This is a genomic window from Prevotella sp. oral taxon 306 str. F0472, from assembly GCF_000257925.1.
Taxonomy (GTDB): domain Bacteria; phylum Bacteroidota; class Bacteroidia; order Bacteroidales; family Bacteroidaceae; genus Prevotella; species Prevotella vespertina.
Genome location: NZ_AJIN01000042.1, coordinates 1 through 57671, shown reverse-complemented (window position 1 = coordinate 57671; position 57671 = coordinate 1). Strand labels below are relative to the sequence as shown.

General features: G+C 40.0%; 46 protein-coding genes (1 of these 46 running past the window's edge). 27 read left to right on the top strand and 19 right to left on the bottom strand.

Annotation, left to right across the window (positions count from 1 at the left end):
• A protein-coding gene (locus tag HMPREF9969_RS06845) for a Gfo/Idh/MocA family protein (RefSeq protein ID WP_009435080.1) crosses the window boundary here: on the bottom strand, positions 1-856 show its 5' portion. 692 nt of this gene lie to the left of the window's left edge; 856 of the gene's 1548 nt are visible here — the first part of the coding sequence; it begins with the start codon at positions 854-856; the stop codon falls past the left edge of the window.
• 438 nt (positions 857-1294) lie between these two features.
• Between HMPREF9969_RS06845 and fabD the strand changes: the two genes are divergently transcribed.
• The gene (gene fabD, locus HMPREF9969_RS06840; RefSeq protein WP_004383256.1) at positions 1295-2182 is read left to right on the top strand and encodes an ACP S-malonyltransferase; all 888 of its coding nucleotides are present in this window, start codon (positions 1295-1297) and stop codon (positions 2180-2182) included.
• A gap of 81 nt (positions 2183-2263) precedes the next feature.
• Entirely contained in the window at positions 2264-4426 is a 2163-nt protein-coding gene (locus tag HMPREF9969_RS06835) for an alpha-amylase family glycosyl hydrolase (protein WP_083835302.1), read from the top strand.
• Positions 4427-4762: 336 nt separating this feature from the next.
• Here the strand turns inward: HMPREF9969_RS06835 and HMPREF9969_RS06830 are convergent, their stop codons facing one another.
• A complete protein-coding gene (locus HMPREF9969_RS06830; protein ID WP_009435081.1) occupies positions 4763-6334 on the bottom strand; it encodes a ribonuclease E/G in 1572 nt (523 codons plus the stop codon).
• A gap of 356 nt (positions 6335-6690) precedes the next feature.
• The gene (locus HMPREF9969_RS06825) at positions 6691-6972 is read right to left on the bottom strand and encodes an HU family DNA-binding protein (protein ID WP_009435111.1); all 282 of its coding nucleotides are present in this window, start codon (positions 6970-6972) and stop codon (positions 6691-6693) included.
• Positions 6973-7147: 175 nt separating this feature from the next.
• Between HMPREF9969_RS06825 and coaW the strand changes: the two genes are divergently transcribed.
• The 8 genes from coaW to HMPREF9969_RS06780 all read left to right on the top strand — a co-directional run bounded on the left by coaW (position 7148) and on the right by HMPREF9969_RS06780 (position 17982).
• Complete coding sequence (gene coaW / locus HMPREF9969_RS06820) at positions 7148-7972, top strand: type II pantothenate kinase (RefSeq protein ID WP_009435122.1); 825 nt, start codon at positions 7148-7150, stop codon at positions 7970-7972.
• A gap of 526 nt (positions 7973-8498) precedes the next feature.
• Positions 8499-8705, top strand: coding sequence for a hypothetical protein (locus HMPREF9969_RS06810; RefSeq protein ID WP_036895370.1), 207 nt, complete (start codon positions 8499-8501; stop codon positions 8703-8705).
• Positions 8706-8729: 24 nt separating this feature from the next.
• Positions 8730-10328: a hypothetical protein gene (locus tag HMPREF9969_RS06805; protein WP_009435116.1), complete on the top strand. Its 1599-nt coding sequence runs from the start codon at positions 8730-8732 to the stop codon at positions 10326-10328.
• A gap of 420 nt (positions 10329-10748) precedes the next feature.
• The gene (locus HMPREF9969_RS06800) at positions 10749-11207 is read left to right on the top strand and encodes an HU family DNA-binding protein (protein WP_009435099.1); all 459 of its coding nucleotides are present in this window, start codon (positions 10749-10751) and stop codon (positions 11205-11207) included.
• Positions 11208-11703: 496 nt separating this feature from the next.
• Positions 11704-12819, top strand: coding sequence for a phosphatidylinositol-4-phosphate 5-kinase (locus tag HMPREF9969_RS06795; RefSeq protein WP_009435098.1), 1116 nt, complete (start codon positions 11704-11706; stop codon positions 12817-12819).
• A gap of 40 nt (positions 12820-12859) precedes the next feature.
• Positions 12860-14938 carry an alpha amylase C-terminal domain-containing protein gene (locus HMPREF9969_RS06790; protein ID WP_009435115.1) on the top strand — a complete coding sequence of 693 codons (2079 nt, stop codon included), beginning with the start codon at positions 12860-12862 and terminating at the stop codon, positions 14936-14938.
• 4 nt (positions 14939-14942) lie between these two features.
• Positions 14943-15899, top strand: a complete 957-nt coding sequence (locus HMPREF9969_RS06785) for a hypothetical protein (RefSeq protein ID WP_009435079.1) — start codon at positions 14943-14945, stop codon at positions 15897-15899.
• Between the two features lie 88 nt (positions 15900-15987).
• Positions 15988-17982, top strand: coding sequence for a helix-hairpin-helix domain-containing protein (locus tag HMPREF9969_RS06780; protein WP_009435091.1), 1995 nt, complete (start codon positions 15988-15990; stop codon positions 17980-17982).
• 200 nt (positions 17983-18182) lie between these two features.
• On the opposite strand, the gene HMPREF9969_RS06775 is transcribed toward HMPREF9969_RS06780, so the two are convergent.
• The 4 genes from HMPREF9969_RS06775 to HMPREF9969_RS06760 all read right to left on the bottom strand — a co-directional run bounded on the left by HMPREF9969_RS06775 (position 18183) and on the right by HMPREF9969_RS06760 (position 23969).
• Positions 18183-18953, bottom strand: a complete 771-nt coding sequence (locus HMPREF9969_RS06775; RefSeq protein ID WP_009435119.1) for an ATP-binding cassette domain-containing protein — start codon at positions 18951-18953, stop codon at positions 18183-18185.
• A complete protein-coding gene (gene secA, locus HMPREF9969_RS06770) occupies positions 18934-22290 on the bottom strand; it encodes a preprotein translocase subunit SecA (RefSeq protein ID WP_009435085.1) in 3357 nt (1118 codons plus the stop codon). The genes HMPREF9969_RS06775 and secA overlap by 20 nt, the downstream gene beginning before the upstream one ends.
• A 133-nt stretch (positions 22291-22423) precedes the next feature.
• Entirely contained in the window at positions 22424-22786 is a 363-nt protein-coding gene (locus HMPREF9969_RS06765; RefSeq protein ID WP_009435101.1) for a hypothetical protein, read from the bottom strand.
• Positions 22779-23969 carry a DUF4105 domain-containing protein gene (locus HMPREF9969_RS06760; RefSeq protein WP_036895366.1) on the bottom strand — a complete coding sequence of 397 codons (1191 nt, stop codon included), beginning with the start codon at positions 23967-23969 and terminating at the stop codon, positions 22779-22781. Before HMPREF9969_RS06760 ends, HMPREF9969_RS06765 begins: the two co-directional genes overlap by 8 nt.
• 156 nt (positions 23970-24125) lie before the next feature.
• Here HMPREF9969_RS06760 and HMPREF9969_RS06755 point away from each other — a divergent pair, with 156 nt between their 5' ends.
• The 4 genes from HMPREF9969_RS06755 (at position 24126) to HMPREF9969_RS06740 (ending at position 29606) form a co-directional block, all read left to right on the top strand.
• On the top strand, positions 24126-25433 hold the full coding sequence (locus HMPREF9969_RS06755) for a hypothetical protein (RefSeq protein ID WP_009435114.1): 1308 nt from the start codon (positions 24126-24128) through the stop codon (positions 25431-25433).
• A gap of 1 nt (position 25434) precedes the next feature.
• Complete coding sequence (gene lptC, locus HMPREF9969_RS06750) at positions 25435-26085, top strand: LPS export ABC transporter periplasmic protein LptC (RefSeq protein WP_009435088.1); 651 nt, start codon at positions 25435-25437, stop codon at positions 26083-26085.
• 6 nt (positions 26086-26091) lie between these two features.
• A complete protein-coding gene (locus tag HMPREF9969_RS06745) occupies positions 26092-27357 on the top strand; it encodes a hemolysin family protein (RefSeq protein WP_009435089.1) in 1266 nt (421 codons plus the stop codon).
• Positions 27358-27458: 101 nt separating this feature from the next.
• A complete protein-coding gene (locus HMPREF9969_RS06740; protein ID WP_009435112.1) occupies positions 27459-29606 on the top strand; it encodes a SurA N-terminal domain-containing protein in 2148 nt (715 codons plus the stop codon).
• A 361-nt stretch (positions 29607-29967) separates the two neighbouring features.
• On the opposite strand, the gene HMPREF9969_RS06735 is transcribed toward HMPREF9969_RS06740, so the two are convergent.
• Both HMPREF9969_RS06735 and HMPREF9969_RS06730 read right to left on the bottom strand, forming a co-directional pair.
• Positions 29968-31782: a M6 family metalloprotease domain-containing protein gene (locus tag HMPREF9969_RS06735; protein ID WP_009435104.1), complete on the bottom strand. Its 1815-nt coding sequence runs from the start codon at positions 31780-31782 to the stop codon at positions 29968-29970.
• A gap of 17 nt (positions 31783-31799) precedes the next feature.
• A complete protein-coding gene (locus HMPREF9969_RS06730; protein WP_009435107.1) occupies positions 31800-32639 on the bottom strand; it encodes an EFR1 family ferrodoxin in 840 nt (279 codons plus the stop codon).
• A 121-nt stretch (positions 32640-32760) separates the two neighbouring features.
• Between HMPREF9969_RS06730 and HMPREF9969_RS06725 the strand changes: the two genes are divergently transcribed.
• From HMPREF9969_RS06725 to dapA, 4 genes are all read left to right on the top strand, one after another.
• Positions 32761-34305, top strand: a complete 1545-nt coding sequence (locus HMPREF9969_RS06725; protein ID WP_009435092.1) for a ComEC/Rec2 family competence protein — start codon at positions 32761-32763, stop codon at positions 34303-34305.
• Positions 34306-34330: 25 nt separating this feature from the next.
• On the top strand, positions 34331-35092 hold the full coding sequence (gene truA, locus HMPREF9969_RS06720) for a tRNA pseudouridine(38-40) synthase TruA (protein ID WP_009435093.1): 762 nt from the start codon (positions 34331-34333) through the stop codon (positions 35090-35092).
• A gap of 11 nt (positions 35093-35103) precedes the next feature.
• Positions 35104-36030, top strand: coding sequence for an EamA family transporter (locus HMPREF9969_RS06715; protein ID WP_009435110.1), 927 nt, complete (start codon positions 35104-35106; stop codon positions 36028-36030).
• Between the two features lie 302 nt (positions 36031-36332).
• Positions 36333-37217 carry a 4-hydroxy-tetrahydrodipicolinate synthase gene (gene dapA / locus HMPREF9969_RS06710; protein WP_009435096.1) on the top strand — a complete coding sequence of 295 codons (885 nt, stop codon included), beginning with the start codon at positions 36333-36335 and terminating at the stop codon, positions 37215-37217.
• Positions 37218-37412: 195 nt separating this feature from the next.
• Here dapA and pyrF read toward each other — a convergent pair whose 3' ends face one another.
• The 8 genes from pyrF to HMPREF9969_RS06670 form a co-directional block, all read right to left on the bottom strand.
• Positions 37413-38237, bottom strand: coding sequence for an orotidine-5'-phosphate decarboxylase (pyrF, locus tag HMPREF9969_RS06705; RefSeq protein ID WP_004383524.1), 825 nt, complete (start codon positions 38235-38237; stop codon positions 37413-37415).
• A gap of 132 nt (positions 38238-38369) precedes the next feature.
• Positions 38370-38852, bottom strand: coding sequence for a flagellar biosynthesis protein FliQ (locus HMPREF9969_RS06700; protein ID WP_009435123.1), 483 nt, complete (start codon positions 38850-38852; stop codon positions 38370-38372).
• Positions 38853-38873: 21 nt separating this feature from the next.
• Positions 38874-39986: a peptide chain release factor 1 gene (gene prfA, locus HMPREF9969_RS06695; protein WP_004383527.1), complete on the bottom strand. Its 1113-nt coding sequence runs from the start codon at positions 39984-39986 to the stop codon at positions 38874-38876.
• Between the two features lie 106 nt (positions 39987-40092).
• The gene (locus tag HMPREF9969_RS06690) at positions 40093-41256 is read right to left on the bottom strand and encodes an AIR synthase-related protein (RefSeq protein ID WP_036895364.1); all 1164 of its coding nucleotides are present in this window, start codon (positions 41254-41256) and stop codon (positions 40093-40095) included.
• Positions 41257-41315: 59 nt separating this feature from the next.
• Positions 41316-42068: a shikimate dehydrogenase family protein gene (locus HMPREF9969_RS06685; protein ID WP_009435118.1), complete on the bottom strand. Its 753-nt coding sequence runs from the start codon at positions 42066-42068 to the stop codon at positions 41316-41318.
• A gap of 64 nt (positions 42069-42132) precedes the next feature.
• Positions 42133-42867, bottom strand: coding sequence for a bifunctional demethylmenaquinone methyltransferase/2-methoxy-6-polyprenyl-1,4-benzoquinol methylase UbiE (gene ubiE / locus HMPREF9969_RS06680; RefSeq protein ID WP_009435109.1), 735 nt, complete (start codon positions 42865-42867; stop codon positions 42133-42135).
• 142 nt (positions 42868-43009) lie between these two features.
• Complete coding sequence (locus HMPREF9969_RS06675; protein ID WP_009435113.1) at positions 43010-43960, bottom strand: phosphoribosylaminoimidazolesuccinocarboxamide synthase; 951 nt, start codon at positions 43958-43960, stop codon at positions 43010-43012.
• 21 nt (positions 43961-43981) lie between these two features.
• Positions 43982-44929 carry a PhoH family protein gene (locus tag HMPREF9969_RS06670; RefSeq protein ID WP_009435105.1) on the bottom strand — a complete coding sequence of 316 codons (948 nt, stop codon included), beginning with the start codon at positions 44927-44929 and terminating at the stop codon, positions 43982-43984.
• A gap of 131 nt (positions 44930-45060) precedes the next feature.
• Here HMPREF9969_RS06670 and HMPREF9969_RS06665 point away from each other — a divergent pair, with 131 nt between their 5' ends.
• Positions 45061-45858, top strand: coding sequence for a DUF5715 family protein (locus HMPREF9969_RS06665; RefSeq protein WP_036895361.1), 798 nt, complete (start codon positions 45061-45063; stop codon positions 45856-45858).
• Positions 45859-46538: 680 nt separating this feature from the next.
• Here the strand turns inward: HMPREF9969_RS06665 and HMPREF9969_RS06655 are convergent.
• Positions 46539-46862, bottom strand: a complete 324-nt coding sequence (locus HMPREF9969_RS06655) for a hypothetical protein (RefSeq protein ID WP_036895355.1) — start codon at positions 46860-46862, stop codon at positions 46539-46541.
• Complete coding sequence (locus tag HMPREF9969_RS06650; RefSeq protein ID WP_009435082.1) at positions 46862-47440, bottom strand: hypothetical protein; 579 nt, start codon at positions 47438-47440, stop codon at positions 46862-46864. Before HMPREF9969_RS06650 ends, HMPREF9969_RS06655 begins: the two co-directional genes overlap by 1 nt.
• Positions 47441-47502: 62 nt before the next feature.
• Between HMPREF9969_RS06650 and HMPREF9969_RS06645 the strand changes: the two genes are divergently transcribed.
• The 8 genes from HMPREF9969_RS06645 (at position 47503) to HMPREF9969_RS06610 (ending at position 57536) form a co-directional block, all read left to right on the top strand.
• Complete coding sequence (locus HMPREF9969_RS06645; protein WP_009435090.1) at positions 47503-48099, top strand: DUF3256 family protein; 597 nt, start codon at positions 47503-47505, stop codon at positions 48097-48099.
• Between the two features lie 75 nt (positions 48100-48174).
• Positions 48175-49437 (top strand): MFS transporter, encoded by a 1263-nt coding sequence (locus HMPREF9969_RS06640; RefSeq protein WP_009435083.1) that lies wholly within the window; start codon positions 48175-48177, stop codon positions 49435-49437.
• A gap of 20 nt (positions 49438-49457) precedes the next feature.
• The gene (locus HMPREF9969_RS06635) at positions 49458-50015 is read left to right on the top strand and encodes a UvrB/UvrC motif-containing protein (RefSeq protein WP_009435097.1); all 558 of its coding nucleotides are present in this window, start codon (positions 49458-49460) and stop codon (positions 50013-50015) included.
• 66 nt (positions 50016-50081) lie between these two features.
• Positions 50082-50843, top strand: coding sequence for an RsmE family RNA methyltransferase (locus HMPREF9969_RS06630; protein ID WP_009435100.1), 762 nt, complete (start codon positions 50082-50084; stop codon positions 50841-50843).
• A gap of 256 nt (positions 50844-51099) precedes the next feature.
• Positions 51100-54360, top strand: a complete 3261-nt coding sequence (locus HMPREF9969_RS06625; RefSeq protein WP_009435087.1) for a TonB-dependent receptor — start codon at positions 51100-51102, stop codon at positions 54358-54360.
• A gap of 536 nt (positions 54361-54896) precedes the next feature.
• Complete coding sequence (locus HMPREF9969_RS06620; RefSeq protein WP_036895352.1) at positions 54897-55103, top strand: hypothetical protein; 207 nt, start codon at positions 54897-54899, stop codon at positions 55101-55103.
• Between the two features lie 44 nt (positions 55104-55147).
• Positions 55148-56692 (top strand): hypothetical protein, encoded by a 1545-nt coding sequence (locus HMPREF9969_RS06615; protein WP_232212660.1) that lies wholly within the window; start codon positions 55148-55150, stop codon positions 56690-56692.
• A gap of 397 nt (positions 56693-57089) precedes the next feature.
• Positions 57090-57536 (top strand): HU family DNA-binding protein, encoded by a 447-nt coding sequence (locus HMPREF9969_RS06610; protein ID WP_009435120.1) that lies wholly within the window; start codon positions 57090-57092, stop codon positions 57534-57536.
• The last annotated feature ends 135 nt before the right edge of the window (positions 57537-57671 follow it).

Genomic DNA, 57671 nt, shown 5'->3' with positions numbered 1-57671 from the left:
TAACTGACTTTGTATCCATTGCGATAAGTGTCTTCATACGATCGCCACGGTGAATGTCTAATACTTGTGCAATAGGGCCTAAGCCGTGAGTAGCATATATGTCACCACGGAACTTCTGGTTGTAATCCAATCTCCAACCTAATTTATCTTCTTTATCCTTCTTCCAATAAGCATTCCAGAAGGGAGTTAGGTCGTGGCGATAAGCTCCTTGTACATATAGAATCTCACCGAAGATACCCTTTTGAGCCATGTTTAAAGAGTTCAACTCAAAGAAGTCATAGCAGCAGTTCTCGAGCATCATACAATGTAGTCGATTCTTCTCAGATAATTCGATGAGTTGCCATATTTCTGACATATTCATCGCTGCCGGGACTTCTATTGCAACGTGCTTACCATGTGTCATTGCTTCTTTTGCAACTAGGAAGTGATGTTTCCAATCAGGTGCAATATAAACAAGGTCTATATCTTTGCGCTTACACAATTCTTTGTAACCATCTTCGCCCGAATAAATATCCGCAGCAGGCATGCTAGCCTTGCGTAAATATTGCTGACACCTTTCTGCACGATCCTTCTCAAAGTCACACAACGCCATCACTTGTATTCCAGGGATATGCGTCCATCGTTCAACGGCACCTGGACCGCGCATACCAAGTCCAACGAAGGCTACCCGTACAACCTTCATCTTTGGTGTTGCAAGGTTCAAAACACTTTGCTCACCAGCAGGACGGGTTGGAACCTCTGTGACCGCCTTTCCGTTAACAATCTTGTAAGGCCAATTGAATTGTGCTAAAGCATTCGTTGGTAATAAGAAACTGCCTGCAATGAGTATTGCAGCAAAGGTCTTTTTAATTCTCATAGTTTGGTTTTTTATTTATTGATTATTGGTTTTTAATTATAATTGTAGGGCAAAGATAGTGAATATTAGCGTAAAACGGGAATACTTTAAAGATTAATTTGTCAGATGTTTTGGGTTGAGGTTGATATGGAAAGTTCAACGCTCAACTTCGTTCCAATTCTTATCGTATGATACTTTAAGTTAATCTCCATTTGTACTTTAAGTTAAAGGTCGCTTGTACTTTAAGTTAAACGTCAATCCTACTTTAAGTTAGTGTTCGATACCTTTTAAATTACTACATCTTTCAATAGTTATACATATTGTTTTATGTGGGTATCATCTTCTGTGCATAGCTATTTAAGATATAAGTTTTGCTTTTAGAGCGTAATTCTTCATTATCTATTTAATTTTCTGTATCTTTGCACTCAGAAAGTATTAACAATTAAAGCATAAAATAAGATGAAAGCATTTGTATTCCCTGGACAGGGATCTCAGTTTGTTGGGATGGGTAAGGACCTTTACGAGAACAGCCCATTAGCGAAAGAATTATTCGATAAGGCAGATGAGATTCTTGGTTTCAAGATCACCGATATTATGTTTGCAGGCACTGATGACCAACTAAAGGAAACGAAGGTAACTCAACCAGCAGTATTCCTTCATAGTGTAATCTCAGCCCTTTGCTTAGGTGACGAGTTTAAGCCAGATATGGTAGCGGGTCATTCATTGGGTGAGTTCTCTGCTCTTGTTGCTGCGGGTGCATTAAGTTTCGAGGATGGTTTGAAGTTGGTTGCAGCTCGTGCTAACGCAATGCAGAAGGCATGTGAGCAGAACCCTGGTACTATGGCTGCAATTATAGGCTTGCCAGACGAGAAGGTTGAAGAGATTTGCGCTCAAGTGTCAAAGGAAGGTAAGGTTTGTGTAGCAGCCAACTTTAACTGCCCTGGTCAGTTAGTTATTTCAGGTTCTGTTGACGCTATCAACGAGGCATGCGAGTTGTTAAAGGAAGCAGGTGCTAAGCGTGCATTACCATTGAAGGTTGGTGGTGCTTTCCACTCTCCATTGATGCAGCCAGCTAAAGATGAATTACAGGCAGCTATAGAGGCAACTAAATTCAATGCTCCAAAGTGCCCTGTTTATCAGAATGTAGATGCATTGCCACATACCGATCCAGCCGAGATTCAGAAGAATTTGATTGCTCAGCTCACCTCAAGTGTACGTTGGACGAAGAGTGCCCAGAACATGATTGCTGATGGTGCTGATGAGTTCATCGAGTGTGGACCAGGCAAAGCATTGCAGGGTATGCTTGGACGTATTGACAGAAATGTTAATGCTCACGGCATAGCTTAATACTATAGCTAATAGTCCCTCTTCTTAACCCCTCCTTGCTTTAGGAGTGATACGGAAGAGGGACTTTTGTTTATCCATTGTATGAAAACTAAATTAGTTATCTATCAAGTCTTCACTCGTACTTTTGGTAATAAGAACCTTACGAGAAAGGAGAACGGTACATTAGCAGAGAATGGGGTAGGGAAGATGAATGACTTCGACGAGTCGGTACTTCGTCGCATTCATGACTTCGGTGTCACTCATCTTTGGTATACTGGTGTTATCCGTCATGCAACGTGTACTGATTATTCTTCCTTCGGTATTCCTTGTCAGAACCCACGAGTTGTAAAAGGACGCGCTGGTTCCCCATACGCCATTACTGATTATTATGATATTGACCCTGATATTGCGGTTAATGTTGATGAGCGCATGGCAGAGTTCGAGGCTCTTATTAGTAGAACACATGACGAAGGACTGAAAATGATCATCGACTTCGTACCTAATCATGTTGCACGTCAATATAAGAGTATAGCAAAGCCGCAAGGAGTGAGTGATTTAGGAGAAGACGATGACTTAGGGAAGCATTTTGATCCACAAAACAACTTCTATTATTGTCCGGGTGAAGCACTCGATCTGTCTGGGGTAGCGGAGAATGAATATGCAAACGGAGCGGAGCCTTACCATGAATATCCAGCCAAGTGCACGGGTAACGATCGCTTCGATTCGCATCCACAGCAGAATGACTGGTATGAGACGGTGAAACTCAATTATGGAGTAGACTATTGTGATGCTGGTGGGCGTAGTTATCATTATCATCCCATTCCTTCTACTTGGAAGAAGATGACTGAAATTCTCCTCTTCTGGGCAGCTAAAGGGATTGATGGTTTCCGTTGTGATATGGCGGAGATGGTACCTCACGAATTCTGGTCATACGCCACACAACAGGTCAAGGAGCGTTATCCAGACGTGATATTCATCGGAGAGGTATATGATCCGAACCAGTATCGTATGTATGTTGAGTCAGGCTTTGATTACTTATATGATAAGGTGGGTATGTATGATTGCATACGTGGTGTCATCTGTGACGAGCGTCCGGCTTCTTCTATCACGCACGAGTGGCAGCAAGTTGACGATATACGCGACCACATGCTTTACTTCCTAGAGAATCATGATGAGCAACGCATTGCCTCCGACTTCTTTGCTGGTAACCCGTGGAAAGGAGTGCCGGGCATGATTGTTTCCGCATTGCTTCAGCAAAATCCAGTTATGGTTTATGCAGGGCAAGAGTTTGGCGAGCGGGGTATGGATAAAGAGGGCTTCTCGGGACGTGATGGTCGTTCAACCATCTTCGACTATTGGACGAGTGAAGCTATTTATAAAGGCTTCTTCAATCACGAGAAACTTACAACAGATGAGAAGAAGTTATCATTGGTCTATCAAGGTCTGCTTCGCTTCTGCAATCGAGAGAAGGCAGTGCGTGAAGGATTGACATTCGACCTCATGTATGTTAATAATCAAAGCTATCAGTTCAACCCTCGCAAACAATTTGCCTTCTTGCGTAAGGCTGACGATGAAGTGTTACTCGTTGTAGCGAACTTCGATCAGAAACGTGTGCAAATCAACGTTACCATTCCTGCGCATGCTTACGACTTCCTTGGATTACCAGAGCGGGAAGTAGAGATGACCGATTTGCTTTCAGGTTTTACAAAGATGGTAGAACTGAAACGAGATGGACAGGTTGCCTTAGATGTCGAGGCAAATTATGGTAGGATATATAAGTTTAACGTAAAGGAGAAGCCCATGGACTATGTATTGAATACGCATAACAAGGAGGAATTCCCACCGGCTCATACAGCAGAACATTTATTGAATCAAGTCATGGTTCGTATGTTTGGGGCGGAGCGTAGTAATAATGCGCATATCGAACGAAAGAAGAGTAAGATGACATTCATCCTTGATCATAAACCTAATCGTAAGGAGGAGAAGGCTATTGTTGATGAGATGAATCGCCTTATTGCAGAGGATTTACCTGTAACGTTCGAAATGGTTGACAGGAATCATATTCCAGAAGGAGTGAGCTTGGATAAGCTACCAGATGATGCTTCCGAGATGTTACGACTTGTGCAAATTGGCGACTTTGATGTGTGCCCTTGCATTGGTAAGCATGTTCGATCGACGAGTCAGATAGGTCGCTTTGAATTGTTAGGTACTAATTGGGACGAAGCCAAACATGCTTTCCGTATTCGGTTTAAGGTTGTTGTCTAGAGAACTCTCACTGCCACTATAAGGATGTGGAAAGTTAATCAACCCTCGAAAGTTAAACAAAATAACTTTCGAGGGTTTTCTATGAAAGAGAGAAAGAGATTTCAGAGGTACATCAGACTTAGATAATGAATTATCACACTTAGATAATAGAATTACGCACGTACAAACAAGAATACAGAGCATATAGAAAAACAAAAGAGAACTAAGGAAGAACAATTACGAGATGTGTGTTGTGAGTTCGTTCTCTTATAAAAACAAATAAGAGATAAGCTCTTTGATTGTGCTTACCTCTTACTTGTTTTACCTTTCTTTCTTATCTAATGACTTATGAGCGACTTATGATTTATCGCTCTGTTCCTTCATATCAATAAACTGCTTGTTTGCATCATAAAACTCATATTGCAAATAAGCTAGCTTCTGTGAAGGAATAATATTTACGCCTAATCCGTATCTCATTTGCCACTTACGTTTTAGCGAGATGAAACCCTTGTTAATGTAAGCAGCTACGTATGGGTGGACGTGTAAGTAGAATTTCTTTACTCCTACCTTATTGACAAGGCGATCAATCTTTCGCTCTAGCTGGTCAGTAAAGAGGATACTTGAGTGAATCTTACCTGTTCCAAAACAAGTGGGGCAGTCCTCATCTACGTCAACATCCATTACAGGACGAACACGTTGTCGAGTGATTTGCATTAAGCCGAACTTACTTAATGGAAGTATGTTGTGACGGGCTCTATCCTTCTGCATGTTCTTACACATACGTTCGTAAAGCATCTGTCTGTCTTCAGCAAGATTCATGTCTATAAAGTCAACGACGATGATTCCTCCCATATCACGTAATCGAAGTTGACGTGCTAATTCGTCGGCAGCTCCAAGGTTTGTGTCAAGTGCGTTCTGCTCTTGTGCTTTCTCCTTGGTTCTGTTTCCACTATTTACATCAACAACGTGCATAGCCTCTGTGTGTTCGATGATGAGGTAACAACCATGCCCGTAGTTGATTGTCTTGCCAAAGCTAGACTTGATTTGCTTTGTAACATCGAAATTGTCAAAGATAGGCACCTTTCCATTGTACTTCTTCACTATGCTTGCCTTTTCAGGGGCTATTAGAGAAACATAGTGGCGTACAGCTGTGCAAATGTCATCATCATTGACATAGATGTTCTCGTAGGTTGGGTTGAAGAGATCACGTAACATAGCAACAGCACGTCCAGTCTCCTCAAATACTAATTGAGGACGCTCTTGTGTCTTTTGTACCTTCGTGATAGCTTCATTCCAACGATTCAGAAGGACTTTCATCTCTGCATCAAGTTCCGCAACACGCTTGCCTTCAGCTACTGTTCTAACAATTACACCAAAGTTCTTTGGAGTGATACTTTGGATAAGTTGCTTTAGGCGTGCCCGTTCTTCGCCGCTCTTAATCTTAGATGAAACACTGACTTTATGCCCAAAAGGTATAAGCACCAGGTAGCGACCAGCGAATGATATTTCGCCTGTAAGACGCGGACCTTTGGTGGAAATGGGTTCTTTGACAATTTGTACCAATACTTCTTGACCTACTTGCAAGGCATTCTGTATCGTGCCATCTTTTTGTATGTCAGGGAGATGATTGGCTTTCTGAATGGGATAAAGTTTTTTACGATCGCTCTGAACCTGTTTCAGATATTTGGCGTAGGAGTTGAATTGACTCCCTAAGTCTAGATAATGAAGAAAGGCGTCACGCTCATAACCTACATCTACAAAGCAGGCGTTTAGCCCTGGCATCAGCTTCTTTACTTTTGCCACGTAGATGTTTCCAACCGAAAAGCTAGCTTCTCTTGGTTCACGTTGATATTCAACCAAACGCTTATCCTCGAGTAGTGCTATCGAAATCTCTTTCTGTTGGACATCAATAATTACTTCGCTTGTCATCTATCTTCTCTTGTTATAAACATCATGATAGTATAGGATCGTATAAGTTAGCTATAAATGTTTTATACGTTATGATTTGTGGTAATAAACAATACACCTAATCGTACTACATGATATTTATAGGTAATAAAAAAGGCGGAACCTGCCGTCGCATTCCATGGTTGGAATTAATTGCGATGACACGCCCCGTCATGTTTGAAAGTCGTAATAAGTGCTTTCAGCCTATGGGGCTTACTTACTCTTATGTCTGTTCTTTCTTAATCTCTTTTTACGCTTGTGCGTAGCCATCTTATGTCCCTTTTTCTTTTTTCCGTTTGGCATAGCTTTAATGTTTTAAATTGTTATAATATTTATGTTTACTTATTCTTCATATCCTCAATGAAAGTCTTTGCAGGCTTGAAGCTTGGGAAATCATGTGCAGGGATTGTGATTGTCGTATTCTTTGAGATGTTACGAGCTGTCTTTTCTGCACGATGCTTAATAATAAAGCTACCGAAACCACGTAAATATACGTTCTCTTTCTTCCCTAATAAGCTATCTTTGATTGCATCCATGAATGATTCAACTACAGCTGAAACGTCTTTCTTGGCAATACCAGTTGATGTTGCAATCTCATTGATAATGTCTGCTTTCGTCATTTCGTTTTTATTCTTTTTATGTTTAATTCTTTATTCTCTCATTATTTCGGATTGCAAAGATACTCATTTTCAGCTTAATAGAGAAATGTTTTGAGTGTTTTTTTGCAAAAACTCTCTGTGATAGTTCCCTACTCTTAAGTTTTTTGTATCTTTGTAACCTAATTATATAAGGTGTATGAAGATTGCCATTGGAATTGATGTGGGGATTTCAACAACGAAGATTGTTGGAATTAGAGAAGGGAAGGTCGTTAAACCTTTACGTATAAAGGCTACTGACCCTGTGACTTCCTTGTATGGTGCATTTGGTAAATACTTGTATGATAATAAGATTGATTTATCAGATGTAGAGCAAGTGATGTTGACAGGAGTTGGCGCTCATTATGTTAATAAGCCTGTTTATGGACTTCCGACAGCAAAGGCTGATGAGTTTTTAGCTGATGGTTTGGGAGCTCAGTTCGAGTCGAAACTTCAACGGATGATAGTTGTCTCTATGGGTACAGGAACCTCTTTAGTGCTTTGTGATGGCAATGGAATCCGTCACATTGGTGGTATTGGTATTGGAGGCGGTACATTAAGTGGGCTTTCTCGGTTGTTATTACAGACAGATGATGTTAAAGAAGTTGTGTCTTTGGCAATGAAAGGCGACATCTCACGCATCAATCTTCAGATAAAAGATATATCAACGAGTCCACTACCAGGTTTGCCTATGGATGCAACAGCGTCTTTATTTGCAAATGCACAAGTAAATGCTAGTAGAGAGGATATTGCTCTTGGTTTGATAGGTTTAGTGTTGCAATCAATAGGTTCTGCAACAATCTTAAGTTCCTTAAATAGTGATATTCGTGATTTTGTTCTGATAGGTAATCTCACGTTGTTACCACAATGCGAATTACTCTTTCCTGTCATGGAGAAGATTTATGATGTTCGATTTATTATTCCCAAGTATTCGGAGTATTGTACGGCTATTGGTGCGGCATTGCAAGGGTTAAAGCGTGGATAAGTCTTAATAAAACATCCTTTTCTTTATTATTTTCATATTTAATTCCCTCATTCTTGCATTATTCCAATATTTCTTCTTACCTTTGCGCCCGTTGAGTGAGAATTAACCCAATTAATAATGATGTTACAAACAACGAATTTCAATCAAGCTAACGTTTGCGCCTTATATAATAAAGGTGTAAGCCGTGCTATTACGTTGGATTCTTTAACATCTAAATACGAGAAAAAGACAGCAAATAATTTGGTAGTTCCGAATATTTGTATACTCTCTCTCTCTCTCTCTCTCTCTCTCTCTCTCTCTCTCTCTAGTAGAGCAGGCGCAAATAACACATTTTTTCTTCTCGCATACGCGCGCGCGAAGCGTACCGCAAACCTTGTAAACAAAGGACTTCTAGGAGTTTCCTTTGTTCTTTTTTTGTGTCCGTACCTAAACCGAAATATAGAGAAATTAGGCACGAAATAACAACTAATTTTAATCAATAAAACAATGGATATATTAACATTGTATCCTTTAAATTTAAAACAAAATGATAGCAACTGAAAGAAAGATTTATCAAAAGCCTCAATGCAACATTATTTGCACGGAGGCAGAAGCCTTGTTAGGCAATGCCAGTGGTAATGCTGGAAAAATTCAGTCAGGAACGGTAACGGGCGATGCAAAGCGTAACTTCTTTAACGAAGAAGAAGACGAAGACCAGGAAGGCTTTTCTTGGGACAATACAGAAAAGGACTAAAGATTATAAGAAAGGAAAACGAAAATGAATAAGTTTATGAAAAGAACAACGATCGGTTCAGTAATGCGAGGTATGTGTTATGGCTTTGCAGCCTTATTGTTTGCTGCTAGCTGTGCGAATGACGACGTTGCACAGAATGAAAAGCAAAAGAAAGATAACACTCCTGCTGGCGCAACTGTCTTTACAGGCACATCCCAGCCAGAGACAACAACACGTACAGCCATTCTTAATCATACAAAGGGTTCAGATGCTTCTGTGAATTGGAGCAGCACAGACAAGATATGGGTAAAGGATGATGGAGGAAACTGGCAGCAGAGTGGAGCTGTAACATTCCCCTTTGCTACTAATAAGGCGCAAGGAATGTTTGCCCTTTCTGGTACTTACACAGGTGCTACACACGATATTCTTTACACAAACAAGACTATTTCGGGGACGCAACCACAAGTAGAGATAAAGGCAACACAAGCACAGTCTGCCCCAAACAACTTTGACCATGCAGGTGAATCGGGCGATTTTGGTATCGCAACAGGTAACAAAGCGGGCAGTAATTACAAATTCACCCTTAATCACAAGGCAGCTTATCTCTGTTTTATCCCTCGATCAAGTAACCCATACGTAAATCGCAGTAAGTTGATTAAGGTTGAGATTATGAGCGACGACGAAATTGCGGGAACTTACAACATAGCTACCAATGGAGCTCTTACCCTCGCTTCGGGCGGTTCAAAGACAATTACAGTAACAACTGGTTCAGGCTTTGCAATCGATAATTCTGCTGATGATATGAGCAAGAATGCAACCTACGCAGTCGTTGCTCCTGGTACACATACTTTCCGTATTCGTTACTGGCTTCGCAATACAACGGATAATCCACAAGGAACAATAAATGGAACAGTATCAAAGATCATTACGCTTAACTGTACGGCTGGTTCAATTCATGATATAACAGCTAATCTTGATCCGCATGATTATGATGGTGACCATTACTATATGTGGGATGCAGATAAACAGTATTGGGAAGGTTATGGATGGAATAAAGGAGGTGACCAGCCGACAATTAGGCAAGGTCTTTCAGGCGCAACAACTTCCAGCAACTACGCCCGGAGCAACGCTGACTCTCGTTACTTCAACACAGCATTTACTTCTAGCGTAGATAACCCCGCTACCCACACTTCATGCAAAGACCTTCTAAACGTGAACGAGATGACGTGGTACGCCGCTAAAGGCGACCCACGTTGGGACAATGACGAGTTATGGACTACCATGGGTCATTTATATAAAGGTGGCATGTGGTTTAAGAAGGAGGCATACATAAGCAATTACGACAGTAGCACCGCTTCTGACGGCGCTGATTGGCGCACAGAAGGAAAAAGTAACCACTGGCCCGTTCTTAAGACCCTTCCTTCCTCCACTGACGCAGGCAAATACTTTTACCTGCCTGCCTTGGGTTACTACTACTCTGGTTATCTGAAACACTGTGGCATGTACGGCTACTATTGGTCGTCAAGTGCTTACCCTAATGACATGATCGACGCGTACGGTCTGAGCTTCAGCAGTACTAGTATCTTGGTGTATGGCAACACCTGTTTCCGCTACAACGGGTTTAGGGTGAAGGCATTCGAGTAGTCCTAAAAGCCCCACCCCGCCCCTCCCCAAAGGGGAGGGAGTGCCTAACGGGCAAAGCTTCAGTTGAATGCGTATTCCGTCGCTGCGCTCACCGTATCTACGCGCTGGCGGATACGTATCTACGGACTGCTAGATACGTATTGCGCCGCTGCTAGATACGTATCTGACGGCAACGCTCACCGCATTTAGCAGCGACGCTCACCGTATCTGTCAGCACGTAGATACGGTGAGCGCAGCAACGGGATACATATTCGGCAGAAGAAAGATGAGAGAAAGGGGAAATTTAAGTGATGAAAGACGGGAAATGAACAAAGAAAATAGAATAGGGCGGCATGAAGATGCAGCGAATGGAAGCGGAAGTGTGCTGCCCTACGCTATGATAAACAACAATAGTATTAATAATTTAAAAACCTAAGAATCATGAGATTTAAATTAGTTCAAAAGAAGAATCCGCAGAAGCGGGAGGAAGTGAAGTATTATGCTAACCCAGTAAACGTGGGGCATAAGTCGCTGGATGATATTGCACGTGACATTGCGGGGCGTTCGTCCTTGACTCGTGGTGATGTATCGAACGTGTTGTATAACTTCATTGATTGTCTGCCACATTATCTCCGTGACGGTTTCAGTATTCAGCTGGGTAATTTCGGTTCGATGCGTGTCACATTGTCGAGCAAAGGAGCGGAAACAGAAAAAGCTTTTAAGACTGAGACGATTAAGCCTCGTGTAGTCTTCACGCCCGGAACAGAATTGAAACGAGAATTGGCTGCAAATTCCTACGAATCGTTGAGGAAGAAAGATGAAGAGGAAAAAAGCCTCACCCCCGCCCCCTCTCCAAAAGGTGAGGGGAGTGAAGAACACCCTGGACCACAGGCAGGGTAAAGCCCCCTCAAAGAAGCCTCCCCAAGCCCCTCCGAAGGAGGGGATGTCCCTAAGTCCACTCACATATATTTGGTTATTTCAAACGGTATGCAATAAGGACATCCCCTCCTGCGGAGGGGCTTGGGGAGGCTTTTACCACGGGAGCATTTTAGGTTGATTCAGGATATTAATCGTTCTGTAATAAGACAACTCGATTATATTAATTGTGAAATTAATGTCTTTCAAAACTAGTGTATTAATTTGGTTCTCTCGCTCCCTGTGGTACGGCCTCACCCCCAGCCCCTCTCCTACAGAGAGGGGGGCGCCTAACGGGGTGGGGCTTTTGTGTAAAATAAAAGTATTATGCTTTGGTAACCTTAATTGATTCACGCCCTGCTTAAAAGTTTGAAAATATAGCTTTAAAAAGGATTTATTAATTTGTGACTTTCATTGAAATTCTTTATCTTTGCAAACGTCGGGTGTTTAAGCCTGTACAATTACTTTAAAACTGATTGGCGTGAGAAATAGATATCTTATTATATTACTATTACTTCTAACTTCTCTTTCAGTCTTTGCGCAGAAGATAGAGATAGGGTCGTGTGTTACCAGTGATGGGGGGAATTACCGTGGGCAGATGTTCCGAGGGAAGCCTAATGGTAAAGGTAAGACGGTCTACAAGAATAAGGATGTCTATGAAGGTGAGTATATGAAAGGTTTGCGCCATGGGGATGGTACCTATATCTTTGCTGATGGTGAAAAGTATGTTGGACAATGGTTCCAGAATCAGCAACATGGAATGGGAACCTTTTATTTTTCGAATGGAAATCGATACGAAGGCTTGTGGTATAAAGATTATCAACAAGGTCAAGGCACCATGTTTTATTACAATGGAGACAAGTATATTGGTAATTGGGAACATGATAAACGCAGTGGAGCAGGTAAGTATATCTTCGCAAATGGAGCCTCATACGATGGTATGTGGGCAAATGATATGAAGAACGGATACGGCTGTTTTAAGTGGACGGATCATTCTTCGTTTACAGGTAACTGGGTTAATAACATGAAAGAAGGTAAGGGCGTTTATATCTATTCGGATGGTGATAAATACGATGGTGAATGGAAGAACGACCTTCAGAATGGTAAGGGTATCTACAAGTTCAAGGATGGGGAGGTTTATGAAGGCGAATATGTAGATGGTCAGCGCACAGGGCAAGGTATTTTCCAATATAAGAATGGAGATCAATACACAGGTCATTTCCTAAATGGAATGAAGTCTGGGTTTGGTACGATGTCCTGGCATAATGGGGATATATATACAGGTTATTGGGAAAAGGACTTGCAGAGTGGGCAAGGAAAGTTGACTAAGAAGAATAAGGACGTCTATGAAGGGCAGTTTAAGAATGGTGAAGTTGAAGGGCTTGTTATCATTCACTATGTTGATGGAAGCAAGTTCAAGGGAAACTACCATAATGGTAAACGAAATGGTAGCGCTATTGAAGAAACTGCTAATGGCGTACGCTTTGAAGGCAACTATAAGGACAACCAACGTGACGGAAAGTTCATAGAGCGAGACAAGAATGGTAAGATTACTGCCGTCGGATATTATGAGAATGGAAAACGTCACGTCAACTAGCTTAACTTAAAGATATAATAACGAACAAAATACATTTACCATGGTTACAAAGAAGAGTATAACTAAGAGTACACCTAAAGATGTTGTAAAGAAGAAGAGTAAGAGCGCACCAGCTCATATTGGGCTTGTAAAGAATGACTCATATTTGTCTCCGTATGAAGATATTATACGTGGGCGTCATGAGCATGCGCTTTGGAAAATCAAGCAACTGACGCAAGATGGGAAGATGACCCTTTCTGATTTTGCCAATGGATATAACTATTATGGTCTACATCTTACCGATGAAGGCTGGGTCTTTAGGGAGTGGGCACCTAACGCTACAGATATCTATCTTGTAGGCGATTTCAATGGATGGAAGGAGTTACCCTCTTACAAATGTAAGCGTATTGAAGGTACAGGTAACTGGGAGTTGCGTCTTCCTGTTCACGCAATGGAGCATGGGCAATACTATAAGATGCGAGTTCATTGGAATGGTGGAGAAGGAGAGCGCATTCCAGCTTGGGCACAGCGTGTTGTACAAGATGAGAATACAAAGATATTCTCAGCACAGGTATGGAATGTTGAAGAACCATACGTTTGGAAGAAGAAAAACTTTAAACCTAGCACCGACCCATTACTGATTTACGAGTGTCATATTGGAATGTCACAAGATGCAGAGAAGGTTGGTTCATATACAGAATTCCGTGAGAATGTTCTGCCACGTATTATAAAGGATGGTTATAATGCTATTCAGATTATGGCAATCCAAGAACATCCTTATTATGGTAGCTTTGGTTATCACGTTAGTTCTTTCTTTGCGGCTAGTTCACGCTTTGGTACTCCCGAAGAGCTGAAAGCACTTATTGATGAAGCACATCGCAATGGGATAGCGGTTATTATGGATATAGTCCATTCGCATGCAGTAAAGAATGAGGTGGAAGGACTAGGAAACCTTGCTGGTGATCCTAACCAATACTTCTATCCAGGCGATCGACACGAACATCCAGCTTGGGATTCTCTATGCTTTGATTATGGTAAGGATGATGTACTTCATTTCTTATTGTCTAATTGTAAGTATTGGTTAGACGAGTATCACTTTGACGGCTTCCGCTTTGATGGTGTAACTTCTATGCTTTATTATAGTCATGGTTTGGGTGAAGCTTTCTGTGACTATGGTGATTACTTCAATGGACATCAGGATGATAACGCTATTTGTTATCTGACACTTGCTAATTGTCTTATTCACGAAGTAAACAAGCATGCTATCACGATTGCAGAAGAAGTATCTGGTATGCCAGGATTAGCTGCGAAGTTTAAGGATGGTGGCTATGGTTTTGATTATCGTATGGCAATGAATATCCCTGACTATTGGATCAAGACCATTAAAGAATTGCCTGACGAGGCTTGGAAACCATCATCTATCTATTGGGAGATAAAGAATCGACGTGCGGATGAGAAAACCATTTCCTATTGTGAGTCTCACGATCAAGCACTTGTTGGAGATAAAACGATTATATTCCGTTTGATAGATGCAGATATGTATTGGCATTTCCGTAAGGGAGATGAGAATGAAATGGCTCATCGTGGTATAGCATTGCACAAGATGATTCGTTTGGCAACTATTGCCGCTATGAATGGTGGCTATCTCAACTTCATGGGTAATGAGTTCGGTCATCCAGAATGGATTGATTTCCCACGTGAGGGCAATGGTTGGAGTTATAAGTATGCTCGTAGACAGTGGAATCTCGTGGATAATAAAGAACTCTGTTATCATTATCTTGGTGACTTCGATCGTAAGATGTTAGAGGTTATAAAGAGTGAGAAGAAATTTAATGCAACACCTTTACAAGAGATATGGCATAACGACGGAGATCAAATATTAGCTTTCAGTAGGGGAGAACTATTGTTTGTATTCAACTTCTCACCAACTCGTTCTTATGCTGATTATGGGTTCTTAGTACCAGAAGGTTCTTATGTTGTAGAGTTAAACTCAGATGCGAAAGAGTTTGGAGGCAATGGCTTTGCTGATGATTCAGTAGAGCATTTCACCAACCCTGACCCTCTTTATACCGATCAACATAAGGGATGGCTTAAGTTATATATTCCTGCTCGCAGTGCAGTAGTATTGAAAAAGAAGTAAGTAGATGATGGAAAGTAGGTTTATACGCATAGTATGTGCTGTTTTGTTTTGTTTATTCTCATTCTGCTATCTCTATTTTTTTCAAGCAGATGTGATGACGATTGTACAGCACTTAGCGTCTGGGGGACAAACGTTCTATAATCCTTTGTTGGGTGCAGTACTGATAACAATTACCTTGAAGTTATTGCAAGTAGGTATCAGTTCCTGGACGAAACTCTCTAAGCGTGGCTATGCTTTAACCTACTTTCCCTCTTTCCTTCTTTTGACAATAGTATCGGATATTAGACCAACCGCTACAGGGGTTACTTTAGGTAGTTGGTTGTGGATTGCGCCATTATTGCTTATCCTTTATGCGATTATCGTAATAATGACAAAGCGATTTGAGCCTTATGAACCAGAGTTACGTAGTTTTGGCATATTCTCTCAATTAACATGGATGAGTTTAGCTATCTTCCTTTCGTTCTTCTTGTTCACAGGACTCTTCAGCAATACCGATAAATATTATCACCAGCGTGCAAAGGTTGAGGCTTTGATAGATAAGAGAGATTATGCAGGCGCATTACAAGTCGTAAAGACTATGCCACATACTGATTCCGTTACTTCGATGTTGACAGTGTATGCGGTTGCACGTAGAGGACACTTAGCTGATAGTCTATTCTACTATCCCTTGGTAGGAGAGGGAAGGGTCTTACGTCCTGGCAAAGTTCATTCATGGCTCCAGCCCGATAGTATTCTGCAAAAGGTAACCCGCACTTCTGCTAACTACCAGCTAATAGGCTTCCTCCTTGATCGTAACCTTCAAGAGTTTGTGCGTTACCTACCGCAATATTACCCAGTAGATAGTCTCCGTCCTCAATATTATAAGGAGGCTTACGGACTTTACGCACTTCGTAAAAAAGGACTCACACCAGATAAACCTTATAAGAAAGGTAGTTATACCGCATATTACTTCTCAAAGTAGAAGTCTTTCCTAGCCTTTCTCTACAACCTCCATTCTATTAGGAGGAGCCACCTTTTACCTAATCACACTCATTTAAAACCTTACGTCTATGAAACGGCTAATACTCTTTTGTTTGATATTATGCTCCACCATCCCCATCATTGCACAGCAAAGCATGACATGGGAGGAATGTTTTGAACAGTTTTATACAGAGAGTGAGATCAATGAGTCAGATAAAGAGGAAATTCTTGTCCTATTGTCCGAATTGGCAGAACACCCATTAGACCTCAATACTGCTACACGTGAAGACTTAGAGCGTGTTCCTTTCTTGAATGCCCAACAAATAGAAGACATCCAAGCGTATGTATATCAATACCATGGGATGCGAACGTTAGGCGAGCTATCCATGATAGAGTCCTTAGACTTCCAGCGAAGACAATTACTCTCTTACTTTGTTTATCTGTCACCAGTAAGCGATAATAAACCATTCCCCAGTCTGAAAGAAATCCTAAGCAAAGGGCATCACACGTTACTCTTTACTTTCAAAGCTCCGTTCTATCAGCGGAAGGGCGATATAAATGGCTATCTCGGCTATCCGTATAAACACTCTTTTAGGTATAATTTCCATTACAATGATTACTTTCAAATAGGTTTGATAGGGGCACAAGATGCAGGCGAACCCTTCTTTTCCAATAAGAATAAGTTAGGCTATGACCACTATAGCTTTTATATCCAACTGCGTAAACTGGGCAGAATAAAGAACTTGGTTCTTGGCAGATATAAACTTAGTTTCGGACAGGGACTAGTTATCAATAATACTTTGAGCTTTGGTAAATACGCCGCTTTGTCAACGTTGGGTAGACAGACTAACGGGATTCGGGTATATTCTTCTCGCTCTTCGATAAACTATTTACAAGGAGCAGCAGCAACCATCGAACTTGCTCACAACTTGGATCTAACCACATTCCTCTCGTATCGGACGATTGATGCGACATTAACAAGTGACGGAGAGATAAAGACGATTCTAAACACTGTATATCACCGCACAGCGAAGGAGATGGAACGGAAGGATAACGCTTCCCAATTCACAACAGGAGGTAATCTTAATTGGCGATGTGGTGGTTTGGCTCTCGGATTGACCGCACTCTTCACTCACTTTGATAAAGCTCTTAGCCCTAACACAAATCTGTATTATCATCGTTATGCGCCATCGGGCAATGACTTTTGGAATGTTGGTATCAACTATAGCTACATGCGTAAGCGTTGGAGTTTGGCAGGTGAGACTGCGACCTGCAATGGAGGGACATTGGCTACAATCAATAACATTTCTGTTCAAGTGAAGTCGAACTTATCATTATTAGCCATGCAACGTTACTATCGTTATGATTATACGGGATTGTTCGCACGTAGTTTTGCCGAAGGCGGGAAGATTCAGAATGAAAATGGATTGCTCTTAGGAACTAATTGGGAAATAAAACATGGACTTTCACTCATAGCTTATACTGATTATTCTTATTTTTCTCATCCTCGTTTTGGATCGCATACTGCTAGTCATACTTGGGATAATGTCCTAAATCTATATTACACACATAAAGTTTGGTCCTTATGTGCTGGATATAAATTAAAATTGAGAGAGAAAGACGATTTCAATAAGACAGCACTTATCAATGAGATTACTCAGCGCGGCCGATTAACATTGAATTATAAGGCAAAAACGTGGGTTAGTAAAACACAATTCGATATATCTGTATACCATAACCTCAATAATAGTATTGGATACATGGCGAGCGAAAACGTTACGTGGGTACCCAACTCGTGGCTTCAACTTACAGCATTACTCGGATACTTTCACACAGATGATTTCTCTTCACGCATCTATATCTATGAGCGCCGACCGCTTTATTCGTTTTCCTTTCCTTCATTCTATGGAATCGGTTTACATTATGCTCTCTTTGCACGGGCAGATCTGTCTCCTAATCTAATGCTTATCCTCCAATCCTCTACAACCAGTTACTTTGATCGTGATAAGATTTCATCAGGTTTGCAACAGATTAATGGCTCTACAAAGTCCGATTTAGAACTACAAATGCGCTGGAAATTCTAGTAATTTTGACGTGCCTAAAGGTGCCAATTTATAGATAAAATTAGGGACTTTATAATCCATTGAAAATCAATCATATATAGGATTTATAAAAAACGTACCTCCATTTTGATAAAAACGGAGGTACATTTTATCGAAAACGGAGGTACGTTTTTAGTAAAACGGAGGTACGTTTTTTCGAGCTTACCTATTGAAGCTCCCAATTACGTCCGAGCGGATTTGAAATATTCACTTAAAATCTTTGTTGATTCAGGGGTGATATGATCGATGTTTTTGATAATCTCACCATGTTCCATCAAGACAACTCTGTCACTGATATCTATTGTGTGTTGAAGATTGTGACTAGAGATGATGACAGAGGCATGATACTTATTTTTGTAATCGACTAACAACTTTTTAAGAAGATTCTGACTACTGGGATCAAGGAAGTTGAAAGGTTCGTCAAGAATTACGGCACTCGCTTTAGGAAGTAAGGCAGCTACTATTCCAACCTTCTGTTTGTTACCCGCCGAAAGCTCACGAATATATTTTGTTTGTCCAAGAATTTCGTCACTTAAAAACTCCCTATAATCCTCAAGCCTTTCCTCCAATCCTATTGTTTGAATGTTATGCGCTTTAAGAATAAATGAAAAGAACTCCTCGGCTGTGAGATATTCTATGAGGAAAGCTTCATCCAAATAGGCAGTTATTTGGCTCTTCCATGCGTTATCGTAATTTGCAATCGACTTTGTTGAAGGAGTGGGGGGAAGCCCATTTGCTGGTGAATCTTCTTGACATTCCTCGAAAAGGAAATCTACTGAACCTCCATTGGCTTTCAGTAGATTAAGAATCAAACGGAAAAGCGTTGTTTTCCCTGCACCATTATTTCCAACCAAACCTATAATCTCATTAGCTGGAAAACAAAATTCGGGGATAGACACAACTGTCTTATCCCCGAAATTCTTTGTGAGTTTATTAATCGATATTGCGACCATGGCAATTCTTAAACTTCTTTCCACTACCACATGGACATGGATCGTTAGGACGTGGAGTCTTTTCTGCGTGATAAGGAGTGCGATTTATCTCTTGAGCTCCTTCTCGTGTATCCTGTTGTGCAGCAGCACGCTGGTTAGGATCATCAAGTTCCACCTTCTCCTCATTATAACGCTGGCTGTGTTGTTCTGGCGCTGCTTCCTGAACTTCATCAGCTTGTTGCATCTCTGGAATCTGACCGCGCATGAGAACACTCGCTGTACGATTGTTCATATCGTCAATCATATTATCCCACAACTTCACACTCTCTAGCTTGAAGATGAGCAATGGATCTTTCTGTTCGTAAGAAGCATTCTGTACAGAGTGACGTAAGTCGTCCAACTGACGGAGATTCTCCTTCCAATCATCATCGATGATATGGAGAAGAATTACCTTCTCGAACTGCTTTACAACCGACTTTGCCTCGCTTTCGTATGCTTCCTTCAAGTCGCAAGGAATGTTATAAACGCGTGTTCCGTCTGTGATAGGAACCATAATACGTTCATACATTGCACCTTGTTTCTCATATACGTCCTTGATAATAGGCCATGCTACGCTTTGGATGCGATCCGTCTTGCGCTTGAAAGCTTCCATAGCTTGTTGGAAACTACGCTCTGCAAGCTCCTCTTGATTTGTACCTGTGAATTCCTCTTCGGTGAAAGGACATTCCATGGTGAGAATCTTTAAGAACTCTTCTTTGCAGCCCTCATAGTCATTATTCTCGATGATACTTACGCAACGGTCCCAAATGATATTGGATATATCCATACCGATACGCTCACCCATGAGAGCATGACGACGCTTCTCATAAATAACTGTACGCTGCTTGTTCATGACATCATCGTATTCCAACAGACGCTTACGGATACCAAAGTTGTTCTCTTCAACCTTCTTCTGGGCGCGCTCAATACTATTTGATATCATAGAACTCTCAATACGCTCACCATCTTCGAAGCCTAGCTTGTCCATGACCTTTGCAATACGCTCAGAACCAAAGAGACGCATCAACTTATCTTCAAGAGATACATAGAAAACTGATGAACCTGGGTCACCTTGACGACCTGCACGACCACGAAGCTGACGGTCTACACGACGACTTTCGTGACGCTCGGTACCAATAATTGCCAAACCGCCTGCATCTTTTACTTCCTTAGTAAGCTTGATATCGGTACCACGACCAGCCATGTTAGTGGCGATGGTTACTGCACCGAGTCCATCTACTGAACGTCCAGCCTCGGCAACAATCTGAGCTTCTTTCAAGTGCTGTTTAGCATTCAATACCTGATGTGGTATCTTACGCATGGTAAGCATCTTACTTAGTAACTCACTGATTTCGACAGATGTAGTACCAACAAGACAAGGGCGACCTTGGTTTCTCATTGCCTCTACCTCATCGATGACAGCAGCATACTTCTCACGTGCTGTCTTATATACGCGATCCTCCATATCCTTACGAAGAATAGGGCGGTTTGTCGGAATTTCAACAACATCTAACTTGTAAATGTCCCAAAACTCACCTGCCTCTGTGGAAGCTGTACCCGTCATACCTGCTAACTTGTGATACATACGGAAGTAGTTCTGTAATGTGATGGTAGCGAATGTTTGTGTAGCAGCTTCCACCTTTACATGCTCCTTTGCCTCAACAGCCTGATGTAGGCCATCGCTCCAACGACGACCTTCCATGATACGACCAGTCTGCTCATCAACAATCTTAACCTCACCATTCAGAACGACATACTCATCATCCTTGTTAAACATGGTGTAAGCCTTCAATAGCTGTTGCAATGTATGTACACGTTCGCTCTGTACACCATAATGTGCCATTAGGGCATCCTTCTGGTCGATGTATGTTTGCTCATCAATTAACTTGTCATCCTTTTGCTTCTCAAGTACAGAAAGCTCTGTTGTGATGTCTGGCAATACGAATAGTTGATTATCATTTACCTTATTAGCTAACCAAGCTGTACCCTTATCAGTAAGGTCACAAGAGTTCATCTTCTCATCTGTTACGAAGTAGAGAGGCTCAATAGCTTTAGGCATTTCACGGTTATTATTAGCCATGTAATACTCTTCGGTCTTCAACATACCAGCCTTGATACCATCTTCTGACAGATATTTGATGAGAGCCTTATTCTTTGGTAGAGCCTTGAAGGAGCGATACAAAGCAAGGAATCCTTCTTCTTGTAGCTTTTGTGCTGCAGACTTATCGTTCGTTTTCTGTGCTTCTGCTAACTTGTGGCGTGCTTCTGATAAAAGCTCAGTAGCTTGCTTGCGTTGAACCTCATAAAGACTTTGTACTAATGGCTGATACTCTTCAAACATTTGATCATCACCCTTTGGAACTGGACCACTAATGATAAGAGGGGTACGCGCATCATCAATCAACACAGAGTCGACCTCATCGACGATAGCATAGTTATGTTGGCGTTGTACGAGATCGGCTGGAGATACTGCCATATTGTCACGAAGGTAGTCGAAACCGAATTCATTATTGGTTCCGAAAGTAATATCTGCCTGATAAGCCTTACGACGTGCTGGAGAGTTAGGTTGGTGCTTATCAATACAATCAACAGAGAGTCCGTTGAACATGTAGAGAGGTCCCATCCATTCAGAGTCACGCTTTGCAAGATAATCATTAACGGTTACGACATGTACGCCATTACCTGTCAAAGCATTGAGGAATACAGGTAGGGTTGCAACAAGGGTTTTACCTTCACCAGTTGCCATCTCTGCAATCTTACCCTGATGCAAGACAACACCACCGAAGATCTGTACATCATAGTGAACCATCTCCCACTTGAGATCGTTACCACCAGCAGTCCAATGGTTGTGGTAAATAGCGTTGTCACCATCTATTGTGATGAAGTCCTTAGCAGGGTCTGCTGCTAGCTCTCGGTCGAAGTCCGTAGCTGTAACAATAGTCTCTTCATTTTCAGCGAAACGTCGAGCTGTATCTTTCACAATAGAGAAAGCTACTGGCATAACCTCATTAAGTGCTTTCTCGTAATTGTCGAGAGCTTCTTTATCAAGTTTATCAATTTGATTAAAGATTTCTTCACGCTCATCAATAGGAGTTTCTTCGATCTTAGCGCGTAGTTCAGCTATCTTATCGCGCTGTTCCTTACCTGCATCTTGAACATACTTCTGTATTTCTTTTGTTTTTGCACGTAGCTCATCATTACTGAGGGCTTTAATCTCTGGATATGCTTCCTTAACCTTATCTACAAAAGGCTGAATAAGCTTCATATCACGACTTGACTTATCTCCAAAAAGTGCTTTTAATATCTTATTGAAATTCATTTCTTATTTTTTAATACGTCCGTTTATGTGTTGTTGTTTATTTATGGACGATGAATATTATTATTTAAAATCTCTTTTGTCCATGCTGAATCTTTCTCATTGCATGTATGGATATTTCTATTTAAACTTCATATTAAGAGGTAAAGCTGGGCGCACGAATCTTAATCCCGGATCTTAATGAGGGATTCGGGAGAAAAGATGATAATTGTTGTGTATGATTAGAATAAAGTGTAAATACTGGTGTGTATTTATCAGATAACTCCGAAATAAATGCAATTTGACTTTGTGCAGGCTCTATCTCTTCTTCCTCTTTTATCTGTTTTATTGCATCAAGAATTGAGAGAATATCCTGTTCTATACCTTTAAAGGCCTGCTTATGACATAAATCTTCTATTGTAGCATCACCCAATGCAATCCTAAGCGCAGACTGATAAGTCTGTGCTTCTACTCCTGTTGAAGCAAGGACAACAAGTAAAGCGGTGATGTATTTATTCATTTCTATTTATCTTTTTGACTGATTTATCCAATCTTATGTGTAATATGCAGTGTAAAAGCAAGAACAATGCCATAATTAGAATAGCTGTAGGAATATGTTGGAAGAAAGCACCAATAAAACCTAATATAATAAGCACTCCCCATATCTTCCACCATATATTTGATTCTTGCCGTTTTGTATTCTTGATAGTCTTGTAGAGGAAGAACAATGGAAGAGGGTTAAAGAAGAAGATAATTGCATTGAGACTTACGCATGGGTGTTGTGAGAATATCATCACAAAATAGATGATTCCGAGAAGCCCTGCTGTTAGCATTAGAATTGTGTCCCATACCCAATACATTTTTTTCTTGTAATTACTTATCACCATCATAATGGTGCATATAATGACAAATATGCAAGCCACTTCTAATGGAGATAAAGGGAACTCAGACTCAATAACTGATGTTTGAGGTGCAAGTAGTTCATGTGTCTCAATTACTAGAGGCTTCCCGTTATATGTTGCCTTTGCAAAGTCACGTCTTAGGTTATCTGGTAGAAACTGTTGTTCCGACTGTGAAACTTTCTTGTCAGCGTTTATACCAAGTAATAAGTCTTCTCCAAATTGCGACCATTCATAATTCTTATTCCATTCGTGAATTAATGAGCGGAAAGTCTCGTTTTGATTCTTAATAATTGGATATATGATTTTTCCATGTAAATGGTCGACTATTATATTCCGTGCTCTTGTAGTACAATTATCATAAAAGAAATTGTAACGATATACTTGATTCTCTGGTTTTAGATTTTCCTCTAGTGCTTTACGAATAAGTTCTTTATCCCTAGGAGATATATTAAGGACTTGTTCTATTACTCCACGCCCTTCATAACTATATTGGGCAATAAACATATCCATTGGTTCTGCACCAACACGATAATCAGTTAAGCCAAAGATAAAACGAAGTATGAAGAAAGGCTGATCAGATGAAAAAAGACCATAATTAATGGCTATATCTTGCCCTGCTTTCTCGTCCTTATATCGTATAGCTGTGTGCCCATATTGAGCCCATATCTCTTTTCCGGGGGAACATGTCAAGAGAGAAATTTGAATGCTATCTGTATTATGACTCACAGATTGTGCTTCTACTGTTATCTGGATAATCGGTAGAAGACACATTATTATAATATATAGCACTCTCTTTTTCATTATTGTCCGCAAAGATAACAAAAAAGCATGAGAGCACAAAGAAAGCTTATTAAAAAACAAAATCCTTTATCGTTTTTCCGCTATATAGATTTTTTTTAATAACTTTGCGCCAATATATCTCTTAGATATTATCGTCAAATCAGAAAAAGAAAACGAATGAAAAAGATTATAGTAGCAGCACTATTAGCTGGGGTGGTTATACAATCTTCAGCTCAAAGTGGCACTAATTCACCTTATAGTCAATATGGATTAGGAACTTTGGCGTCACAAGCTACGGGGTTCAATCGAGGCATGAATGGATTGGCATATGGCTTCCATGAGCGTAATCAGGTTAATTATATGAATCCTGCGTCCTATGCATCTGTAGACTCTCTTTCTTTTATCTTTGATGCAGGAATAGGACTTCATTTGACTAATTATGAAGAGAATGGTCATAAGATTAATGCAAAGAATGCTAACCTAGAATATATAGTTGCTTCTTTCCGTGCCTTCAAGCATTTGGGTGTTAGTTTTGGTGTATTACCTTATTCAAATGTTGGCTATAACTTTAGCAATACAAGGAATATCAATGCCTTTAATAATCCATCATCTCCGAATGCCACCTTTTCTAATATATATAGTGGTAGTGGAGGGTTGCACCAAGTGTATTTAGGTGCAGGATGGGCACCATTCAAAGGATTTGCGTTTGGAGCAAATGCCTCTTATCTTTGGGGATCGTTGAGTCGTAATGTCATCAATACTTATAGTGACACTTACGTTAATACGTTATCTAAGGAGTATGCTTCACAAGTTAAAAGTTATAAGATTGACTTTGGTGTTCAATATAGCCATAAATTCGATAAGAAGAATGAATTGACTTTAGGTTTAACTTATTCTTTAGGACATAAGTTGAATTCGGATTCAAAGTGTTCTGTGGTATCAAAGAATTCACAAACAGGTGTTTCGGATACGACAAGCTATGTTCTTGCAGATGCGTTTGAACTTCCTAATACTTTTGGTATCGGTTTTATGTGGAATCATGATAATCGTTTAAAGATTGGTGTTGATTATCAGTTGCAGAAATGGGCTAAGATTAAATACCCCCAGTTGGATATAAATGGTAGTACAACAAACTATAGTCTTGTTGGTGGACAATTTAATGACCTTCATAAAATAACACTTGGTGGTGATTATTGTAAAGGAGAACGCTATCGTGGATTCTTTGATCGTATGCATTATCGAGCAGGTATTAGTTATGCCAGTCCATACCTAAAGATAAATGGGGTAGATGGCCCTCGCGAGTTATCCGCGAGCCTTGGTGTTGGTATTCCTATTGTTAATGCATATAACAATCGTAGCATATTGAATATTAGTGCTGAATGGGTAAATCGTAGTGCAACAGGTTTTGTAAAAGAGAATATGTTCCGAATCAACGTTGGATTAACATTCAATGAACGTTGGTTTGCTAAGTTTAAGGTTGAGTAATATGCGTTCCAACCTTTCTGTTTTATTCATTAGTTCAGCATTCATTATAGCAGTTTATGCCCTGATATCTTGTTCTGAAGAGCATGAACACATGGCTCCTGCTATACGTGATCGTGATTCTGTCCCAGTCATGACCACGTATGGTGTAAATACTCTTATATCAGATTCAGGTGTTATCAAATATAGAATTGTAACAGAACAATGGGAGGTCAATGAGAATAAGAAACCATCTAGGTGGACCTTTAATAAAGGAATCTTACTTACTCAATTTAATTTAAAGAAACATGTTGTTGGTTATATTCAGTGTGATACTGCTGTTTATTATGATCAAGATCGCCGTTGGGAATTACATGGGCATGTGAAAATACTTACTGCACAAGGACTTTCTTTTTATAGTAATGAACTTTATTGGGATGAACGTAATCATCAGATGTGGTCTCATACTTATTCACATCTCAAGACTCCTGATAAAGAACTAGAAGGAAATTGGTTTAGAAGTGATGAACAGATGACAGATTATGAGATTCGCCAAACGAAAGGGTGGGGAATATTCTCAAATGACAAAATGTTTTCTGGTTCTAATCTTGGTAACACACCTATTGATACCAGTCATGTTGATAGTTTGAAGGGTTCTGTGATAAAAAGACGATAGAAGAAATTGGATATAGGTTTAATTATAGAAATTATAATCACAATGGTTTTATCTGCATTCTTTTCTGGAATGGAGATAGCCTTCGTGTCTTGTAATCGTCTCCTTGTTGAGATGGAGAAAGAGAAGAATGGATTAGCACAAAAATGTCTAACGGTGTTTTACAATAATCCAAATGGTTTCGTATCTACTATGCTTGTTGGAAACAATATTGTACTAGTTGTTTATGGTATACTTTTCGCACAGCTATTCGATGCAACGCTCTTTCATCCGTATGAGCCTGCTACTCGTGTTGTTCTTGATACGATATTGTCAACACTAATTGTCTTATTTACTGGGGAATTCCTGCCAAAGACTCTATTTAAAAGTAATCCTAACCGATTACTTACTTTCTTTGCTCCTTTAGCATACATCTTCTTTATTGTTTTATGGCCTATTAGTCGTTTTACAACTTTTATTGCTCGTGTTCTTTTGCGTCTTTTTGGAGTAAAGATAGATGAAAAAGAAAATGATGGAACGTTTACGAAAGTTGATCTTGATTACTTAGTACAAAGTTCTATTGATAATGCTGAGAACGAAGATGATATTGAGGATGAGGTGAAGATCTTTCAAAATGCTTTAGATTTTCAAGATACCAAAGTGCGTGATTGTATGGTTCCACGTACTGAGATAAATGCCATAGAAGAGAATTGTTCGCTTGATGAACTTCAGCAGATGTTTATTGAAAGTGGTAATTCTAAGATTATAGTCTATGAAGGTGACATTGATCATATCAAAGGTTACATCCACTCTTCAGAGATGTTTAGAGCACCAAAGAATTGGCGTGATCATATTCGCCGAATGCCTTTCGTACCAGAGACAATGGCTGCACAGAAACTTATGCAAGTCTTCCTTCAACAGAAGAAGAGTCTAGGTGTCGTTGTTGATGAATTCGGTGGAACTAGTGGCATAGTATCATTAGAAGATATTGTCGAAGAGATATTTGGAGATATTGAGGATGAGCACGATAACTTGAAGTACGTAGCTAAGCAGACTTCGGACAATGAATATGTCCTTTCAGCTCGTCTCGAGATAGACAAGGTTAATGAGATGTTTGATTTAGAGCTACCCGAGAGTGATGACTACATGACGATAGGTGGACTCATCTTACATGTTTATCAAAGTTTCCCTAAACTCAATGAAATTATAACCATTGGACAATATGAATTTAAGATAATCAAGAGTACCATGACTAAAATTGAACTTGTGAAGCTAAAAGTCAATGTAACTGACTAAGTTTGTGCATGAAAAATTATGATAATTGCCTTTTTCTTCGTATTTTTGTGGGCAATTTGTTGTACAAAAGGAATAATTAAAATCAAATAATAAATCTAAAAATGGCAGCATTAGGAAAAATTAGAAGCAAAGGAGGTATACTGGTAGCCGCTATCGGTTTAGCCTTATTTGCTTTCTTAGCTGAAGAAGCTTTCCGCTCTTGCAATGGAATAAAGAGCGAAACCCGACAGCAGATTGGTGAGATTCTGGGCGAGAAGATTAGCGTTCAGGATTATCAAAAGTTGATTGATGAATATCAGTCTGCAATTAAGTTCACCATGCAACGTGATAATCTTACCGAGGATGAGCTTAACCAAGTAAAGGATCAGGTTTGGCAGCAATTGGTTAATAATCGTGTATTAGAAGCTGATGCAAAGAAGGTTGGATTGACTGTTACAGAACAGGAACTTTCAAATGTATTAAACGATGGTACTAACCCAATATTGGCACAGACCCCATTTGTAAATCAGCAAACTGGTCGTTTTGATATTAATGCACTCCAACAGTTCCTTGATGGTTATAATAAAGCAAAGGCTTCAAACTCTCCACAGCTTGAGCAGATGCAGACGATTTATGACTACTGGCTCTTTGTAGAGAAGAATCTCCGTACACAACTTCTCGGTCAGAAGTATCAAGCTTTGTTAGCTAGCTGTGTTCTTTCAAACAAGGCTGAAGCTAAGATGGCATTCAAGGATAATAATGAGGAAAGTGATATTCAACTTGCATCCTTGGCATATAGTACTATAAAAGATGCTGATGTAAAGGTTACAGATGAAGATCTTAAAGCTAAGTATGAGGAATTGAAACAAGCTTTCCGTCAGAATACAGAGACACGTGACATTAAGTTCGTTGATTACCAGATTAAGGCTAGTGCTTCTGATAGAAATGCAATTGTCAAGGATATGAACGAGCTTCAAAAGCAGCTTGCTACAGCTACTGACCCTTCATTGGTTATTAGCAAGAGTGGCTCTATGATTCCTTATCTTGGCTTACCTGTAAGTAGCAAGGCCTATCAGCAGTATCCTGACATAGCTTCAAAGATTGATTCTCTTGCTGTTGGAACAACAGGTGTAACAGAGAATAAGCAAGACAATACATTGAATATTATTCGTGTGATGTCTAAGGCTCAATTACCTGATTCTGTTCAGTTCCGTCAGATACAAGTTGCTGCTAATACTCCTGAAGAGGCTCATGCAAAGGCTGATTCTATACAGAAGGCATTAGCTGGTGGCGCTGATTTCGTTGCTATTGCAAAGCGTTATGGTCAGACAGGAGAAAAGGTTTGGTTCACTGGTCAGCAGTATGAGGCTGCTCCTAGCATGAGCGAAGATAATCGTACATACATTGAGGCGCTTCTTAATGGTGAAGTAAACGCAATCCAAAATGTTGCACTTACACAGGGCAATATTATCCTACAAGTTGTTGATAAGAAGGCTATGAAGACAAAGACAACAGCCGCTATTATCAAGAAGCTTATTGATTTCTCTAAGGCAACACGTAGCGATGCTTACAATAAGTTCTCTGAATTTGTTGCTAAGAGTACAACTGCAGCCGACCTTGAGAAGAACGCTAGTAAGTATGGTTATCATGTACAATCTCTTAACGATGTTTCAACTTCTGAACATTATGTAGCAGGTGTACATGGCACGCGCGATGCACTTAAGTGGCTATTCGATGCTAAGCAAGGCGATGTTTCTCCACTTTATGAATGTGGTGACAATGATCACTTGATGGTTATAGTTCTTTCTGCTATCCATCCAAAAGGCTATCGTTCTTGGGATGACCCACAGGTTAAGGAGATTCTTAAACGTGAAGTAATCAAGGATAAGAAGGCAGAAAAGTTGTTGGCTAAACTCAAGGGAGTTAATAGTATAGCAGCTGCTCAAGCTAAGGGTGCTAAGGTTAGCACAGTTAGTCAAATTACCTTCGCAGCTCCTGCCTTCGTGCAGGCTACAGGTTCTGCAGAGCCTGCTCTCTCAGGTGCAGTCGCAGCAACTGCTGCAGGCAAGTTCTCTAAGAATCCTGTAAAGGGTAATGCTGGTGTATATGTTTTCCAAGTTGTAAAGAAGGCTCTTCGTGCTGGTTCTAAGTACAACGAGACTATGGCAATGCAGCAAGCAGCACAACAGAACATGCAGTTCTTGAGTAACTTTATGCAGGACCTTATCCTCAAGGCAAATGTAGTTGATAATCGTTATCTCTTCTTCTAATTAGAATAGGAACTCAAACTAAATACGGGGCATGTCCATCATGGGCATGCCCTTTTAAGTTGCCTATATCTTAGTGTGATGTTTGAATATACTTTGTGTACCCAAGAACCTATTAGTTGTGAGCAATAAAGAATTCTCTTCAAGGACAATTCATCATATACAATGATGTTACAAGCCTTTTGTAGTATTTACCCAAAGTACTTGTAATGTTTTTCCAAGTGTGTTGTAAGGTTGTTCCTTTATAGTATTTAAAGTATAGTATTAGTAGCTTTATAGGTATGAGAAAACGGGTAAGAATGATAGGAGTTAAATCCTTACCTTCTTACCCGTTTACTTATTCTTCAAGTTTATCTTGACTTATTTATTTAATAAACTTACGTCTGTTCTGAATATAAATACCATGAGGTAAAGCATTTCTATCTGTACCAACATAACGACCATCGAGCGTGTAGATGCGGTTGTCAGATATTGTTAGCTCTGTAACTGTTGTGTTATAGATGCCTGTTGTTATTCTATCTCTAAAGTCGAAACTAACATACCTATTTTCGGTATTTGCACCATCTGTTTCTACAATATTAAATATAGATCTGTCAAGTGTTGCCTCATTAAACATCTTGAAACCTTTAATTGAATCCACACCATTATATGGATAGAGGTCTTCATTATGTTGTGTTATATATGTATCCCAAGAACCTCCTGCATTCTGAGCTGATAATACCTTCCCATCCGCAGGAACTACAATTACACGTGGTTTGCCTTTGACATTATTAGGGAAATCAAATACGTTTACTTTGTTATATGCGTATGATATTCGATAAACAAGTAATCCCTTTGGATAAGAACCATTCCCCCAACCTTGGTACCATCCTCCCTTTTGAATACTCTGTAATACTATATATTCGTTTGGTGCTGAAGGATTAAGGATTTTGTAAGCTTTGCCACCATTATCTATCGTCTTTAAATTAGCTATGTGGCAATCAGTTGTTAATGTATCTATGCTCATCCAACCCATAGCCTCACGTTCCCAAGCAAGATAAGGCGAAGGGACTCTGCCACCTTGCACTTCTGTACCACCATCCATAAGGTCCCATAGTTCCATACCTTGATCATTTTGGTCTTCTGCATCAGTCTTGTATGCATAGATATCTGGTAGCCCAAGTGTATGAGAGAACTCATGGCAGAAGAGCCCTATACCATTAATTGTTTCCTTTTCTTTCTTTTTGTTCTCTCTTCCTGCAAGTTCATTACTTACGCCATAACGACGAATACTTTTACCATCAAAAGTCTTAGATAATATTGTCGTTCCTGATTTAGGCCAAATGTCAGTAGAGGCATTCCCTCTATAGTTGGCTGAGTGACCTGCGTAAATGATATAAACTAGATCAACCAATCCATCGCCGTTTGCATCGTATTGTGAGAAGTCTACTTCATTATCAACAGCATTACAAGCGTCAGTCATCAAGTCTGTTATATTATCATTCCCAGCTCCATAATAAGTCTGTGGTTTTGGTAACTTTACAGGACCAACAACATCAAATGTAGGGGTGAATTGTCCATAACTACAATCCTTAAAGTATCCACGTACACCTTTATAGTTCCTGTTTTGTGCATAGGCAGTCTCTGTAAAATGACCTTCGTTCATCAAGTAATTAGTAAATACTTGCTTTGTATTCTGAATCGTGAAGGTTGTATCAGCAAACTCTGCGAGGATAACAAGAGCTTTAGGGCTTCCTGTGTGAGGGAAGTAAGGTACACCACCATAACCTGAATCTACTGTTACTCGTGTTAATGGTCTGTTATTGTATGAGTTCTCAGACTGCTCTGCAACCTTAGATACATAAGAGTAGAACTTATCCTTATCTTGCTTACTAATGAGGTTAGTCTCTGCGTTCGAACGCCATGCTGCTTCGTGTGCGAGTTGTTGAGTAGCAATGAGACGCCCATCCTTAGTTACCTTTCCTACATAATAGCTATTGTCTGCCGCTTGCACAAGCAATACACCATCAAGTGTGGTGTACCAGTTGATGTGTTCATCACCACGTAGTATTACGGTGATAGTTGTTCCATCCGACTGTCTGACTTGTACTGGAATCGAATTTGCCTTAGCACCCCAAACGCCTATGGAACTTAAACATAGGCATACACCGAGACATATTCGTTTAAAGTTGAATGTCATATTCGTTATTAATTAATTTAAATATTCTCTTTTACTTTGTATCTATTATAGAAGTACTGTCCCTTCTTCACTGTACGCTTGCCATATTCTATAGCATGATGTGGACAATGATGGTAACAGGCGAAGCAGGTGAGGCACTTCTTGTTGTGCAACCATTCGGGTTCGTAACCTAAGCCGCCTTTTATATCAGCAACAGGACAGACGTTAGCACAGATGCCGCATTTGACACAACGTTGATGATCCACATGAAAGGGTTTGTCGGTGATGAGGAACCGCTCAAAGAAACCACCTACAGGGACTGAGAAGAACCAGGGTAGTGGACCAACCGTGAGTTCCTTCCAACCACAAGGCTTATAATCATCCTCTTTCAGTTTCTGAATGATCTTCTTTCCGAAATCTCTTAAATAGATCTCTGCGGCTTGCTTCTTTTCGAGTTCTTTCTCCTTTGTGTCAACATCCATACCTGGTAAGCCCACATACGACTCAGGCATGATGACGGAACCAACAAGGTCAAGTTCTAACATCCTTCCAATAGGAACTTCATGCAGGTGCTGTTGGAATCGTTCCATAGCTTTGGCTATTGTGTCTCCTGCGGTCATTAAGCAGAAACAATGATGCTTTAGTGGTTGATCCTCTTCATCTGTAAGTTTAAGTTTCTGTAGGAATACCCTAACGATGCGTGGCACTCTCCATCCATGTACAGGAAAGACAAAACCAACTTGCTCGCCTTTCTTTAATTGAAACGTACAATCGGTTTTAATGATTTCAGCGATAGAATATAACTCATCTTGGGTTTGTAAAGCTAACGTCTTCGCTGCCCATTGACTATTACCTGTGCCAGAGAAATAGAAAATCATGTGACAAAGGTAGTCATTATTTATAAATCTAACAAGATTAATAATAGCTAACTAGCACATTTACTTTGATTTTTCATTATAATTGCCTATATTTGTGAACAATACATGAATATAGAACACGATGAAGGAGAAAGTAGACTTGAAGATGTATCCCTTTGTTAAGTTGCTTATACCATTTGGTTTCGGAATCTTTATGGGACAGTTTGCGAGCAATTCTATCACACTATATTATTGGTGTGGTTTCCTATTGTTAGCAATCATTTTGACAATACTTTCATGGCGTTGGAGATACATTCAAAGTGCATTGCTTCTGCTTTCTGTCTTCCTATTGGGGGCTACCTTCTTCACGGCGAAAGAACGAGTTAATCATGTCAGCTTACCACAAAGGGAGATAACCTTTGAGGCTGTTTTACTAACAGAGCCTGTTGTGGTGGGGAAGGTTATCCAGGCAGACTTGTTAGTTGTTAGTCAGTCAAAGCCAATGAAGATAAAAGCAAGAATATTACGTGATAGTTTGACAAACAATTATAAGCATTTACATGTAGGTGATGGTATTATTGCTTCCGCCCGTCTTACCGAGCCAACGAATCTTTTAGGTGGGAGTTTTGATTATGCTAGATGGTTAAGACTGCATGACTATGTTGCCGAGACTTTCATTTACTATAACCAATGGCAAAAGAAACAAATTCGCCTTGATAAACTCAATTTGTCCCAGCGACTTTCTATTGCTTTCCGACGCTATCAGCATAAGGTGTTAAGCCAATTAAAGAAGAATCTTAAAGGTGATAATTTGGCTATAGTTACGGCAATGACTGTTGGTGATAAAACTCTATTAAATAAGAACTTAAAAGAAGATTATTCAATAACTGGTGTAAGTCATGTGTTAGCCTTGTCGGGCTTACATCTAACCATCATCTATGGCATGCTTGTTCTTATAATGGGAGGATGTAGTAGGTTGTTTCCCTTCTTTCGTAGTAAGTTTACAACGGAGCCAATCATCCTATTTGGCGTTTGGCTCTTCGTTATGTTAGTGGGGGCTTCTCCCTCTGTTGTGCGTTCTGCAATGATGTTATCTATCTATTCGTTTGTTACCCTCTTAAATAGGGAGCGTCTATCAGTGAATGCCCTGTCATTAACAGCCTTTATCATGCTTGTTCTTAATCCTTATCATTTGTTTGACATAGGTTTTCAGTTATCTTTTGCTTCAGTTTGGAGTATCATACTATTCTATCCACTCCTGATAGTGACGTTTCGAAAGGGAAAACTTCTGCACTTTACTATCATGCGTTGGCTATGCTCAATGATAGCATTATCCGTGGCAGCCCAGTTAGGAACCCTACCTCTAATTGCCTATTACTTTGACAGAGTGTCACTCGTCTCACTTCCTTGTAGTTTGATAGCAGTGCCCTGTACAACTCTAATCATTTACATGACAGGTTTATTGTTCTTATTCGCTCCATTATCCTCTTTATCTTTGTTTATTAGCAAGTGCCTTTCTACAACTATCGAATGGTTGAACAACACTCTACATTGGTTTGCCTGTCTGCCAGGTGCTAGCATGGAGCAAATTCATATTTCCTCCCTTCATATTATCCTTTATTATGTGGCATTGTTGACAGCTTGGAGATTATGGAGTTTTTATATTGGCAAGACAGAGTTTAGCTAATTTTTGTGTACCTTTGCACGCAATTATGCAGCGATATTTTATAACACTATCCTATGATGGGACAGCCTATCATGGTTGGCAAATACAACCTAATGGTATATCTGTTCAAGAAGTACTGGAACGTTCCTTATCAACTCTTTTGCGTGAAGAGGTTAGTATAACTGGGGCAGGGCGTACAGATGCGGGTGTACATGGACGGATGATGGTTGCTCACTTTGATACAGATAAGACTATAGATTGCCAGCAACTGGTTTATAAGCTCAATCGATTGTTACCCCGTGATGTCTCTGTTAGTCAGATTGTGCCTGTGAGTGAAGACTTACATGCACGATTCTCCGCAACATCCCGTACCTATCATTATTATGTACATACAACGAAGCAGCCCTTCTCACGCCAATATTCATGTGAGATTCACTATCCGTTGGATTTTGATAAAATGAATGAGGCAGCCGACTATCTGATAGGAGAAAAAGACTTCAAATGTTTTTGCAAGACAGGTGCGGATGTAAAGACAACCATCTGCAATCTGACAGAAGCACGTTGGATTCCATGTAAGGCGGAACAAGCATTAGTAACTTCTGATAAGGTCACTAATTGGTGTTTTGTTATATCGGCTAATCGCTTCTTACGCAATATGGTACGTTCTGTGGTTGGAACTTTAGTTGATGTTGGAAGAGGAAGGTTATCCTTAGAGGAGTTTCAAGCTATTGTCAATAATGGGGCAAGAAGTGATGCGGGTGAGAGCATGCCAGGCAATGCCCTTTTCTTGTGGGATATAAAATATTAAAGTAGACTTTTATGTGGATTATCTTAGCATTTATCTCTGCAACTTTGCTCGGATTGTACGATACCTCAAAGAAGTATTCTTTGAAAGGTAATGATGTTATTCCCGTCTTATTTCTTAACACATTATTTTGTTCCCTCATCTTCATCCCACTTATATTGCTCTCACAATATACGAACTTATTAGAAGGGAGCGTTCTGCAAGTTGGAGTAGGAGGATGGGGAATGCATAAGTGGATCATACTGAAGAGTGTAATTGTCTTGTTATCTTGGGTATTTGGTTATTTTGCCATAGCCCATCTCCCCTTAACGATTGTAGGTCCTATTAATGCCACACGTCCGGTTATGACATTAGTGGGAGCAATGGTTGTGTTCGGAGAACGTTTAAATGTATGGCAATGGATAGGTGTAATATTCGCTATTATCTCCTTATTCCTTTTGGCTCGAAGTGGTAAGAAAGAAGGTATAGACTTCAAGCATAATAAGTGGATACTCTTCTTATTATTAGCGGCTTTAATGGGTACTTGTAGTGGCTTGTTAGACAAATACTTAATGGCAAGTACAGAGAGTGGTGGAGTGGGGATGGATCGTATGTTGGCACAAAGTTGGTACAATATTTACCAATGCTTGATGATGGCAATAGTTCTCCTTATCTACTTATACAAGCGCAAGGGCGGGACTGATACTCAAGTTAAGTTTTCTTGGAAATGGAGCATCTTACTCATCTCTATCTTTTTGTCGATGGCAGACTTTGCTTATTTCTATGCCCTCTCCTTACCAGGCGCAATGATTTCAATCGTATCTATGGTTCGTCGTGGTTCCGTTATAGTGTCGTTCCTGTGTGGAGCATTACTCTTTAGAGAGAAGAACTTGAAGGCAAAAGCACTTGATCTTTGCCTTGTCATTCTCGGTATGATCTTCCTTTGGATCGGTTCTTATTAGTATGCTTTTGACGTTTAAGTTAAAGTACGATTGAGGTTTAAGTTAAAGTACAATCGACGTTTAAGTTAAAGTACGTTCATCGTTTAAGTTAAAGTACAAACATGGTCTAAGTCACCTATAAAAGGGCAATTCATTTCAGTAACAAAGGTAAGATAAAAAGGGAAATCCTTTGAAGAATGGTAATTAATTATTATATTTGCAACAACATTGAAATTATCTCTTAGACCATATATAGGATATAAGCTACAATATACCTAGCATTGGCGGGTAATTGTAGAAGGTCTCTTTAAGACAGTTTTACTATGCAGAATGTTTTTCATGGATTAGGTATAGCCTTAATTACTCCCTTCAAAGAAGATGGTAGTATAGATTATGACGCACTTGTGAGTCTAGTTGAATATCAATTAGCTAATGGTGCTGATTTCTTTTGTATTTTAGCGACAACAGGCGAGGCTCCTTGCTTGACTCGTGAGGAAAAGGATGAGTTGACACGTGTTGTAAAGAAGGTGGTTAATGGTCGTGTACCTATCTTGAAGTATTGCGGTGGGAATAACACTGCAGCTGTTGTAGATGAGATAAAGACGACAGACTGGCAGGGGATTGATGGTATTCTAAGTATCTGTCCTTATTACAACAAACCAAGTCAAGAGGGACTTTATCAGCACTTCAAGGCTATTGCGCAAGCCAGTCCTTTACCCATCGTCATGTATAACGTGCCAGGTAGAGTAGGTGTGAATATGACCGCAGAGACAACTGTACGTATTGCGTCAGAGTTTGATAATGTGGTTGCTATTAAAGAAGCCTCAGGGAATTTAGAGCAGGTTGATGAGATTATCAAGAATAAGCCTAAGCACTTCGAGGTTATTAGTGGTGATGATGCTTTGACATTCCCAATGATTGCCAGTGGTGCAGTTGGAGTTATCTCGGTTATTGGCAATGCACTTCCTAAGGAGTTCTCCCGTATGATTCGTCTTGAGTTTAATGGAGAGTATGAGCCAGCAAGAAAGATACATCATCAGTTCACAGAGTTGTATAAACTTCTCTTTGTAGATGGTAATCCTGCTGGTTGTAAGGCTCTGTTGAATGATATGGGAATGATAGAGAATGTGCTCCGTCTTCCTTTGGTTCCAACGCGCATAGAGACAAAGCAGAAGATGAATGAAATTCTGAAGGGATTGAGAATATAAGTTAATCGACTTAACAATAAAAAGTGAAAAAGAGATAGAACGATAATGTTCTATCTCTTTTTAATTATACTATCAAAGTGAGTAGGGATTGAAGTCCGTAACAAGCTACTTGATAGTATGTTTGTAAATGTTATTCAACTTGCTATTGAAAGTTCGTTAGCTTTTTTGTTGAATCCTTTTGGTCTTTATGCTAGCTTATTTAATAGCTTCTAACTCAATAGCCATTTCTTGTTGCAACTCCTTTGCTTTCTGGGCTGCCATCTCAGCAAAGTCTTTGTCCTTGCCAGCGTAAATGATACCACGAGAAGAATTGACAAGTAAACCGCAATCCTTTGTCATTCCATATTTACATACCTCTTGCAGGCTACCACCTTGTGCACCAACGCCTGGTACTAAGAGGAAGTGGTTGGGAGCTATGCGACGAATGTCCTCAAACATTTTGCCTTGTGTTGCACCAACTACATACATGAGGTTCTCTGTAGTTCCCCATTCTTGCGACTTCTTTAATACCTTCTCAAAGAGTCGTTCGCCTTGTTGATCTTCTGTTAATTGGAAGTCGTGACTACCTTTATTGCTAGTGAGTGCGAGAAGGATAACCCACTTACCATCGTACTCAAGGAAGGGCTTCACACTGTCTTCACCCATGTAAGGGGCAACCGTGACAGAATCAAGGTTATACTCCTCAAAGAAGGTCTGGGCATACATCTTAGAGGTATTGCCAATGTCACCACGCTTTGCATCGGCAATGATAAAGTGATTAGGGTGATTCTCCTTTAAATACTTGATGGTCTTTTCGAAAGCAACCATACCTTTGAGCCCATAGCATTCATAGAAAGCAAGGTTGGGCTTATAGGCAACGCAATAAGGTGCTGTTGCATCGATGATTGCCTTGTTGAAAGCAAAGATAGGATCCTCCTCCTTTTTCAAGTGTTCAGGGATTTTATTGATGTCAGTGTCCAGTCCGACACACAAAAAAGTCTTCTTAGAGAAGATCTCGTTGATTAGTTGTTGTCTGTTCATATTAGGTGTTTAATTAATTATCATGAGGAAAGAAAAGAAACCCTCGTTAGTCCCACACGGTTTATCGTGTTTCGGACAAACGAGGGTGTCTGTCCCTACCTTTATCTCTTCTTATCTTGTTTGATTCACTATTTACTCTTGTTCTAATGGCTTAGAAGTAGAAGTGGAAACATGCCATACGCCAAACAATATACCAAGTAAAGATGCAACGACTGTAGATATCAACATCGTTTGGTTTATACTATCTGCAAAATGAACCACAAGGAATGTTGAACCGCATAAGATGATTGCAGCAATAATTGCACATATAATTGATGCAAGTTTCTTCTTAGCTCTTGCTACTGGTGTTGTTGCAGTCATTGCCACGACAAGCATAGCATACTTTGCTAATAAGAAGAAGCAATTAACGATGATACTAACAGTACTTGCTTCATCGAAGTTTGATAAGATACGGCGAACAATGAACCCATAAGCAAGCTGGATGATGAGCATAGCTATAAGTCCTGCTGGCAATGTGAGTAGCCATCTAAGTGCAGGGTTCCATGTTTTGACCAATCTTAAATCATAGTTTTCATCAACGTCTAACTTACCTGGCTTTTTTTGTTTTGTCTCCATTCTGTAATGTTTTAAAGTGTTTTATAATTCGTTCTCTTTTAACTTCTCTGCGTTCTCTGCAACAGTCAGTGCATCGATCATCTCTTGAATCTCACCATTCATGAATCCTTGTAAGTCGTGAGTCGTGAAACCTATACGATGGTCGGTGACACGTCCTTGTGGGAAGTTATAAGTACGTATCTTGGCACTACGATCACCAGTAGAAACGAGAGTCTTACGACGTGAAGCAATATCATCAATATACTTTTGGTGTTCGTGATCATATATATAGGTATAAAGGCGACTCAAAGCACGCTCTTTATTCTTTGGCTGGTCGCGGGTCTCAGTACATTCAATAAGAATCTCCTCAACCTCACCAGTATTAGGATTCTTCCATGGGTAACGCAAGCGCACACCAGACTCAACCTTATTGACATTCTGACCACCAGCACCACTCGAACGGAAGGTATCCCACTTGATATCTCCTTCGTTAATATTAACTTCAAACTTGTCAGCTTCAGGTAACACTGCTACTGTAGCTGCTGATGTGTGCATACGTCCTTGTGTCTCTGTTGCTGGTACACGTTGTACACGGTGCACACCTGACTCATACTTCAGTGTTCCGTAAACGTTCTCACCTTCTACAGCGAAATCTATCTCCTTAAAACCACCTACAGCACCTTCGGATACAGATGTTATTGATAGTTTCCAACCTTTCTTATCGCAATAACGTTTGTACATATTGAAGAGGTCGCCTGCAAAGAGTGCTGCCTCATCACCACCAGCTCCACCACGAATCTCCATCTGGACATTCTTTGCGTCTTCTGGATCCTTTGGTACAAGTAGAATCTTAATTTCTTCTTCAAGTCTTGGCTGCAGTTCCTCATTCTCTGCGAGTTCCTCACGTGCCATCTCTTTCATCTCTGCATCACTCTCGTTAGCAATGATATCCTTAGCCTCCTTTATGGTTGTAAGGCAAGTGATGTAACGCTTGCGAGCATCCATAATGTCGCCAAGATCCTTATATTCCTTTGTCAGCTTAACGTAGCGTGACTGGTCTGCTATAACACTCGGGTCAGTAATGAGTGTTGATACCTCTTCATAACGGGCTTCTAGTCCGTCAAGTTTCTGTAATATGTTGTTGTTATCGATCATAATCTTTATGGGGAATGTTAATGTAGGTTGAGCGGTTAAGAATATTAAGTTAATGTTTGTTTGTCGCTCTTTCCTCTAAAAGATAAAGGTGTAAAGTTTAGATGTATTAATATTCAAATGTCCCAAACTCACTCTTAATAGTTAGGCTACGTTTCCCTTCTTCTATATGTCCAATCACTTGTGCATCAATATTAAAGAACTTACTAATAGCAATAACCTGTTCTGCAACTTCCGGACGAACATAGATCTCCATACGATGACCCATATTGAACACCTGATACATCTCCTTCCAATCAGTACCGCTACAATCTTTGATAGCACGGAAGAGAGGAGGAACTGGGAACATGTTATCTTTAATAACACGACAATTCTCACCAACAAAGTGTAGAACCTTTGTTTGTGCACCACCAGTACAATGTACCATACCATGTACTTCAGGGCGCAACTCATCAAGCAATCTCTTGATAACAGGAGCGTAGGTGCGAGTAGGAGAGAGTACTAATTCACCTGCATTAACAGGACTCCCTTCAACAGAATCAGTTAGTTTGTATTTACCACTATAAACTAATTCTTCTGGTACTGCATGGTCATAACTCTCGGGATAATTCTCTGCTAGGTATTTAGCAAAAACATCATGACGTGCTGATGTTAAACCATTGCTTCCCATACCACCATTATAACGGGTCTCATAGGTTGCCTGACCTGTAGATGAAAGACCAACAATGACGTCACCTGGACGAATATTCGCATTGTCGATAACATCCTTACGACGCATACGGCAAGTAACGGTTGAATCAACGATAATTGTACGAACAAGGTCACCTACATCTGCTGTTTCACCACCAGTAGGGTAGATGCCTATTCCCATCTTACGCATATCAGCAAGTAACTCATCGGTTCCGTTAATGATGGCTGAAATAACCTCGCCTGGTACAAGCATTTTGTTACGTCCAATCGTTGAACTAACAAGGATATTATCTACAGCACCTACACAGAGCAAGTCATCTGTATTCATGACGATAGCATCTTGTGCTATACCATGCCATACGCTCAAATCACCTGTCTCTTTCCAGTACATATAAGCTAGAGAGGACTTTGTGCCAGCTCCATCAGCATGCATAATGTTACAATACTCTGGATCACCACCGAGAATATCTGGAATAATCTTACAAAAAGCTTGTGGGTAGAGTCCTTTATCAATGTTCTTGATGGCATTATGCACATCTTCTTTGGCAGCACTTACGCCGCGCATCATGTATCTGTTGTCCATATCTAAGGAATTGTCGTGTTGAGATTTATCAGTATCTTATTGTTTATAATTTGTGTAAGCTAACGTTGTTCATCACCATTCCAGAACTCCCAACTAGCAAATGCTTGTAATAGGAGCATTTCTAGACCATTCTTTACAACTGCACCTTGTTCACGTCCTTTCGTCATGAATAGAGTCTCATCTGGATTGTAAAGTAGATCATATAATAAGGTGTGACTATCCATTGCTTCGTAGGGAAGTTTAGGACATGAGTCAACATTTGGATACATACCTAGTGGAGTGCAATTCACAATAACATTGTACTTCTGAATAATGTCAGCTGTTATATCTTCGTAACATAAGATGCCATCACGTTTCGTACGAGAGACAAATTTTGTTTCTAGTCCAAGAGATCTTAGACCATAGTCTATAGCTTTTGAAGCGCCACCAGTCCCCAGTATTAAGGCTTTCTTATGATGACGCTCTAATAAAGGTTCTATACTACGTGTGAAGCCAATCACATCACTATTAAAACCTTTTAGTTGTGTCTTCTTCCCTTTGTGGGTGACACGAATAACATTAACGGCTCCAATGGCTGTTGCTTCAGGACTAAGACTATCGAGATAAGGTATAACTTGTTCCTTATATGGGATAGTCACATTCAATCCACGTAGTTCTGGATTGGAGTCTATAACCTCAATAAAGTCTTCTATAGATGGAATTTCAAAGTTTATATAACGAGCATTGATATTCTCATTATCAAACTTCTCATTAAAGTACCCTATAGAAAAGGAATGTCCCAAAGGATAACCTATAAGTCCGTACTTATCCATGTTTTAAACTTGTTCTATGAGTTTGTATTTTGTGAGAGAAAGAACTATGTTGCTATAGTCTCATTTACTTTTCGGCTAGATACATCGTGCATATTCCGAATGTCAATCGTCTAAACGAGCTTTTGGCGAATCCTGCTTTATGAAATATCTCCATCATACGTTCACCTTGTGGGAATGCCTCAACTGTCTTGTTGAGATACTCGTAAGCACTCTTGTCTTTGGAGATAAACTTTGCATAATTGAGTAAGATGGTGTTGGAGTATATACGGAAGAGTTGTTTCATTGGGAAGCTAACAGGCGTTGTCAGTTCTACAATGCTCAAATGTCCACCTTTCTTTAATACACGACAGATCTCGGTGAGTCCTTTGTCGAGATTTTGAAAGTTACGGATACCAAAGGCTGCAGTAACAGCATCAAATGTGTCATCAGGGAAAGATAGGTTGAGACAATCCTCCTTTTGGAAAGAGATGACATCATTAAGTCCTGCCTTTTTGACCTTCTCACGACCGATAGCCATCATACCTTCTGATATGTCTGCTCCGATAAGATGACTTGGAGAGAGTTCCTTTGCTGCAAGGATGGCAAAGTCTCCAGTACCAGTTGCAATATCAAGCATTAATTGTGGATGATAAGGCTGTAGTTGCTTAATAGCTTTCTTTCGCCACCCTTTATCAATATCCCATGAGAGTCTATGATTTAAAGTGTCGTAAGTTGGTGCAATCTTATCAAACATCTCTTCGACAAGTTTGCTTTTCTCACCTTTACCATTATAGGGTATTATCTTCTCCTGTTCGTACATGTTCTATTTGGAGGTTAAGGAATTTGGAAGGAGTTAAGGGAGTTGAAAAGGTTAATGCCATATGCTTTGTTGATAGGCATAGGAAGTGTTAGAGATTATTTTCCTTTCTTAACTACCTTAACTCCTTTCTTTCCTCAATTAGTTACTTTCTAGAAGCTAGATATTCTTTAACGTTCTTCTCGATACGTGCAGCAATATCACCTTCTTCAGCTGCTTTATCAAACTTCTCACCAGTGATATGCTCGTAAAGCTCAATGTAACGTTCGCTGACGCTCTCGGCATATTCGTCTGTAATCTCTGGCATAGTTTGACCTGGTTCATTCATGAAGTTGTGCTCGATAAGCCACTGGCGTACAAATTCCTTTGAAAGCTGCTTTTGAGGTTCGCCCTTCTCAAACTTCTCTTCGTAGCCTTCTGCATAGAAGTAACGGCTTGAGTCTGGTGTGTGAATCTCATCAATGAGGTAGCATTGTCCATCACGTTTACCGAACTCATACTTTGTATCAACAAGAATCAAGCCTTGCTTAGCTGCAATCTCCTGACCACGTGCAAATAGTTTGCGTGTCCAATCTTCGATGATTGCATAATCTTCTGCAGAAACGATACCCTGTTTGATAATCTCTTCCTTAGAGATATTCATATCATGCCCCTCGTCAGCTTTCGTCGTTGGAGTTACGATTGGTTCTGGAAAACGCTCATTCTCACGCATACCATCAGGTAGCTTTACGCCACAAATTTCACGGCATCCATCTTTATAGGCACGCCATGCAGAACCTGTAAGAATGGAGCGGATAATCATTTCAACACGAAAGCCTTCACACTTCAGACCAACGGTTACCATTGGATCAGGTGTTGCTAACTTCCAGTTAGGGCAGATATCAGCTGTCAAGTCAAGGAACTTGCTTGCAATCTGATTCAGAACCTGTCCTTTGAATGGTATTCCTTTTGGTAATACGACATCGAATGCAGAGATTCTGTCGGTAGCTACCATGACGATAAGGTCGTCGTTGATGTCATACACATCACGTACTTTGCCGTGATACACACTCTTCTGTCCATCAAAATGGAATTCAGTTTTTGTTAATGCTTTCATTGTTTTTATGTTTATAGAGTCCTATCTCTTGTCCGCCTTATCGTGTGCTTCATAAGCATTGACGATACGCGTAACTAGTTTGTGTCTAACAATATCTTTTTTATCGAGATTGATAACAGATATACCTTCTACATGATTTAAGATAGAGAGAGCTTCTTTCAATCCACTCTTCTCAGCGTGTGGCAAGTCTATCTGTGTCAAGTCACCTGTAATAATCATCTTTGTATTCCATCCCATACGAGTAAGGAACATACGGATTTGAGCAGGTGTAGTGTTTTGCGCTTCATCGAGAATAACTACAGCATCACTCAGTGTTCGACCTCGCATAAAAGCTAATGGCGCAATCTGAATAATATGTTTATCCATCATATCTTGTAGCTTAACTGCAGGGATCATATCCTCCAAAGCATCGTATAAGGGCTGTAGATATGGATCTATCTTATCCTTCATATCACCTGGTAAGAATCCTAGTTTCTCACCAGCCTCAACTGCTGGACGTGAAAGAATAATCTTCTTTGCAGCCTTCTCCTTTAGTGCTTTAACAGCTAAGGCAATGCTTAGATACGTCTTACCTGTTCCAGCTGGTCCAACGGCAAATATCATATCATGCTTATCAAAGGCATCTATTAGCTGTTGTTGATTTTCGGATCTACCTTTGATAGGTCTGCCTGATACAGAATAAACAAGGACGTCCTTCACCGCATCAGCCTTCGTTTTCCGACCTTTCACGATGTCAAGGATGTCCTCTTCTGTAATGGTGTTATACCTTACAATATGCTTGCGCATAGTCTCAATGTCCTCTTCTATTTTCGCCATCTCTTCCTCGTCACCCAAGATACGGATAACATTATCTCGTGCAACGATTCTCAACTTAGGGAAGAGGGACTTAATCATTTGGAGATGCCCGTTGCTAACTCCATAGAAGACTACAGGGTCTATGTCCTCAAGAACTATATGCTTTTCTATCAATGCTGTCTGTTTTATATATTATGGTGACAAAGTTACTATAAATTAGTGATACCTGCAAATAATTCTTAATTCATAATTAGGATAGCTTACATTCTTATTTGCTTTCCCCTTTTCTTATTACCTTTGTAGCAATGAAAAGGAAATCAAAGATTAATAAAAGGCGTTTATTAGTAGTATTCATAGGGATAACACTCTTTTTTATTACCATTAAGTTATTATTCCCATCTATTATGCCGTTTGGGCATAAGACGGAGAATGTGAAGAATGGTAAGATGACGGAAGAAGAGCGTAGGAGAGCCGATTCAATCAAGATTATATCCCAATCTACTCCCGATAGAATGAAGTTATCTTCGTTTTATAAGTCGGGTGGTGCGTTGAAGAAGAATAGGATAGTTGGTGTAAGAGATTATGACGAGAGTTTCCCCGACTCCCAATCTTTACAACTAGCCTCAGCTTTCCATTATGGTGTTCGACCTGTTGCTAATCGTCAAGATGCGGAGAAACGTAAGAACGAGTTAGTATATATAGGAAGTAATCCTTACTATGATTTAAAGAAACTCAATAGCAGTGTTCCTTATCTTGTGCCCCGTGCGGCTGTTTTACTTCAAGATATAGCGCGCACCTTCATGGATAGCTTGCAAGCCAAAGGTGTTCCTATCAATAAAATATTAGTATCTAGTGTGCTACGAACGAAAGAGGATGTTGATAAACTGCGTCAGCATAACCATAATGCAACCTCTAATAGTTGTCATTTATATGGTACAACTTTCGATATAGCCTATAATCGCTATGCTACTGTCACTCGTCCGGTGAGGAATGATACTCTGAAATGGGTGTTAAGTGAGGTACTTAATGACTTACGTAAGCAAGGGCGATGCTATATTAAGCATGAGAAATTGCAAGGATGTTTCCATATTACGGTGAAATAGCTTGTACCTAACAACATACGAGAAGGCGCCTTTCAGAGACATAGAAAGGCGTCTTTTTACGTTTTATAAGTCATAGATGTATTAAAAGTTCATTATCCGCATATTGGGATGATATATATAAGGTAATGATTCTTTTTTAATTGTAGGAATAAGGAGGGGTAAAGAGGGGAGAAATGTGAGTAGGTTTTAGGAAAATATATTTTACATATTTCTTTTCAGTCCTATCAAATTCTAGCGAACTTACTGGCATCTCAATGAGATGAATTAAGCGATTTATTGAAATCGTACCTCCGTTTTGGGTGAATTGTACCTCCATTTTGTGCAAATCATACCTCTGTTTTTAGTAAAACGAACCTCCATTTCCGATAAAACGATAGTACTTTTTGCCTAAAACGATACTACTTTTCACTTAAAACGATAGTACTTTTTATCCAGAAATAAGCATCGTTTTTGTAATTATCTGTATATCAGTAGTTTATAAAGTACTAACGAATTTCTCTATTTAGGCGCATATTTGAGGGCGAATAGAGCCTTCTATCAGAAAAACGCAATTAGAGATAGGGAAAATGATAATATTCTATTACAAATATAGCTCTAACTGATTCCTTTAAAATCAGATTAGAAATAGGGCTAATTATACTTGTTTTAAGGGAACAGAATGGGATGTCAAACTTGATTTACTAGTGTGATTTTAGATATTTCAACCACGCATAAGGTTTGCGAGTCTCTAGGTAATGAAGGTTATTCATATTAGAATACGCCTCTCGTTCGAAAGATAAATTCATATATGCACGACCTGGTAGGGGGATTCGAATGAGCCACTCAATGAAATACCATAGATAAAAGGGCAAAACGAGCATTTCAATCATTTGGTATGTATGGATTTTTTCATGATTGATAAGCTCCTTTGTAAGTTTTACTTCGGGATGAACGAAAAGAAACCCAAGAATATTGATGGCATCATAATTCTTGGGTGGTAAGTATTTTGTTCTGATTATTTTCATTACTCCATCTCGATTGATTCAACATGAGGCTTAGGCGCCGATGGAGAAGGGGTAGGATTTGGCGAAGTTGAAGGAGTTTCCGGCTCGTTGCTCTCATTGGTTGAGGCATTTTCCGACTTGCTATGACCACTATTGTGATGAAGTCTACTGCGCCCTCTAATACTATTATATACCTTTTCAGCCTGCTGTTCCTCAAGTTTGTCGGTTGAATTAGTCTTTGCAGTATCTATCGCAACCGTATCAAACTTAGCCTTGTTTGTCTCCGCTAAGTTAGAATCAGGCTCAATCGCCGTTTGCGTATATTCGGGATCATTCTTGTGCTGGGCATAATAGATGAATCCAAAAGCCACAAGGAATATTGTTCCTAAGACGATAAAGGCAACCATTCCTCTGCCAAGAGTAGGTTCGTCTTTGTCTTTATTCGGCATAGGTTTGCCATTTTTAATGTCATTTTGCTCCATCTTGTTGCCTTCATTATTATTTTCAGAACTATTCATATCCATTGTTTTACTTGTGATTTTGGCAACAAAGGTAAGTGAAAAGGTAGAGATTCCAAAACGATTTAGGTTTTTATTCATTTGTTCTTTTCTTTTTTGTACCTTTGCAATCGAATTTAGAAGATATCATACTGGAAAAAGATATGAAGAAGTGGTTAGTAATCATTTGTTTCCTTACCTGTTGGCTAGGTGCATCAGCGCAAAATTTGCGTGATGTTTGGATAGATATGCCTGATACGATTTCGCCTTATTTGAATAAGAGTTTGCGTACAGAGCTAGCTGATTATGTAAAAATGGGCGTTGATCCTGCTGTGAAAAATCTATTGGATGATACGACACGGATAGAACGCATGACAAAAAACTATATGCTTGTTCAGTTGAGCAAGGCTAGTTCTTTGGAAATAAAGTTATTAGATAATTCAACTATTGCGTTGGTTCAGACTTGGAAAGGTCCTGTCGCTGAGAGTAAACTAAGTCTGTTTAATCAGCAATGGCAGGCACAAGCAATGGTGAATCTCCCTCAAGAAACGATAGAAAAACCTGACACAATTAGTGAAATGGAGTGGAATGATATAAAGTCGTTAATGACTCCTCGCCTGAGAGAATTACATCTTAACGCAGATGATAACTCTCTGTTGGTGAGTTTTAACTATCCGCTCTTATCGAAAGAAGATAGAAAGCGAGTGGAACCTTATATAAAACCGATGGTTTTGCATTGGACGGGTAAGGATTTCCGTTAGTAAAAATGATTTTAAGATTTGGTGGTTTCTTAAAAAGTTACTACTTTTGTCGGCACAAAATTAATAGCTGAAGACATGAATTTGAAGGTACGTTTGGCCTTAATGAACTTCTTGGAGTTCGCAGTTTGGGGAGCCTATTTGACCTCTATGGGTCGTTATTTGGGTAACATTGGTATAGGTTCGGAGATTGGTTTGTTCTATTCTATGCAAGGAGTTGTATCAATTTTTATGCCTGCATTGATGGGAATTGTCGCAGACCGATGGATACCAGCCCAAAGACTCTTAGGTTTCTGTCATTTACTTGCAGGAGTTTTCATGTTTGCCACGGCAGGTTATGGTTTGAGTGTAGGTGAGCATGCCAACTTTACCACTATCTTTACCCTTTATTCTTTATCAGTTGCCTTCTATATGCCTACCTTGGCTTTGTCAAATTCAGTTGCATATAGTGCATTGACTAATGCGGGAATGGATACCGTGAAGGACTTTCCACCGATTCGTGTGTTTGGAACGATTGGTTTTATCCTTACAATGTGGCTGGTTGATATTATGGGATTCCAGAGCAATCAGAACCAATTTATTACTTCTGGCGTTGTAAGTATCATTCTTTTCCTTTACACTTTTACGTTACCGAACTGCGCAGTTAGTAAAGGTACGGAGCAGAAAAGCTTCATTGATGCCTTCGGATTGCGTGCCTTTTCCCTCTTTAAGCAAAAGAAGATGGCAGTGTTCTTTGTCTTTTCTATGCTTTTGGGAGTAAGTCTTCAGATTACGAATAGTTTTGCAAACCCCTTCTTATTTAGTTTTGGAGCTCAACCCGAGTTTGCCGATACATTCGGAGTGCAGCATGCGAATATCCTAATCAGTCTTTCTCAGATTAGTGAAACCTGCTGTATTCTATTGATTCCATTCTTTATGCGCCATTACGGAATAAAGAATGTGATGCTGATTGCCATGTTTGCTTGGGTATTGCGATTTGGATTGTTCGGCGTTGGTAATCCAGGCTTCCCTGGTATTTTGCTATTTGTCCTTTCAATGATTGTATATGGAGTAGCTTTCGACTTCTTTAATATCTCGGGCTCATTGTTCGTTGATAATAGTACGGAGCCATCTCTTCGTTCATCTGCACAAGGATTATTCATGTTGATGACAAATGGTATAGGTGCAACAATCGGAACGCTAGCTGCTCAAGCACTTGTAAATTCATACACTTATCCCAAGGTGGTGGGTTCGGATACATTGACCGTGGGTGATTGGTCATCTTGTTGGTTCATCTTTGCAGGTTATGCCTTTGTTGTAGGTGTTTGTTTTGCATTGATATTCCGTCCTAAGAAGGCATAAACTTTTTGGACAATATATAGATGGGTAAAGTTCAATTAATACATGTTGGTGTTTCTCAGATTGTAGGAGGTTCTGAATTTGGACTTCTCGTTCTTTCAGATATGTCAGAGAGTCGACAGATAGCCATTGTCTGTGATGAGCACATGGAGTATCAATTTGGACTTAGAACAGATGAAAAGATAAATACGGAGCGGCTATTACCAGAGGTGCTTTGTAGTATTAATCCGTCTATGACAAGCGAGCATTATGAGATACTGTTTAATTCAGTTTTGAATGGGCAATATAAAGCCTTACTTGTAAATAAGGACGATTTGAGTCTTACCCCTATGCGTGCTTCTGATGCTATCCTTTTAGCTCATATAGCTAAATTGAATCTCTTTATGGAAGAAAATCTCTTTAATCGGCAAAGTGTTCCTTGTGGTCCTTCTAAGAATAGGTTGGCAGTTCCCATTAATACCTTGACTTTGGAGATGTTGAAGAAAGCATTAGACAAAGCTATCGAAGAAGAGAATTATGAGTTAGCTTCAATGTTAAGGGATGAATTAAATCAAAGAGATAAGAGTAATAATGAGGGGTAATGCTCTTTTTATTCCTTAAAGGTTGAAAACAAGGATAAGATAAGTAGGAGAAGTCATATATAAATAATGAAAGAAGTTAGATATTTCTTTGTTCCTAATGCTAATGTGGAGAAAGAACTTCCAACAGAGGAAGCGATTCATGCTTTGCGTGTGCTTAGATTGAAAGAAGGTGATGAGATATTCTTGATGGATGGCGATGGATGTTTCTATCAAGCTGAGGTTTCATTGGCTACATCAAAGAAATGTTTCTATACAATCAAACAAGTATTAAAGCAAGAACCTACTTGGCATGGGAGAATTCATTTAGCCATTGCACCAACGAAAGATATGGGGCGCATGGAATGGATGACAGAGAAAGCCACAGAAATCGGCTTCGATGAGATTACTTTCTTAAATTGTAAGTTCTCTGAGCGAAAGGTTTTGCGTACTGATCGCATAGACAAGATAGTGGTATCTGCTATGAAACAAAGTCATAAGGCTTGGAAACCTATTGTAAATGATATGACTCCATTCTGTAATTTTATTGATAATCATACCTGTGATGGGCAGAAGTATATTTGTCATTGTTACTCAGAAATATTGAAAGATGACTTCTTTACTCTTATTAATAGCTCTTCTGAAAGTACCCACTTGGCGTCTGAAGACGACCATTCTCTCAACAATGATATTACTGTTTTAGTTGGTCCAGAGGGTGATTTCTCTATAGAGGAGGTTCGTTATGCTATTAATCATGGGTTCAAGAGCGTAACTTTAGGTAATAGTCGTTTGCGTACGGAGACCGCAGGGCTTAGTGCCGTAATGATGTCACAGCTTGCACGAAGAGTGTAAGCTGTTTTTGTTTATAATAGGAATGTATATATTCCTTTTAAAAACGTATGATAATAATAGATGAAAGTAAAGAATTAGAATATTAAAAGGTTATGATTAGCAATATAGTAAGATAGAGATCTTCATGGAAATAACTTCTCCGTGATATAGATTTAAAAACAATTTCACATTTCTCATGTAAGTATCAATTATTTTATTTATATTTGCAACATATTTTAAATATCGTTATTATTTCATTTTAATCTCTTAGCAAACTATGCAAAAAAGATTACTTTTCTTGGTTACGTTGTTGCTAGCAATGACAACTACTGTTATGGCTCAGATAACGACATCAGGAATCAGTGGTAGGGTAACGTCTCAAGGTGAAGACGTAATTGGAGCAACTGTTACAGCTACACACCTACCATCAGGAACTATTTACCGGGCTGTAACCAACATTGATGGTCGCTACACTATTCAGGGTATGCGCGTTGGTGGTCCTTACAAAATTCAAGTGGCTTATATTGGTCAAAAGACTAAGACATTTGAAAATGTAACGCTTCGTCTTGGTGAGACGGAGGATCTTTCTTGTTCACTTCAAGATGACTCTAAGGAACTTCAAGAAGTTGTTGTAACTGGTAATGCGGGCGTTAATGGGACGAAGACGGGAGCAGCACAGAGTATTTCGTCTAAGCAAATTGCAGACATGCCAAGTATTACTCATGGTATTGCTGATGTAGCTCGTCTTAATCCTCAGCTTACGACATCAAGCAATGGTGCCATGTCATTTGCAGGTGCTAGCAATCGTTATAATTCATTTATGATTGATGGTGCAATGAATAATGACGTGTTTGGTTTAGCGGCTGATGGTTCTAATGGTGGTCAGGCTGGCACACAACCTGTATCAATGGAAACAATTGAGCAGATCCAAGTAAATGTTGCTCCATTCGATGTTCGTCAGAGTGGTTTCACCGGCGGCTCTATCAATGCTATTACAAAGTCTGGTACTAACCAATTCCATGGTAGTGTCTATGGCTTTGGTAATAACCAGAGTCTTATAGGTCATCATTATCCCTATTCTGATGGAACAGGGTATGCGCCAAAATATCAGAAACAGGAGCAGTATCAATGGGGTGTAACGTTGGGTGGTCCTATTATTAAGAACAAGTTGTTCTTCTTTGTTAACTATGAAAATGCAAATAAGACTTATCCAAATCTTAATGGCTATCGTCAGGCAGGCTCACGTGTAAATCCAGATGAAGCTGATGATGTTCTTCAGAAGGTTAAGGATATGGCTCAACGTCAAGGTTTATCGTATGATGGTACTTTCGCAAACCCTGATATCTACACGAAGAGTAATAAATTAGGTGCAAAGATCGACTGGAATATCAATGACTTCAATAAGTTCTCTTTCCGTTGGAGTTATGTTGATGCTAAGCAATTGAATGTTGTAAGTTCTTCTTCTTCTCTTAATGATGATCATTATTACTTCCCATTTACTAGTAAGACAAACTCTTTCACAGCAGAATTACAGAGCCGTATCTCTCCTACAATAAGTAATGAGGCACGCGTAAGCTATGTACGTGTTCGCGATAAGCGCAATGTTGCTTCTGCATTCCCAATGATTTCTTTGCTAGTAACTGGTGGATCAGTTAATATTGGTAATGAACGCTCTTCAATGGCTAACTCTCTTGACCAGGATATCTATACTGTCGAAGATAACTTGACTTGGTATAAGGGTAATCATACCTTTACTTTTGGTACTCATAATGAGTTCTATAAGTTTGCTAACCTATTTATCCAGGATGCAAATGGATCTTATAACTTTACTGATAAAGCGCATTTCGATAAGTATTATGCAGACTTTGTGGCTGGTACAATTGATCCAAACTATAACTACTTCCGTCAGTATCGTTATGGTGTAGCAAATGTTGATGTTACAGGTGACCCACGTTGGAAGACGCCTTTCTCTGCTGGTCAGCTTGGTTTCTATGCACAAGATAAGTGGAATATTACTCCATCTTTCCAATTGACTTATGGCTTGCGCATGGAGATTCCTCTCTTCTTCAAGACTCCAACGGCCAATGAACCTTTCAATACTTATGCTGCACAGCATAATTGGGACGTTCGTACAAACCATAAACTTTCTAGTACTCCTTTGTGGAGTCCACGCGTTGGTTTCCGTTGGGATATTAATAAGGATCGTCAGTTTATTCTCCGTGGTGGATTGGGTATCTTCACAGGACGTATACCATACGTATGGATTAGTAACAACTTCGCAAAGACTGGTTTGCAGATGCAGACCTACTCTGTAAATAATCCTAAGGGATTGGAGCTTATTCTTAATCCTAATGGGCAAGAAGCTAATGCTGCTCGATTGAGAGCTGCAGGTAGTCAGGAAGTAAATGTGTTTGAAGATAAGTTCAAGTTTGCCCAGACCCTGAAAGCTAACTTAGGCTTTGACTTCCATCTCCTTGGTATTGATTGGACAGCAGAAGCCCTTTACTCAAAGACTTTGAACGATATCTATTATAAGAATCTTGCTGTTGATAAGACTGGACAAACATTTGCGCAAGTTACTGGTTATGAATGGGATAATCGTCCAATGTATGAACGCACAACTACTGGAAGTCCTTTCTCTTATGTGTATGCACTCTATAACACAAGTAAAGGTTACACAACTAGTCTTTCATTAAAGGGTGAGAAGCACTTTAACTTTGGGCTCGATCTTATGGCAAGTTACACATGGACTCGTTCTATGAGTGTTAATAGTGGAACTTCATCAGTTGCCGGTAGTAACTGGATGTATAATGCAACTTATCGTGATGTTAATGATCCAGAGCTCAGTCTTAGTGCATATAACGTTCCTCATCGTCTTCAAGCAAGTGCTTATTATCATATAAACTATGGTGCACAGAAACAGTGGGAGACAACTATTGGTTTGATTTATCAAGGTCGTAGTGGTTCCCCTTATGTGATTGAAGTTTATGGTGACATGAATGGCGATGGTGCAAATGGTAATGACTTGATGTGGATACCAACAGATGCTCAAATCGATCGCATGAAATTTGCGAGTGGTGTAAAGGTTAATAATAGTAAGGATATTTATCCATTGATTACAAAAGTACTTGGTTCTGGCTTCAATGGAACTCTCACAGAGGCACAGCAACGCTCTTTGATGAAGCAATGGATAGCAGATGACTCTTATATGAATCATCATCGTGGTGAATATTTCAAGCGTTATGCTGATAACCTTGCTTTTGAGAATCACTTTGACGTACACCTCGCACAGAAGTATAGCTTCAAAGTTGCAGGTCAAACTAATTCTCTTGAATTAAGTTTGGATATTATAAATATAGGCAATCTCTTGAATAAAGATTGGGGACATACTTATGGCGACGAGTTTGGTCGTTACTTTAGTCCTTTCAATTATGAAGGTAATGGAGTATTCAAATTTGATGGTACACACGTTGCACGAAACTATGATACATATTATAGCCGTTGGCGTGGTCAGTTAGGCTTACGTTATACCTTTTAATTAAGAGTATTCAATTCTTGCAATTTGTTAGCGACTCTCCTAGTAATCATCTAGCGACTTCCTAACAAATTGCACATTCTTTCTAGTGCCAATCCCCCAATAAATTTCCAGTAAATAGTACTATTTACTCCCCTCTCCATTCGGAGAGGGGTCGGGGGTGAGGCTTTTTTTTTCTTCTTTTCCTTGCCCATTCAATTTATTCTTCTTACCTTTGCCGCCGTGAAACAGTTAGCAATGACATATCAAGTGAACGAAGTACTGCAAAGAATTATCGAGTTCTTTGCATCTTTTTGCACTTTATCTTTGGTCAATCCAAATAATTTGCTAACACACACACACACACACACACACAATATGCGCACCTAGCGTCTAATAACACATTTTTTCTTCTCGCATACGCGCGCGCGAAGCGTGCCGTAACCCCTGTAAACAAAGGACTTCTAGGAGTTTCCTTTGTTCGCTTTTTTATACCCTTTTTTGAACTCCGTTTAGAGCAAAATAAGAACGAAATAACAACTATTTTAATCAATGAAGTAATGAGAAAAAAGCAAGTAAAGAAGAGTTATTCTGCACCAGCGTGTATGATAATTCAAGTCAATGAAGCCACTTATTTGATGGATACGTCTTATCCAGGTCAGCATAACCCAGCACAACCAGGTGGAACATCGGGAGATGCCAAGAAGGCTCCTAATTGGATGTCTGAGGTTGAAGGCGAGGAAGAAAATCCAATGTGGGAAGACTAACAGAGAGTAATAAACTAAAAAAACAAAGTAAAATAAAGAAAACAATGAAACAACATTCATTCGCATCACGACTAAAGTCTTTGGCACTTGTGTTCAGTATAGGATTAGCTTTTGCTTCTTGTGCCAATGAGGACATAGCGCAGAACCCAAATGGTAAAGATAACGACGCAAACCTAACCACCTTCTCAACAGGTGACCCTGCCACTCGTACATCTATGGAGAGTGATGGCAAATTCTTTTGGGAAGCTGGTGATAAGATATATGTTAAGGATGATGGCGGTACATGGCACGCAAGTAGCAATTCTCCAGCAAGCAAAACTGCTTACTTTAAGTTCAAAGTTCCAGGTACATACACTGCCCACACGTCATACGAGGTTTATTACCCTGGTAAGAATGGTAATCAAGACCAAGTAACAATCTCTGCAAACCAGAGCCAGGCAGAGCCAAATACTACCACCCACTTTGGTACATCAGGCGATTGCGGTATGGCAACAGCAACACGTATAGCTAGTGGAGGAAACTTTAACTTCACACTCGATCACAAGGCTGCTTACCTCCTCTTCTTGCCACGTACCAGTAATACCATCTTACATGACTGCTACTTGACAAAAGTAGAAGTAAATTCAGATAACGACATTACCAGTACTTACACCCTTGACCCAACAACAGGCGAACTAACGGGGACAGGCATAGGCAAACAGATTACCATTTCAACAGGTGGTAGCGGAACATACCCTAACGGTTTCCCTTTAACCAATAACGCCACCAGCGCAGCAACAAACGGTGCATATGTAGTGATAAAGCCAGGCACACACACTTTAAAGATTCGTTATTGGGTGCAGGACATTGCAACAGGTACAGAGGGAACTATAACCAAGACATTAGCCTCAGCTACCTACGACCAGAACAAGTATTATAATATCACTGCAAACCTTGACGTAAAGAATTACGACGGCGACAAATACTACATGTGGGATGCCCGGCAGAACTATTGGGCAGGTCACGAATGGAATAGTGCAAATCCATGGCAGCCAGTGGTGAATGGTGGCATGAACTTCAACTTCGCCAAGAGCAACACAGACCCTCGTTACTACAACGAAGCATTTACTTACGGTGCAGATAATAAAGCTACCCACGCTTCATGCAAAGACCTTCCCAACGTTAATGAGATGACATGGTACGCTGCAGCCGGCGATCCTCGTTGGGATGGCGACAGGTTATGGACCGCTATGGGGCATTTACATAAAGGAGGCATGTGGTTTAAGAAGAAGGCAAATATAAGCGGGTTTAACGCTAATACTGCCGTAGACGGGATAGATTGGCGCACAACCAGCAAAAGCCAAAACTGGTCCGTATCTCAGACGCTTCCTTCTGCATCCGATGCAGGTGATTATTTCTACCTGCCCGCCTTGAGTTACTACGGCTTCTCTGGTCAGTTGACCACAGTTGGCACCGAAGGTTACTATTGGTCGTCAAGCGCTAACCCATGGATCAGAACCTACGCATACAGCCTAGACTTTAGCAGTGGTAACGTCCACGTGGGTAATAGCAACCGCGACATCGGGATTAGATCGGAGGCGTTCGAGTAGTCCTAGAAGCCTCACCCCAGACCTCTCTGCAGAGAGGGAGCATCTAACGGGTAGAGCTTCTGCTGAATACGTATTCCGTCGCCACGCTCACCATATCTACATGCTGGCGGATGCGTATTTAGCTACTCGTAGATACGCATTGCGCAGCCGTTAGATGCGTATCTAACAGCAGTGCTCACCGCATCTGGCGGCACGTAGATACGCATTCAGCAGCAAGGTAATACGTATCTGGCAGGAGGGGGATGCTGAAAGGGTGAAAGATGAAACGGTGAGAGGAGGAAATTAATTAAGAAAATAGAATGGGGCAGCATGAAGATGCAACGAATAGACGTGGAAGCGTGCTGCCCTATGCTATGATAAACAACAATAGTATTAATAATTTAAAAACCTAAGAATCATGAGATTTAAATTAGTTCAAAAGAAGAATCCGCAGAAGCGGGAGGAAGTGAAGTATTATGCTAATCCGGTAAATGTTGGGCATAAGTCGCTGGATGACATTGCACGTGACATTGCTGGGCGTTCGTCCTTGACACGTGGTGATGTGTCGAACGTGTTGTATAACTTCATTGATTGTCTGCCACATTACCTCCGTGATGGTTTTAGCATTCAGTTAGGTAATTTCGGTTCGATGCGTGTCACGTTGTCGAGCAAAGGAGCGGAAACAGAAAAAGCTTTTAAGACCGAGACGATTAAGCCACGTGTGGTCTTCACACCAGGAACGGAATTGAAGAGAGAGTTGGCTGCAAACTCCTACGAATCGTTGAGGAAGAAAGAAGAAGAGACAGATAATAAAAAGGAGGAAAAGAAAAAGAAAGAGGAAGAAAGTGGACCGCAGGCAGGGTAGAAGTCCCCTCCAACTCCCCAAAAAGGGAGGAGTGCCTAACGGGGTGAGTTAGGATATGTGCCACGGGAGCATTTTAAAAGATTGATTCAGGGTATCAATCGTTCTGTAATAAGACAATCGATTATATTAATTGTG

Excerpts from the sequence above, each read along its gene's own strand:
- fabD (WP_004383256.1), top strand. The coding sequence starts at position 1,295 with ATGAAAGCATTTGTATTCCCTGGACAGGGATCTCAGTTTGTTGGGATG.
- HMPREF9969_RS06835 (WP_083835302.1), top strand. The coding sequence starts at position 2,264 with ATGAAAACTAAATTAGTTATCTATCAAGTCTTCACTCGTACTTTTGGT.
- HMPREF9969_RS06830 (WP_009435081.1), bottom strand. The coding sequence starts at position 6,334 with ATGACAAGCGAAGTAATTATTGATGTCCAACAGAAAGAGATTTCGATA.
- HMPREF9969_RS06825 (WP_009435111.1), bottom strand. The coding sequence starts at position 6,972 with ATGACGAAAGCAGACATTATCAATGAGATTGCAACATCAACTGGTATT.
- coaW (WP_009435122.1), top strand. The coding sequence starts at position 7,148 with ATGAAGATTGCCATTGGAATTGATGTGGGGATTTCAACAACGAAGATT.
- HMPREF9969_RS06810 (WP_036895370.1), top strand. The coding sequence starts at position 8,499 with ATGATAGCAACTGAAAGAAAGATTTATCAAAAGCCTCAATGCAACATT.
- HMPREF9969_RS06805 (WP_009435116.1), top strand. The coding sequence starts at position 8,730 with ATGAATAAGTTTATGAAAAGAACAACGATCGGTTCAGTAATGCGAGGT.
- HMPREF9969_RS06800 (WP_009435099.1), top strand. The coding sequence starts at position 10,749 with ATGAGATTTAAATTAGTTCAAAAGAAGAATCCGCAGAAGCGGGAGGAA.
- HMPREF9969_RS06790 (WP_009435115.1), top strand. The coding sequence starts at position 12,860 with ATGGTTACAAAGAAGAGTATAACTAAGAGTACACCTAAAGATGTTGTA.
- HMPREF9969_RS06785 (WP_009435079.1), top strand. The coding sequence starts at position 14,943 with ATGATGGAAAGTAGGTTTATACGCATAGTATGTGCTGTTTTGTTTTGT.
- HMPREF9969_RS06780 (WP_009435091.1), top strand. The coding sequence starts at position 15,988 with ATGAAACGGCTAATACTCTTTTGTTTGATATTATGCTCCACCATCCCC.
- HMPREF9969_RS06775 (WP_009435119.1), bottom strand. The coding sequence starts at position 18,953 with ATGGTCGCAATATCGATTAATAAACTCACAAAGAATTTCGGGGATAAG.
- secA (WP_009435085.1), bottom strand. The coding sequence starts at position 22,290 with ATGAATTTCAATAAGATATTAAAAGCACTTTTTGGAGATAAGTCAAGT.
- HMPREF9969_RS06765 (WP_009435101.1), bottom strand. The coding sequence starts at position 22,786 with ATGAATAAATACATCACCGCTTTACTTGTTGTCCTTGCTTCAACAGGA.
- HMPREF9969_RS06760 (WP_036895366.1), bottom strand. The coding sequence starts at position 23,969 with ATGAAAAAGAGAGTGCTATATATTATAATAATGTGTCTTCTACCGATT.
- HMPREF9969_RS06755 (WP_009435114.1), top strand. The coding sequence starts at position 24,126 with ATGAAAAAGATTATAGTAGCAGCACTATTAGCTGGGGTGGTTATACAA.
- lptC (WP_009435088.1), top strand. The coding sequence starts at position 25,435 with ATGCGTTCCAACCTTTCTGTTTTATTCATTAGTTCAGCATTCATTATA.
- HMPREF9969_RS06740 (WP_009435112.1), top strand. The coding sequence starts at position 27,459 with ATGGCAGCATTAGGAAAAATTAGAAGCAAAGGAGGTATACTGGTAGCC.
- HMPREF9969_RS06735 (WP_009435104.1), bottom strand. The coding sequence starts at position 31,782 with ATGACATTCAACTTTAAACGAATATGTCTCGGTGTATGCCTATGTTTA.
- HMPREF9969_RS06730 (WP_009435107.1), bottom strand. The coding sequence starts at position 32,639 with ATGATTTTCTATTTCTCTGGCACAGGTAATAGTCAATGGGCAGCGAAG.
- HMPREF9969_RS06725 (WP_009435092.1), top strand. The coding sequence starts at position 32,761 with ATGAAGGAGAAAGTAGACTTGAAGATGTATCCCTTTGTTAAGTTGCTT.
- truA (WP_009435093.1), top strand. The coding sequence starts at position 34,331 with ATGCAGCGATATTTTATAACACTATCCTATGATGGGACAGCCTATCAT.
- HMPREF9969_RS06715 (WP_009435110.1), top strand. The coding sequence starts at position 35,104 with ATGTGGATTATCTTAGCATTTATCTCTGCAACTTTGCTCGGATTGTAC.
- dapA (WP_009435096.1), top strand. The coding sequence starts at position 36,333 with ATGCAGAATGTTTTTCATGGATTAGGTATAGCCTTAATTACTCCCTTC.
- pyrF (WP_004383524.1), bottom strand. The coding sequence starts at position 38,237 with ATGAACAGACAACAACTAATCAACGAGATCTTCTCTAAGAAGACTTTT.
- HMPREF9969_RS06700 (WP_009435123.1), bottom strand. The coding sequence starts at position 38,852 with ATGGAGACAAAACAAAAAAAGCCAGGTAAGTTAGACGTTGATGAAAAC.
- prfA (WP_004383527.1), bottom strand. The coding sequence starts at position 39,986 with ATGATCGATAACAACAACATATTACAGAAACTTGACGGACTAGAAGCC.
- HMPREF9969_RS06690 (WP_036895364.1), bottom strand. The coding sequence starts at position 41,256 with ATGGACAACAGATACATGATGCGCGGCGTAAGTGCTGCCAAAGAAGAT.
- HMPREF9969_RS06685 (WP_009435118.1), bottom strand. The coding sequence starts at position 42,068 with ATGGATAAGTACGGACTTATAGGTTATCCTTTGGGACATTCCTTTTCT.
- ubiE (WP_009435109.1), bottom strand. The coding sequence starts at position 42,867 with ATGTACGAACAGGAGAAGATAATACCCTATAATGGTAAAGGTGAGAAA.
- HMPREF9969_RS06675 (WP_009435113.1), bottom strand. The coding sequence starts at position 43,960 with ATGAAAGCATTAACAAAAACTGAATTCCATTTTGATGGACAGAAGAGT.
- HMPREF9969_RS06665 (WP_036895361.1), top strand. The coding sequence starts at position 45,061 with ATGAAAAGGAAATCAAAGATTAATAAAAGGCGTTTATTAGTAGTATTC.
- HMPREF9969_RS06655 (WP_036895355.1), bottom strand. The coding sequence starts at position 46,862 with ATGAAAATAATCAGAACAAAATACTTACCACCCAAGAATTATGATGCC.
- HMPREF9969_RS06650 (WP_009435082.1), bottom strand. The coding sequence starts at position 47,440 with ATGAATAAAAACCTAAATCGTTTTGGAATCTCTACCTTTTCACTTACC.
- HMPREF9969_RS06645 (WP_009435090.1), top strand. The coding sequence starts at position 47,503 with ATGAAGAAGTGGTTAGTAATCATTTGTTTCCTTACCTGTTGGCTAGGT.
- HMPREF9969_RS06640 (WP_009435083.1), top strand. The coding sequence starts at position 48,175 with ATGAATTTGAAGGTACGTTTGGCCTTAATGAACTTCTTGGAGTTCGCA.
- HMPREF9969_RS06635 (WP_009435097.1), top strand. The coding sequence starts at position 49,458 with ATGGGTAAAGTTCAATTAATACATGTTGGTGTTTCTCAGATTGTAGGA.
- HMPREF9969_RS06630 (WP_009435100.1), top strand. The coding sequence starts at position 50,082 with ATGAAAGAAGTTAGATATTTCTTTGTTCCTAATGCTAATGTGGAGAAA.
- HMPREF9969_RS06625 (WP_009435087.1), top strand. The coding sequence starts at position 51,100 with ATGCAAAAAAGATTACTTTTCTTGGTTACGTTGTTGCTAGCAATGACA.
- HMPREF9969_RS06620 (WP_036895352.1), top strand. The coding sequence starts at position 54,897 with ATGAGAAAAAAGCAAGTAAAGAAGAGTTATTCTGCACCAGCGTGTATG.
- HMPREF9969_RS06615 (WP_232212660.1), top strand. The coding sequence starts at position 55,148 with ATGAAACAACATTCATTCGCATCACGACTAAAGTCTTTGGCACTTGTG.
- HMPREF9969_RS06610 (WP_009435120.1), top strand. The coding sequence starts at position 57,090 with ATGAGATTTAAATTAGTTCAAAAGAAGAATCCGCAGAAGCGGGAGGAA.